Source organism: Paraciimarium castrense LEGE 11436, from assembly GCF_056633055.1.
Window position 1 is genome coordinate 56,747 of record NZ_JBSJOW010000008.1, and the last position, 51,795, is coordinate 108,541.

General features: G+C 70.3%; 43 protein-coding genes (1 of these 43 running past the window's edge). 25 read left to right on the top strand and 18 right to left on the bottom strand.

The annotated features are described in order from the left end of the window. The 4 genes in view from ACWJIO_RS12325 to ndk are tightly spaced (at most 31 nt apart) and all read right to left on the bottom strand, a layout consistent with a single transcriptional unit that may run on beyond the window. On the bottom strand, positions 1–436 hold the 5' portion of the coding sequence (locus tag ACWJIO_RS12325; protein ID WP_480313810.1) for a FecR family protein. 341 nt of this gene lie to the left of the window's left edge; only the first 436 of its 777 coding nucleotides appear in the window; its start codon is at positions 434–436; its stop codon lies beyond the left edge, outside the window. Positions 437–467: 31 nt separating this feature from the next. After that, a complete protein-coding gene (locus ACWJIO_RS12330; protein WP_480313812.1) occupies positions 468–2,351 on the bottom strand; it encodes a CHASE2 domain-containing protein in 1,884 nt (627 codons plus the stop codon). Then, entirely contained in the window at positions 2,348–3,052 is a 705-nt protein-coding gene (locus ACWJIO_RS12335) for a FecR domain-containing protein (protein ID WP_480313814.1), read from the bottom strand. Before ACWJIO_RS12335 ends, ACWJIO_RS12330 begins: the two co-directional genes overlap by 4 nt. Before the next feature lie 30 nt (positions 3,053–3,082). After that, the gene (gene ndk, locus ACWJIO_RS12340) at positions 3,083–3,541 is read right to left on the bottom strand and encodes a nucleoside-diphosphate kinase (RefSeq protein WP_480313816.1); all 459 of its coding nucleotides are present in this window, start codon (positions 3,539–3,541) and stop codon (positions 3,083–3,085) included. A 140-nt stretch (positions 3,542–3,681) separates the two neighbouring features. On the opposite strand from ndk, the gene speA reads away from it, so the two are divergent. Next, on the top strand, positions 3,682–5,643 hold the full coding sequence (speA, locus tag ACWJIO_RS12345; protein WP_480313818.1) for a biosynthetic arginine decarboxylase: 1,962 nt from the start codon (positions 3,682–3,684) through the stop codon (positions 5,641–5,643). Positions 5,644–5,648: 5 nt separating this feature from the next. Here the strand turns inward: speA and ACWJIO_RS12350 are convergent, their stop codons facing one another. After that, complete coding sequence (locus ACWJIO_RS12350) at positions 5,649–5,984, bottom strand: DUF3307 domain-containing protein (RefSeq protein WP_480313820.1); 336 nt, start codon at positions 5,982–5,984, stop codon at positions 5,649–5,651. A gap of 86 nt (positions 5,985–6,070) precedes the next feature. On the opposite strand from ACWJIO_RS12350, the gene ACWJIO_RS12355 reads away from it, so the two are divergent. Next, positions 6,071–7,573, top strand: coding sequence for a cyclic nucleotide-binding domain-containing protein (locus tag ACWJIO_RS12355; protein WP_480313822.1), 1,503 nt, complete (start codon positions 6,071–6,073; stop codon positions 7,571–7,573). A 28-nt stretch (positions 7,574–7,601) separates the two neighbouring features. On the opposite strand, the gene ACWJIO_RS12360 is transcribed toward ACWJIO_RS12355, so the two are convergent. The 4 genes from ACWJIO_RS12360 to ACWJIO_RS12375 form a co-directional block, all read right to left on the bottom strand. Then, positions 7,602–8,297 (bottom strand): SIMPL domain-containing protein, encoded by a 696-nt coding sequence (locus tag ACWJIO_RS12360; RefSeq protein ID WP_480313824.1) that lies wholly within the window; start codon positions 8,295–8,297, stop codon positions 7,602–7,604. Positions 8,298–8,366: 69 nt separating this feature from the next. Then, positions 8,367–9,560: a hypothetical protein gene (locus tag ACWJIO_RS12365; RefSeq protein ID WP_480313826.1), complete on the bottom strand. Its 1,194-nt coding sequence runs from the start codon at positions 9,558–9,560 to the stop codon at positions 8,367–8,369. 44 nt (positions 9,561–9,604) lie between these two features. After that, complete coding sequence (gene alaS / locus ACWJIO_RS12370; protein WP_480313828.1) at positions 9,605–12,316, bottom strand: alanine--tRNA ligase; 2,712 nt, start codon at positions 12,314–12,316, stop codon at positions 9,605–9,607. Positions 12,317–12,328: 12 nt separating this feature from the next. Continuing rightward, complete coding sequence (locus tag ACWJIO_RS12375; RefSeq protein ID WP_480313830.1) at positions 12,329–15,031, bottom strand: cyclic nucleotide-binding domain-containing protein; 2,703 nt, start codon at positions 15,029–15,031, stop codon at positions 12,329–12,331. Between the two features lie 98 nt (positions 15,032–15,129). On the opposite strand from ACWJIO_RS12375, the gene ACWJIO_RS12380 reads away from it, so the two are divergent. The 6 genes from ACWJIO_RS12380 to ACWJIO_RS12405 all read left to right on the top strand — a co-directional run bounded on the left by ACWJIO_RS12380 (position 15,130) and on the right by ACWJIO_RS12405 (position 23,985). Further along, positions 15,130–15,564 (top strand): hypothetical protein, encoded by a 435-nt coding sequence (locus ACWJIO_RS12380; RefSeq protein WP_480313832.1) that lies wholly within the window; start codon positions 15,130–15,132, stop codon positions 15,562–15,564. Between the two features lie 37 nt (positions 15,565–15,601). After that, on the top strand, positions 15,602–18,706 hold the full coding sequence (locus tag ACWJIO_RS12385) for an SNF2-related protein (protein ID WP_480313834.1): 3,105 nt from the start codon (positions 15,602–15,604) through the stop codon (positions 18,704–18,706). A gap of 46 nt (positions 18,707–18,752) precedes the next feature. Next, on the top strand, positions 18,753–19,685 hold the full coding sequence (locus ACWJIO_RS12390; protein ID WP_480313836.1) for an SWIM zinc finger family protein: 933 nt from the start codon (positions 18,753–18,755) through the stop codon (positions 19,683–19,685). Between the two features lie 39 nt (positions 19,686–19,724). Continuing rightward, positions 19,725–20,240: an MEKHLA domain-containing protein gene (locus ACWJIO_RS12395; RefSeq protein ID WP_186697532.1), complete on the top strand. Its 516-nt coding sequence runs from the start codon at positions 19,725–19,727 to the stop codon at positions 20,238–20,240. A gap of 95 nt (positions 20,241–20,335) precedes the next feature. Continuing rightward, positions 20,336–22,135, top strand: a complete 1,800-nt coding sequence (locus ACWJIO_RS12400; protein WP_480313838.1) for a diflavin flavoprotein — start codon at positions 20,336–20,338, stop codon at positions 22,133–22,135. Continuing rightward, a complete protein-coding gene (locus tag ACWJIO_RS12405; protein ID WP_480313840.1) occupies positions 22,135–23,985 on the top strand; it encodes a diflavin flavoprotein in 1,851 nt (616 codons plus the stop codon). The genes ACWJIO_RS12400 and ACWJIO_RS12405 overlap by 1 nt, the downstream gene beginning before the upstream one ends. A 60-nt stretch (positions 23,986–24,045) precedes the next feature. Here the strand turns inward: ACWJIO_RS12405 and ACWJIO_RS12410 are convergent, their stop codons facing one another. The 4 genes from ACWJIO_RS12410 to ACWJIO_RS12425 form a co-directional block, all read right to left on the bottom strand. Then, on the bottom strand, positions 24,046–24,399 hold the full coding sequence (locus ACWJIO_RS12410) for a hypothetical protein (protein WP_480313934.1): 354 nt from the start codon (positions 24,397–24,399) through the stop codon (positions 24,046–24,048). Positions 24,400–24,565: 166 nt separating this feature from the next. Next, positions 24,566–27,655: an aminomethyl-transferring glycine dehydrogenase gene (gene gcvP, locus ACWJIO_RS12415; RefSeq protein ID WP_480313843.1), complete on the bottom strand. Its 3,090-nt coding sequence runs from the start codon at positions 27,653–27,655 to the stop codon at positions 24,566–24,568. A gap of 2 nt (positions 27,656–27,657) precedes the next feature. Continuing rightward, positions 27,658–28,047, bottom strand: a complete 390-nt coding sequence (gene gcvH / locus ACWJIO_RS12420) for a glycine cleavage system protein GcvH (protein WP_480313844.1) — start codon at positions 28,045–28,047, stop codon at positions 27,658–27,660. A 27-nt stretch (positions 28,048–28,074) separates the two neighbouring features. Further along, complete coding sequence (locus ACWJIO_RS12425; RefSeq protein ID WP_480313846.1) at positions 28,075–29,334, bottom strand: methionine gamma-lyase family protein; 1,260 nt, start codon at positions 29,332–29,334, stop codon at positions 28,075–28,077. A gap of 231 nt (positions 29,335–29,565) precedes the next feature. Here ACWJIO_RS12425 and ACWJIO_RS12430 point away from each other — a divergent pair, with 231 nt between their 5' ends. Continuing rightward, entirely contained in the window at positions 29,566–30,429 is an 864-nt protein-coding gene (locus tag ACWJIO_RS12430) for an acyl-CoA desaturase (protein ID WP_480313930.1), read from the top strand. 39 nt (positions 30,430–30,468) lie between these two features. Here ACWJIO_RS12430 and ACWJIO_RS12435 read toward each other — a convergent pair whose 3' ends face one another. After that, positions 30,469–31,263 (bottom strand): hypothetical protein, encoded by a 795-nt coding sequence (locus ACWJIO_RS12435; RefSeq protein WP_480313848.1) that lies wholly within the window; start codon positions 31,261–31,263, stop codon positions 30,469–30,471. Positions 31,264–31,329: 66 nt separating this feature from the next. On the opposite strand from ACWJIO_RS12435, the gene ACWJIO_RS12440 reads away from it, so the two are divergent. The 11 genes from ACWJIO_RS12440 to ACWJIO_RS12490 all read left to right on the top strand — a co-directional run bounded on the left by ACWJIO_RS12440 (position 31,330) and on the right by ACWJIO_RS12490 (position 42,586). Further along, positions 31,330–32,307, top strand: coding sequence for an acyl-CoA desaturase (locus ACWJIO_RS12440; RefSeq protein WP_480313850.1), 978 nt, complete (start codon positions 31,330–31,332; stop codon positions 32,305–32,307). 55 nt (positions 32,308–32,362) lie between these two features. After that, a complete protein-coding gene (gene rplI, locus ACWJIO_RS12445) occupies positions 32,363–32,821 on the top strand; it encodes a 50S ribosomal protein L9 (RefSeq protein ID WP_186697546.1) in 459 nt (152 codons plus the stop codon). A gap of 85 nt (positions 32,822–32,906) precedes the next feature. Continuing rightward, positions 32,907–34,373: a replicative DNA helicase gene (gene dnaB, locus ACWJIO_RS12450; RefSeq protein ID WP_480313853.1), complete on the top strand. Its 1,467-nt coding sequence runs from the start codon at positions 32,907–32,909 to the stop codon at positions 34,371–34,373. Beyond that, on the top strand, positions 34,373–35,125 hold the full coding sequence (locus ACWJIO_RS12455; protein ID WP_480313856.1) for a hypothetical protein: 753 nt from the start codon (positions 34,373–34,375) through the stop codon (positions 35,123–35,125). The genes dnaB and ACWJIO_RS12455 overlap by 1 nt, the downstream gene beginning before the upstream one ends. A gap of 109 nt (positions 35,126–35,234) precedes the next feature. Beyond that, positions 35,235–35,486, top strand: coding sequence for an acyl carrier protein (locus ACWJIO_RS12460; RefSeq protein ID WP_480313858.1), 252 nt, complete (start codon positions 35,235–35,237; stop codon positions 35,484–35,486). Positions 35,487–35,869: 383 nt separating this feature from the next. Next, the gene (locus ACWJIO_RS12465) at positions 35,870–36,412 is read left to right on the top strand and encodes a hypothetical protein (protein ID WP_480313860.1); all 543 of its coding nucleotides are present in this window, start codon (positions 35,870–35,872) and stop codon (positions 36,410–36,412) included. A 9-nt stretch (positions 36,413–36,421) separates the two neighbouring features. After that, positions 36,422–37,567 (top strand): hypothetical protein, encoded by a 1,146-nt coding sequence (locus ACWJIO_RS12470; protein WP_480313862.1) that lies wholly within the window; start codon positions 36,422–36,424, stop codon positions 37,565–37,567. Further along, positions 37,564–39,528, top strand: a complete 1,965-nt coding sequence (gene mnmG / locus ACWJIO_RS12475; RefSeq protein WP_480313864.1) for a tRNA uridine-5-carboxymethylaminomethyl(34) synthesis enzyme MnmG — start codon at positions 37,564–37,566, stop codon at positions 39,526–39,528. The genes ACWJIO_RS12470 and mnmG overlap by 4 nt, the downstream gene beginning before the upstream one ends. A 55-nt stretch (positions 39,529–39,583) precedes the next feature. After that, positions 39,584–40,693 (top strand): S-(hydroxymethyl)glutathione dehydrogenase/class III alcohol dehydrogenase, encoded by a 1,110-nt coding sequence (locus ACWJIO_RS12480; RefSeq protein WP_480313932.1) that lies wholly within the window; start codon positions 39,584–39,586, stop codon positions 40,691–40,693. Positions 40,694–40,715: 22 nt separating this feature from the next. Beyond that, a complete protein-coding gene (gene fghA, locus ACWJIO_RS12485; RefSeq protein ID WP_480313866.1) occupies positions 40,716–41,588 on the top strand; it encodes an S-formylglutathione hydrolase in 873 nt (290 codons plus the stop codon). A 98-nt stretch (positions 41,589–41,686) separates the two neighbouring features. After that, positions 41,687–42,586, top strand: coding sequence for a hypothetical protein (locus ACWJIO_RS12490; protein ID WP_480313868.1), 900 nt, complete (start codon positions 41,687–41,689; stop codon positions 42,584–42,586). Here the strand turns inward: ACWJIO_RS12490 and ACWJIO_RS12495 are convergent. Next, positions 42,570–43,664, bottom strand: a complete 1,095-nt coding sequence (locus ACWJIO_RS12495; protein ID WP_480313871.1) for a glycosyltransferase family 4 protein — start codon at positions 43,662–43,664, stop codon at positions 42,570–42,572. The genes ACWJIO_RS12490 and ACWJIO_RS12495 overlap by 17 nt on opposite strands. Before the next feature lie 56 nt (positions 43,665–43,720). Between ACWJIO_RS12495 and ACWJIO_RS12500 the strand changes: the two genes are divergently transcribed. Further along, on the top strand, positions 43,721–44,305 hold the full coding sequence (locus tag ACWJIO_RS12500) for a chorismate lyase (protein ID WP_480313873.1): 585 nt from the start codon (positions 43,721–43,723) through the stop codon (positions 44,303–44,305). Between the two features lie 264 nt (positions 44,306–44,569). Continuing rightward, positions 44,570–45,130 carry a hypothetical protein gene (locus ACWJIO_RS12505; protein ID WP_480313875.1) on the top strand — a complete coding sequence of 187 codons (561 nt, stop codon included), beginning with the start codon at positions 44,570–44,572 and terminating at the stop codon, positions 45,128–45,130. Here the strand turns inward: ACWJIO_RS12505 and ACWJIO_RS12510 are convergent. From ACWJIO_RS12510 to ACWJIO_RS12520, 3 genes are all read right to left on the bottom strand, one after another. Continuing rightward, complete coding sequence (locus ACWJIO_RS12510) at positions 45,051–45,572, bottom strand: DUF1269 domain-containing protein (protein ID WP_480313877.1); 522 nt, start codon at positions 45,570–45,572, stop codon at positions 45,051–45,053. The two genes, ACWJIO_RS12505 and ACWJIO_RS12510, sit on opposite strands and share 80 nt — an antisense overlap. A 25-nt stretch (positions 45,573–45,597) precedes the next feature. After that, positions 45,598–46,263, bottom strand: a complete 666-nt coding sequence (locus ACWJIO_RS12515; RefSeq protein WP_480313879.1) for a hypothetical protein — start codon at positions 46,261–46,263, stop codon at positions 45,598–45,600. Between the two features lie 152 nt (positions 46,264–46,415). Continuing rightward, positions 46,416–46,985, bottom strand: a complete 570-nt coding sequence (locus ACWJIO_RS12520) for a SprT family zinc-dependent metalloprotease (RefSeq protein WP_480313881.1) — start codon at positions 46,983–46,985, stop codon at positions 46,416–46,418. Between the two features lie 55 nt (positions 46,986–47,040). Here ACWJIO_RS12520 and ACWJIO_RS12525 point away from each other — a divergent pair, with 55 nt between their 5' ends. From ACWJIO_RS12525 to ACWJIO_RS12535, 3 genes are all read left to right on the top strand, one after another. Beyond that, positions 47,041–47,460 carry a hypothetical protein gene (locus ACWJIO_RS12525; RefSeq protein WP_186697567.1) on the top strand — a complete coding sequence of 140 codons (420 nt, stop codon included), beginning with the start codon at positions 47,041–47,043 and terminating at the stop codon, positions 47,458–47,460. A 31-nt stretch (positions 47,461–47,491) separates the two neighbouring features. Next, on the top strand, positions 47,492–49,651 hold the full coding sequence (gene ligA, locus ACWJIO_RS12530) for an NAD-dependent DNA ligase LigA (RefSeq protein WP_480313883.1): 2,160 nt from the start codon (positions 47,492–47,494) through the stop codon (positions 49,649–49,651). Positions 49,652–50,571: 920 nt separating this feature from the next. Beyond that, on the top strand, positions 50,572–51,795 hold a 1,224-nt coding region (locus tag ACWJIO_RS12535), incomplete at its 3' end, for a PQQ-dependent sugar dehydrogenase (RefSeq protein WP_480313885.1).

The following is a 51,795-nucleotide window of genomic DNA, read 5'->3' on the forward strand; positions in this document are numbered from 1 at the left end:
CGCCGTCGTCGCGCACCTCCAGCAGGTAGTTGGTGCCCCGCACACTCATCCGGGATGAGCGCGTGCAGCCGCTCTGGGGCCCGGACACCAGAATCTGCCCCTTCTTGAGCAGGAAGCAGCCGCTGCCCAGACGCAGCTGGGAGAAGCGGTTCACCCGGCCCGCCGCACCGGTGTCGAAGCGGATCTGGCCGCGGCTCTTGCGGGTGCTGATCTCCTGGGGCGCTGTGGCCCGCTGCTTCACCCGGGCCTCCCGGCTGTCGATGTAGAACTCGCGGCCATCGAGGATTTCCTGCACCGTGGCCGCCTCCCGGGCCTGGGCGGGGGCCAGCGGGGCCAGCAGCAGCGTCGCGGCGAGCGGCAGCATGCGCCGCCGGACTGCCCTGATCAAACGCGAGGGCTGACGCTTCTGCGGGGTGGACGTGAGGGGGGACGCCATCACGGCTCCAGGGCAGGCAATGGCGCCATTCTCACCCCAGAGCCCCGGCGTCCCCCGCCCCGTCCAGCCCCTCCAGGCCATACACCTCCAGCAGCGTCGGCCAGCCCTTCAGCCGGTGACGGCCCAGGGGCACCGCCCGCACCCCTGCTGGCAGCAGGGCCAGCAGTTCGCCGCTGATCAGGATCGGGTGGTGCGGGTGGCGGCGGGTCAGTCCCTCCAGGCGGCTGGCCACGTTCACCGCAGCCCCCACCACGGTGTATTCGAGCCGCTCGGAGGAGCCGAGATTGCCGGCGATCACCTCCCCCACATGCAGGCCGATGCCGTGGCGCAGCGGGGGCTGCCCCTGGGCCTCCAGCTCCCGGTTCAGGGCCTGCAGCCGCGCCTGCATGGTCAGGGCCGCACGGACGGCAGCCAGGGCCTCGACCGCGTCGCCGCGGCTGCGGGGCACCCCGAACTCCGCCATCAGGGCATCGCCGATGAACTTGTCGAGCAACCCCTGCTGCTCGATCACCGCGGCGGCAATGGCTTCGAAGTAGCGGTTCAGCAGGGCGAACAGGGCCGGTGGCTCCAGCCGGGCACTGAGGGGTGTGAAGCCCACCAGGTCGGCAAAGAGCAGCACGCAGGTGCAGCGGCGCCCCCCCAGCTCGGTGCCGAGGGGTCCCGGTCGGCGCAGGATGTCCTGCAGCAGGGCCGGCGAGACGCGCCGGGCGAGCACCTGGTGGAGGTAGGCCCGCTCCCGGCTCTCCTGCCGCCACTGGCCCAGGCCCCGCAGACCGCCGCCGCCCAGGGGGATCAGCAGCAGGCTGGTGAGCGGCAGCCAGAGCTGCAGCAGCCCCCAGGCCAGGGCCGCCAGCAGCAGCGCCGCCCCCACCAGCCCCAGCAGGCGCACGGCGGTGCCCAGGGCCAGGCGGGCCCGCCCGAGCAGCAGCAGAGTGGCAGCGGCCCAGCCCAGCAGCAGCCCCAGAGCAGGGGGGGCGGCGAGGGGCGCCAGGGCCCGGCCCTGCAACACGCTGGCCAGGGCCTCCGCCTGCACCTCCGTGCCGCCGAGCGCGCCGAAGGGGGTTTCCATCTGGTCCCCCTGGGCTGCAGCCGTGACGCCGATCAGCACGGTGCGGCCGCGCCAGTAGCCCTCGGGGAGCTCCGGCAGCTGCCAGGCCGGCACCACTTGGGGGCGGGCAGCCGGCGGCGAGAAGGCGATGTAGCGGGGTCCCCAGGCCATGGGGCCAGGTCGGGCCAGGTCGGCAAGGGGCAACGGCCAGGGTGGCGGGAATTGGGCCAGGTGGGTCTGGAGCCAGCTGCGGCCGGGGATGGCCTCGGTGTAGCCCTGGGGGCTCTGCAGCAGGGCCGTGAGCCCGGCTGGCGGCTCAGCCGCCGGGGCCAGCAGGGGCAGCGGCCCCCTCAGCTGGTCCAGCTCGATCCCCTCCGCCGCAAGCACCCTGCGGCCGTAGGCCGCCGCCAGCACGACCTTCTGTCGCCAGGGGGTGAGGCGCTCCGCGAAGGCCCGATCGTCCTGCGGACCGAAACGGCTCGGCTCGGTGAGCACCACGTTGAACAGCACCCTGGCGGCTCCGCGCTCCAGCACCCAGACGGCCAGGTCCGCCTGGAGGGCCCGCGGCCAGGGCCAGGGCCCCATCCGCCGCCACAACGGCGAGGCCTGGCGCTCTGCCGGCCCCAGCAACTGGGCGAGGTCGAGGGAGTCCGCATCGATGGCCAGCACCACCGGATCGGCTGGCGCCCCAGGCCCGATGGGGAGGGCCCCGCCCAACCGCCACCCCAGCACGCGCAGCTCTGCCTCGGCCGCCGCCAGCCCCTCGCCCACCGGGGTGGGGCGCAACAGCGGCAGGGCGGCCAGCAGCGGCACCAGCACCCCCAGGGTCCAGAGCGCCTGCCGGCCTCGGCGCAGCAGCCCCCTCACGGGGGAGCCGCCAGCCCCAGCTCTCGCTCGATCACCGGCAGGGTGTCCATGGGAGCCGTGAAGCCGTTCAACAGGATGCTGGTGCGCCGCCGCTCCCCAGCCGCAGCCGGGTCGAGGCGCCGGGGGGGCAGCCAGGTGCCATCGCGGTAGGTGGCCTGCTCGCCGCTGCGCAAGACCACCGGCATCGACGGCTGACCGTCCTGGGGCGCCGGGGTCAGCCGCACCTCGCCCTCCCAGCTGAACACCAGCACGCTGCTGTCATCCACCTCAAGGAACACGGTGGTGCCCTCGATCGAGGCGGTGCCGACGCGGGTCCGCACCCGAAGCGGCTCGCCCCCCTTGGCGCCGGGGTTGATCCAGGCGATCAGCTGACCGCGCTCCAGATCGAGGCCTGAGGCCGTCAGGCGCATCACCGCATCGCCGCCGAGCCGGAAGCTGCGGCCATTGGCCAGTTCCACCTGCAGCCGGCCGGGCCGCTGGGTGCGCAGCACGGAGCGGCCGGGTAGACGCTGGCCCACCCGGGCGGACTGCTCCGGGCTGCCGGGAGGCCGCACAAAGGCCGGCCGGGAGGGCACATCCACCACCCTGGGCAGGGGTCGGGCCGCCTCGACACCGGGGCCAGCCCCCAGGGCAACGGCGAGGAGGGTGGCAAGGACAACGGTGGCGGCCAGTCCCCCCAGGGGGCCTCGGAACGGCGTCATCGGCAGGGGGCGGACCCCCAGCCTGGCGACTCAACCCTCGCTGCGCCAGCCTTGGTCCGATGGGGTCCAGTCACTCAGCTCGGAGGGCTGGAACCAGAGACCGATCTCAAACAGGGCCGTTTCGGGGGCGTCGGAGCCGTGGATCACGTTGCGGCCGATGTTCACGGCCAGGTCACCGCGGATCGTGCCGGGCTCGGCCTCCAGGGGTTTGGTGGCGCCGATCAGCTTGCGGGCGCTGGCAATGACGCCGTCGCCCTCCCAGACCATCGCCACCACCGGCCCCGAGGTGATGAAATCCACCAGCCCGGCGAAGAAAGGACGCTCCCGGTGCACGCCGTAGTGGTTCTCGGCCAGCTCGCGGCTGGGAATCAGCTGCTTGAGGCCCACCAGCTTGAAGCCCTTGCGCTCGAAACGGCCCAGGATTTCAGCCACCAGGCCCCGCTGAACACCATCGGGCTTGATGGCGATGAAAGTGCGTTCGGCGGCCATGGGGTGATTGAAGGGGGTGGCGCCATCGTCCGTGGCCGGCCCACCGCTTGGCAAGCAGCCCGCTTGGCAAGCAGCCCGGCCTCAGCGCCTCTGCTGCGCCCTGCCTACATTCCGTAACGCCACAAGCACGGTGCCGGGCCATGGTGCTCACAGCCCCCCCCAGCACCTGGAGCGCCGAGGACGGCGCCAGCCTCTACGGCCTGGATCGCTGGGGCGACCCCTACTTCTCCGTCAACGCCCGCGGCCACGTGATCGTGCAGCCCCGCGGCGACCGGGGCGGCTCCCTGGATCTGGTGGAGCTGGTGCGGGAACTGCAGGGCCGCGATCTGTCGCTGCCGCTGCTGATCCGCTTCGACGACATCCTCGAAGACCGGCTGGAGCGGCTCCACGCCGCCTTCGAGCGGGCCATCGCCCAGTACGGCTATGCCGGTCGCTACCAGGGGGTGTTCCCGGTGAAGTGCAACCAGCAGCGCCACGTGGTGGAGCAGCTGGTGGAGAGCGGCCGGCGCTGGCATTTCGGCCTGGAGGCCGGCAGCAAGGCCGAGCTGCTGATCGCCCTCTCCCTGGTGGACGACCCCCAGGCCCTGCTGATCTGCAACGGCTACAAGGATCAGCGCTACATCGAGACGGCGATCCTGGCGCGGCGGCTGGGGCGGCAGCCGGTGGTGGTGATCGAGCAGGCCGATGAGGTGGAGCGCATCATCAGGGCCAGCCATGAGCTCGGCGCCGCCCCGCTGATCGGCGTGCGGGCCAAGCTCTCCAGTCGCAGCACCGGCCGCTGGGGCAGCTCGGTGGGGGAGCGGGCCAAGTTCGGTCTGTCGGTGCCCGACCTGCTCGCCACCGTGGAGGCCCTGCGCCAGGCCGATCTGCTCGGCGAGCTGCGCCTGCTCCACTTCCACATCGGCAGCCAGATCAACGACATCGCCGTGCTCAAGGACGCCCTGCAGGAAGCGGGCCAGATCTACGTGGAGCTCACCCGGCTGGGGGCGCCGATGGGTCTGCTGGATGTGGGCGGCGGCCTGGGGATCGACTACGACGGCAGCCGCACGGCCACCGCCGCCTCCAAGAACTATTCGCTGCAGAACTACGCCAATGACGTGGTGGCCACGGTGCGGGAGTGCTGCGCGCCCCATGGGGTGGCGGTGCCCACCCTGGTGAGCGAGAGCGGCCGGGCCATCGCCAGCCACTTCTCGGTGCTGGTGTTCGACGTGCTCGGTACGGGCCACCCCCCCTGCGGTGTACCCCCCGAAGAGCCGGAGGAGCCGCTCACGGTGCACAACCTGCGCGAGACCCTGGCCACGATCGAGGCCAGCGCCGTGCCTGGGGCAGGCACCGCGCCACAGGTGAGCTGCGAGCTGATGCAGGAGGCCTGGAACGATGCCCTCAAGTTCAAGGATGACGCCCTGGCGGCCTTCCGACTCGGCTATCTGGGGCTGCCCCAGCGGGCCCGCGCCGAACAGCTCACCTGGGCCTGCGCCGAGGCGATCTCCGCCCGGCTCGCCCAGCTGCCGGAGGGCACCGAGATCCCCGAGCAGCTCGGCGCCCTGCAGGCCGCCCTGGCCAGCACCTACTACGCCAATCTCTCGGTGTTCCGCTCGGCGCCGGACACCTGGGCCATCGACCAGCTGTTCCCGGTGCTGCCGATCCAGCGCCTCGACGAGCGCCCCACGGGCCTGGGCAGCTTCGCCGACCTCACCTGCGACTCCGACGGCAAGCTGGCCCGCTTCATCGACCGGGGCCAGGTGAAGTCGCTGCTGGAGCTGCACCCGCCCCGCGCCGGGGAGCCCTACTGGGTGGGCCTGTTCCTGGCCGGGGCCTACCAGGAGGTGATGGGCAACCTGCACAACCTGTTCGGCAGCACCAATGCGGTGCACATCCGCCTCGGCACATCAGGGCACTACGTGGTGGATCACGTGGTGAAGGGTGACACCAATGCCGAGGTACTCGAGGTGATGGAGCACGACCCGCGCCAACTGCTGGAGCGGCTGCGGCTGGCCAGCGAGGAGGCGATCAACGCAGGCCAGCTGAAGATCAGCGACGCGCGCCGGCTGATGGCCCACCTGGAACACAGCCTGGGGCAGACCACCTACCTGCAGTCCTGAGGGCTTCAGCGCAGCAGCAGCACGGCCACCCAGAGCAGCTTGCAGCCCAGGTGCAGCACCTGGTCGATGCCGATGCTGTACAGGCGGCGGCACTTGCCCAGGTCGATGCCGGCGTGGAGGATCCACTCGGCGAGGCCCAGCAGGGGCACGCCGCTGATCACCGCCACCAGGAAGCCATGGATGCCGGCGTGGGCCACCAGCCACCAGCCCCAGGGCAGCACCCCCCTGACACCCGGGCACTTCTCCAGGGCCATCCGGTCGCTCTGCAGGGCGAAGTCGCCGAGGAAATGGCCCATGGCCAGCAGCAGGAACAGATCCAGGCCTGTCTGGAGATCGGCCACAGGAAACGGAACAGCGATCGGAATGGAGGCCAGCGGGGAGGCTGTTGCAGCGTGGTTCCACTCTGACCCAGGCTGGGTACGGCGGTATGAGCGCGTTGTTGCGGATGGCGATCCCCGGGCTGGTGCTCACCGCGCTGCTGGTGCTCGGGCTGCTGGGGCTGCACGCCTGGCTGAGGCGACGCACCCGGCTGCCGGATCTCCCCCTGCTGCTGCCCCTGGGCGCGGCCCTGGTGCACGGCGCCGTTGCCACCATCCCGGCCGGCCTGGTGGGGGCCACGGCCAGCCGCTGGCTCGCCAGCCTCGACCTGCTGCTGCTGGGCTATGCCCTGATCCGGCTGACCACCTGGGCCGGCGTGCAGGTGCCCGGCAGCCTGGGCTTGTGGCCCCAGCCGCCGAAGATCCTGCGCGACCTGGCCATGCTGGTGCTGGCCGCCACCTACACCGCCCTGGTGCTGCGCGAGCGGGCGGGGGTGAACCTGGTGGGGCTGTTCACCACCTCGGCGGTGCTGACCGCCGTGGTGGGCCTGGCCGCCCAGGAAACGCTCAAGGACATGGTCGCCGGCATCAGCCTGCAACTCGATGCCCCCTTCAGTGAGGGCGACTGGATTGAGGTGAATGGAGAGGCGGGCGTGGTCAAGAGCGTCACCCTGATGAACACCTACCTGCAGCCCGCCGACGGCAGCCTGCTGGTGATCCCCAACGACACCGTGGCCCAGGCGATGGCGCGCTGTTTCGCGCCGCGGGCGCCGGTGGGCAACCGCTTCAGCATCGGCCTCGACTACGCCCTGCCGCCGGGCCAGGCGTGCACCCTGCTGGAGAGGGCGATGGCCGACTGCCCCGGGGTGCTGGGGGAGCCGCCGCCGCGGGCCTGGGTGGGGGCCTACGCCGACAGCGCCATCACCTATGAGCTGCTGGTATGGCACCAGGGTGCCGGTGAGCTGCAACGGCTGGAGGTGCGCAGCGCCGTGCTGCAGCACATCTGGTACGCCCTCAGCCGTGCCGGCCACAGCATTCCCTACCCGGTGCGGGAGCTCAGGCCCAAAGACCCGGCCCCGGCGGCCGATGATCCCGCCCTGATCGACACGGCCGCCCGGGCCAGGCTGCTGGGCCGCAACGGGCTGTTCCAGGAGCTGGGAGCGGAGCAGCTGGCGCGCCTGGCGCCGCTCACCCGCTGCCTGCGCTTCGGGCCCGGGGAACTGGTGATGCGCGAGGGGGATCCGAGCACCGCCCTGTTCCAGGTGGTGCAGGGCGGGGTGGACGTGCTGAAGACCAACCCCCAGGGGGGGCAGACCCGCCTGGCCAGGCTGGAGGTGGGCGACGTGTTCGGGGAGATGGGGCTCTGCACCGGTGCCCGCCGCAGCGCCAGCGTGCGCGCTGCGGCGGACACGGTGCTGCTGGAGGTGGAGCGCGACGACCTGTTGCCCCTGGTGGAGGCCGAACCGCAGTTCCTCGAGCAGCTGGCCCATCTGGTCAACCGCCGCCGCTGCGAACAGGAGCAGGTGTCGGCGGAGCAGGTGGCGGAGCGGGAGCTGAACCTGCTGCAGCGAATGCAGCAGCTGTTCGGCGCCATGGGGCCTGGCAGGCCCTGAGCGGTGCCGCGCCGTTAGGCCGCGCCCCTCAGCGGGCGCAGAACCACACCTGCAGGCTGAGGCGATCGATCGGGGGCGGCAGTTCGGCGGGGTCGAAGGCGGCAGGGGCGGCATCCGCCATGGCCCGCAGCGACACCGGGCGCTGAGCGCCCTCCACCTGCACCTGGATCGGCCGCAACGCCTCCAGGCCCATCACCGCCCCCAGGTCGCGGGCCTGCTGCTGGGCGTCCTGGTAAGCGGCCCGCAACAATTGCTGGCGGGCGGCCCGGTCCTGTTCGGGACTGGCCTCGGTGCTCACCGGCGACAACCGCACCCCCGGCAGGCCCCCCACCCGGCGCACCAGGGCCTGCAGCTGCGGCAGGGCAAGGCTGCCGCTCACCTGCAGGCTGGCCACCCAGGCGGCGGGATCCCTGCCGCGGCGACCCCGCTCCCAGGTGTTGGGGGAGCTGACCTCCAGCCCATCCACCGCCAGGGTCCTGAGCTCCTGCCGCAGGGTCACCAGCCGGCTTTCCAGGGCCGCCAGGGCCTCGTCGCTGCTGGCCGCCTCGGCCTCCAGGGCCAGGGAGAAGCGGAAGCGGCTGGCTTCACGCCGGAGCTCCGCCGCGCCGCGGGCCTCCAGCAGGGTGCCGCTGCACTGGAGCTGCACCTGGGCCTGGGCAACGGCAGCGGTGGGCTGCACAACCTGGACCAGGGCCGGCAACAGCAGGGCGGGAAGCCAACGCATGGCAAGCGGGAACGACTGCTGACCAGCATGGTCGGCTGCCGCCAGAGCCCATCCCGCCGGCCCAGCTATTCAGAAGATGCCGCGAATCAGATTGAAGGCCCCCCGGTGGAACAGGGGTGGCTTGCGGGGACCCACCCGGGCTCCTTCAGCTGGCGAAAGGGAGGGCATGTCCTCCAGCAGGGGCTGGATCAGCACGGCCTGCCGCTCCAGGCGCAGGCCCCAGGCGGGCGCCACGCCAGGGGCCTGCCGCTGCACGGGCTGCCCCAGGGCACTGAACTGCAGCACGGCCGTCTGCAGCTGGGCCGTGGCCTGGGGGCTCAAGCTGCAGGCGGTGCGCTGGGGCGCCAGCAGCGACCCGCCAGCCGCCAGGGAGCCACTGGCCAAAGCACCAGGAACCAGGGCCCCCAGCAGTGAGCCATCCCCCCGCTCGCCTGCGTTGGAGGTCCAGATCACCAGGTCGCCCTCCTGGCGGCCCGGGCCGGCCACCATGGCCTGATAGCCCAGCACCCTGGGCTGGGTCTCCCAGGTGAGCTGCCAGGTGCCAGCCACAAGGGCCGCCTGCAGCGCAATCGGTTCGAGGAAGTCATCGCCGGTATCGAGCTGAAAGGCGATCTCCGGGATGGCCGCCCCACGCACAGAGTGGGACCCCACCAGCGATGCGGGGGCAGGGATCGGCGGCGAGGAGAGGGCGTTGGGCCAGCGCCCCACCACCGCTCCGGCCGCCCGGTCCGGGTTGGCCGTGTCCACGAGGCGGCCGAGGCGCGCCAGCGCCATGGCCATGGCCCGCTGGTCCGGCAGCAGCCGGGCCAGCTCGATCACCTCCACCGGTGCGGTGGGCCCGTCCTCCGTGCAGCCCCGGAACAGCAGCAAACGCCCCTTCGCCTGGGAGGCCTCCCAGTCGTCAGCGTTCGGCTGGGAACCGCTCTTCTCTGCGGCAGCGGCAGGGGGCAACAGGGGCAGGACGTCACCCAGGCCGAGGCCGGCGGGAATCCGGTGTTCCGCGCTGGGTTGCGACGGCAACGGCCCGGCGCTGCGCAGGGTGAGCTCGAGGCTGCGCATGGAGGCGGGCGCCTCTCCCTGCATCAGCTCCAGCAGAGCGGCCGCCGAAAGGCCGCCCCCGGCGGCGGCGGCGCCGAGGCCCGACACGGTACGGGCCTGGATCTCGTAACTCACCGGTGTGCCCCTGGCCGCCAGCGTGGCCAGGGGCCCGAGCAGCGCAGCCGTGGCCAGGGAGCCCCAAAGACCCCAGAAATGCCGGGCCATCACGCCGTTCAGAAGGGTGTGCAGCCTAGGCAGCCCCTGGCTTCTCAGCCCAGGGCCTGGCGCAGCTGCACCAGGGCCTCGGCCAGGGCCCCATCGAGGGCGGCCCCATCACGGCCGCCGGCCTGGGCCAGGTTGGGGCGGCCGCCACCGCCGCCGCCACAGGCCTTCGCCACCGCACCGATGAAGGCTCCCGCCTTGGGGCCGGCGGCGACCACGGCAGGACCGAAGGCGGCCACCAGCACCACCTTGCTGAGGTCCGCCGGATCGGGCAGGCCACCGAGCACCACGGCGGCGCCATCGCCGAGGCGGGCGACCAGGGCCTGGGCCGCCCCCTGCAGGCCAGCGCCATCGACACCGTCGAGGCGCGTCACCAGCAGCCGGCAGCCCGGCTGATCCCCCTCGGCGCCGACGCGTTCGGCCTGCTGCACCAGGGCTGAGGCCTTGGCCACGGCCAGCTCGGCGCGGGCAGCCGCCAGGGCCTTGCCGGCGCCTTTGAGCTCCTCCTGCAGGGCCGCCACCCGCTCCACGATCTCGCCCGGCTGGGCCTTGAGACGCTCCCCCAGCTGGCGCACCACCGCATCGCGCTGCTTGAGGTAAGCCAGCGCCGCCGGCCCGGCCACGGCCTCGATGCGGCGGATGCCGGCGGCCACGCCGCTCTCGGCCACAATCGTGAACAGGCCGATCTCCGTGGTGTTGGCCACGTGGGTGCCGCCGCACAGCTCCATCGACACACCGGGCACATCCACCACCCGCACCACGTCGCCGTACTTCTCGCCGAACATCGCCACGGCGCCGGCGGCGCGGGCCGCCTCGATCGCCATCTCCCGCACCTCCAGGCGGTGGGCAGCGCCGATCCAGCCGTTGATCAGCGCCTCCACCTGCTCCAGCTCCTCGGCCCGCAGGGCCCGGGCGCAGTGGAAGTCGAAGCGCAGCCGCTCGAAGTCCACCAGGGAGCCGGCCTGGCTGATGGCCGGATCCACCACCTGCTTGAGCGCCGCCTGCAGCAGGTGGGTGGCGCTGTGGTGGGCCTGAACCCGCCGGCGGCAGGCCGGGTCCACCCGGGCCGTCACCAGATCCCCCACCGCCAGGCTGCCCCGCTCGACGCGGCCGTCGTGCACGAACACGCTGCGGTTGCGGCTCACCGAGGCGATGCTCACGATCACGCCGGCATCGGCGGCGGTCTGGTCGCCACCGCCCAGCAGCAGGCCGCGGTCGCCCACCTGGCCGCCCCCCTCGCCGTAGAAGGGCGTGCCATCCAGCACGATCTGCACCCCATCCCCCGCCACGGCCCGCTCGGCCGGGGCACCGTTCACCACCAGGGCCAGCACGCAGCTGGGGTGCTCCAGGGCCTCATAGCCCTTGAAGGCCGTGGGCTGCAGCGACGCCGCCAGCTGCTCGATGGCGCCCTGCAGGGTGAGATCGAGGCTCACCGCCGCGGCCTTGGCGCGCTGGCGCTGGGCCTCCATGGCCGCCTCGAAGCCCGGCAGATCCACCGTGAGCCCGTGCTCCTGGGCGATCTCCTCGGTGAGCTCCAGGGGGAAGCCGTAGGTGTCGTAGAGCTCGAAGGCCTGCTCGCCGCTGATCTGGCGGGGCCGGGCGGCCAGCACCTCAGCCAGCAGCTTCTCGCCCCGCTCGAGGGTGCCGAGGAAGCGGGCCTCCTCCCGCTCCAGCTCGCCGAGGATCAGCTCGCGGCGCTCCCGGAGCTGGGGGTAGGCCTGGCCCATCAGGGCGATCGACGCCTCGCCCATGGCCGCCAGGAAGGGCCGGTCGATGCCCAGCAAGCGGCCGTGACGCACCACCCGCCGCAGCAGCCGGCGCAGGATGTAGCCGCGGCCCAGGTTGCTGGCGCTCACCCCGTCGCCGATCAGCTGGGTGATGGCGCGGCTGTGGTCGGCGATCACCTTGAGACTGGTCTTGCCCTGTTCATCGAGGCTGGGGTAGGCCACGCCGGCCAGGCCCGCCGCCGTTTCGATCAGCGGATAGATCAGATCGGTTTCGTAGTTGTTGGCCGCGCCCTGCAAAATCCGGGCCATGCGCTCCAGGCCCAGGCCGGTGTCGATGTTGCGGTTCGCCAGCGGCGTGAGGTTGCCGCCTGCGTCACGGTTCGACTCCATGAACACCAGGTTGTAGAACTCGATGAAACGGCTGTCGTCCTCCAGATCGAGGCCCTCGTCGCCCCGTTCGGGCTGGAAGTCGTAGTAGATCTCCGAGCAGGGGCCGCAGGGGCCGGTGGGGCCGGAGGCCCAGAAGTTGTCGGCCTCATCCATGCGGATGATGCGCTTCGGGTTCACGCCCACGACGTCGCGCCAGATCGCCGCCGCTTCGTCGTCGTCGCGGAACACGCTCACCACCAGGTTCTGAGCTGAGAGGCCGAACACCTCGGTGCTCAGCTCCCAGGCCCAGCGGATCGCCTGCTCCTTGAAGTAGTCGCCGAAGGAGAAGTTGCCCAGCATCTCGAAGAAGGTGTGGTGCCGCGCCGTGCGGCCCACGTTCTCGATGTCGTTGGTGCGGATGCACTTCTGGCTGCTGGTAGCCCTTGGCGCCGGCCGCGGCGCCTGGCCCAGGAACACCGGCTTGAACGGCAGCATGCCGGCGATGGTGAGCAGCACCGTGGGGTCGTCGGGAATCAGCGAGGCGCTGGCCAGGCGCCGGTGGCCGCGCTGCTCGTAGAAGTCGAGAAAGGCCGCGCGGATCTCGGCGCCGCTGCGGGGGCGGGCGGCCCCGGATCGGGGGGCTGGAGGGGTGGCGGCGGCCATGGCTGAGGTCATCTACCCACTGGAGGCATGATCGCTCAACAGCTCGATGCGACGGGTCTGCTGGCGCAGCAGGCTGCGGGCAAAGCCGGAGGACTGGTGCAGCAGCTGCTCGAAGGCGGCGGCATCGAACACCAGGGCGCGCACGGGCTCGAGGGCCGTGACGGCCGATCCCCGCGGGCGGCCGCTGAGCAGGGCCATCTCGCCGAGGGTCTCCCCCGCCGCCACCCGCGCCTGCCAGTCCTCGCCGCTGACGCGGGCGCTGCCCTCCAGCAGGATCGCCATCCAGGTGGCCTCCTCGCCCGGCCGCAGGATCGCCGCGCCGCCCTGCCAGGCGCGCAGCTGGCCCCAGGCCGCCACGTTGAACAGGGCCGAAGGCGACAGCTCCGCGAACAGGGGCACCTGCACCAGCAAGTGGAGCAGCTCGGCTTCGGCCGGCGGTGTGCCGGCCTGGAGGGTCTCGAGGTGGGCCGAACTGGGCAGGCCGCCGCGGGGCGTGCGCCGCAGCCGCGCGGCGCGGGCGGGGTCGCGCTGGTCGAGCAGCCAGAGCGCCCAGAAGGCGTTCTCGGGATCGGGGTCGCTCCAGAGCTCTTCCAGCACGGCCAGCGGATCCGGCGGCGGCCCCAGCGCCAGGGGGGGCTGGAGTTCTGGAGTGGATTCGGGCTGCGGCTCGGCGTGGGGCAACAGGGTGAGGTCGCGGCGATGCACCTCGCCCACCACCCCGGGCGACAACAGAGCCTGCAGGCCAGCGAACTGGCGCAGCAGGGGATCGTCAGCCTGGAACTCGGCCAGCAGCGGCAGCAGCGGCAGCAGGCGGCCGACGATGCGCAGATCGATCACCGGCAACAGCGGCCTCAGCAGGCCGTCGGCGGCAGCTCCGGCCTCCAGGGCGCTGCGTCGGGCCAGCTCGCCGCGCAGCTCCTCGAGGCCGGCGCTGAGCTGGCGCTGGGCGAAGGTCGAGCGCGGCCCGAAGCGCAGCAGCAGGGCCTGCCAGGCCCCATCGTCGAGGCCGGAATCCTGGCGGATCATCTCCAGCCGCCGGCTCTGGGCGGCATCGAGGGCGCCGGGGCGCAGATCCCGCTGGCCTGCGACCTGCAGCAGGTCGTGGACCGCCTCGGCAGCGGCCTCTTCGCGCAGGTTGAGGCTGGCCCGCTGGCGGGCGTCGAGCTGCAGCAGCTGCGGGTCCTCCAGGGAGAGTTCGCGCAGGGCGGCGTGGTGATCGGCCTCCTCCAGACCCAGGGCCAGGCGCAACTCCTCGAGCTGCACGGCGCTGGTGGCCCGCTCCAGGCGGCCGCTGCGCACCAGATCGGCCAGCACATCGCGGTAGAGCGACTGGTTGGTGGCGGCGAGCTGGGCGGGCAGCGCCTTGGCCAGGGTGAACACCTCGCCGGGAGTGAGCTCATCGAGGGTGCGCCCATCGAGATGGGCCTCCAGATCGGGAAAGCGTTTCCTGAGCTGGGTGCGCAGGCTGGCACTGGTGTTCTCCCGGCGGTAGGTGTCGGCGTCGCGGGGCCAGCCGCGGAACAGCCAGATGGCGCTGGCGATCAGCACCAGGGAGCGGATCAGCTGGCCCACCTTGCCCGCCGCCAGCCCGAGGCTGGGATCGGCGAACCAGAAGAACAGGTTCACGGCCAGGAACGTGGCCAGCAGGCGGGTGCGGGAGCGGGCCATGGCCCGGGCGCGCTCGGGGCTGTGGTCGGCGCTCAGCCCCTGGCGCAGGCCGCTCTCCAGCCAGCTGAACAGAGCCACGCTGCCGGCCCCGGCGGCGCTCAGCAGGGCCGGGATGGCCAGCAGCCGCGGCACCCCCCAGCCGGCCTCGGCCCGGGGCCAGAGGTCGAGGGCGCGGGCGGGCAGATCGGCATCGAAGGCCCAGAGGCCACTGCGCAGCATCTCGACCGACTCCGGCCCCTGCTGGCGGGCGAGCAGGAAGAAGGCCAGCACCAGCCCCGGGTAGGAAAGCCAGGCCCAGCGCAGGCCCCGCTTGCCCTCCAGGCCGGCCCAGTAGCTGCGTTCAGCGTCGATGTCGAGGCAGGGCGACTGGCAGGCCACGCAGGCGGAGCGCTCATGGCCGTCCTCAGCCACGGTGCGGCACATCGACTGGGTGAGGCGGCTGGCATCGAGGTGGGCGGCACCGGCCAGGGGCCCGCGGGGACCGGTGACCACCTGCTGCACCGCTCCCATCGGGCAGACGTACTGGCACCAGGCCTTGCCGGCGTAGGCCCAGCCCACGGCGACCGCCGCCGCCACGGTGAGGGCCAGCAGCAGGCCCAGGCCCAGGGGGCTGCTGTTGACCGCCAGCAGGCGCAGGCACAGGCCCGCGATCAGCAGGCTCCACTGCAGGCTCAGGTGGTGGCGTCCCAGCCAGGAGTCGCCCTCCACCTTGGCCAGCTGGGGCTTGCCGTTGCGGCCCGGCAGGCGGCGCTGGCGGTCCAGGGCCCGGAACAGCTGCGAGGCGAAGGCCAGCGGGCAGATGCGGCGCCAGAGCTCATGGCTGCCCGCCGCCAGGATCAGCAGACCGCTGGGCACCACCGTGCCCCAGAACAGCTGATTGCCGCCGTGGCCATGGCAGGCCAGGCCCTCAGGGCAGGGCGGCCGCCGCAGGGCCCACTCCCCCAGGGCCGGACTCAGCAGTGAGGCGATCAGGGCCAGCCAGCCCAGCAGCAGCAGCCAGCGCACCAGGTGGGCCTGCCGTTCCGGCCACCGCGAAAACAGCCACATGGGGAGCGGATGGGTAGGCCGCAGGCTAGGGGCGGCAGGCCAGGCCAGCCAGGGAGCATGATCGGGCGGCAGAGGCCCTGCCCCACCGGGGCGCCGCCGTGAGTCAGGCCGCCAGCCCGCCATCCCGCCGCCAGTTGCGCCTGCGCTCCGTCACCTGGGCGCTGGGGGCAGGCGCCGCTGCCCTGCTGCTGGGGCTGCCGCTGGGACTGGAGGCAGCCCTGCGTGCCGGAGGCTGTGGCTTCTTTTACGGCCTGCTGGCCTTCCACCTGCAGCGGGTTGACCCCGATGACGGCCACCTGCAGGCGGGGCTGGTGGGGGCGGTGTGCGGCATCCACAGCCTGGGCCTGGCGGCCCTGGCCCCCTGGCCGCCGGGCCTGCCGCTGCCGGCCGCGCTGCTGGCGGTTGCGCCAACTGTGATGATGGGGCTCATCCGAGCCTGGCTGCCGCTGGTCGGCGCCGCCCTGCTGCTGCACGGATCGCGCCTGCTGGCGCAACGCGTCCAGTCGGCCGAGGGGCCGACCCCCACGCCCTGACCTGCCGGGTCGAGAGACCGGTCCTGAACACCCTGGGATGAGCCTGCTGCACGCCACCTGGCTGTTTCCCCCCGAAGGGCCCGGGGGCAGGCTGTTCCTTTGGGCCGACACCTGGAAAGTGGCCACCCCGCTGCAGCCCGCCGCCGAGGCCCCCGAACACCCGCTTGCCCTCAACGCCGACGAGCTGGCCGACTGGCTCGACGACAACGGCTACTGGGCCGAGGCCCTCAGGCCCGCCCGCGCCACCCTCACCCTGCCCAGCCGCACCCAGGCGGCCCGGGGCCGCCGCGGCAGCAGTGGCCAGAGCTGGTCGGGGCTGCCCTTGCAGGCCGGCGAGCCGATCCCCCGCGAGCTGCAGTGGTGGCCCTGGCAGGTGGAGGGCTGGGCCCTGCATCCGGCCAGCGCCGCCGACTGGCTCAGCCAGTTGCCCCTGGCGGGCAAGCACCCCGAGATGGCCGATGAACTGCGCTGGTGGAGCCATCTGCAGCGCTGGGCCCTGAGCCTGATCGCCCGCGGCCGCTGGCTGCCCCAGATCGAGGAGGGCCGCGGCCGCTGGCTGCCCCTGCTCAACCAGGAGGGCGACCGCCATCGCCTCGAGCAGCTGGCCATGGGGATTCCCCAGGTGGCCACCTGCGCCCTGGCGGCCGGGCCCGAGGGCGATCCCTGCCTGGCCTGCCGCAGGCCCGGCAGTGGCCGGCTGCGGGTGGCCAGCCTGGTGGAGGCCCTGCTCGACGGCCAGCTGCGGGAGACCTTCAGGCCAGCCCCTGAAGGCCTCGATCCGCTGCTGCAGGCCTGGCAGAAGGCCCTGGCCAAGGGCGACGGCCGCCTCCACCTCGACGAAGAGGACGAGGAGCGGCTCGTGATCGCCACCCACCACTGGCGCGAGGCCGTGGCCGGCAAAGTGGCCCCGGCCCGGGCCTGCCTCGAGCTGTTCACCCCAGCCGAGGGCGATGAGCTCTGGGAGCTGAGTTTCAGCCTCCAGGCCGAGGCCGATCCCAGCCTGCGGGTGCCGGCGGCTGTGGCCTGGGCGGCGGGCACCCGCGGCCTGCAGCTGGGTGAGGTGGCGGTGCCCCAGCCCAGCGAGCTGCTGCTGGAGGGCCTCGGCCGTGCCCTCACGGTGTTCCAGCCGCTCGAACGGGGCCTGGACTCGGCCACCCCCACCACGATGCAGCTCACCCCGGCGGAGGCCTTCGTGCTGGTGCGCACCGGTGCCGCCCAGCTGCGGGATGTGGGGGTGGGCGTGGTGCTGCCCGCCAGCCTCTCCGGCGGCCTGGCCAGCCGCCTGGGCCTGGCCATCACCGCCGAGCTCTCCAAGAGCTCCCGAGGCTTCACCCTCGGCGAAACCCTCGACTGGAGCTGGGACTTCATGATCGGCGGGGTCACCCTCACCCTGCGCGATCTGGAGCGGCTCGGCGCCAAGCGCAGTCCCCTGGTGCAGCACAAGGGAGTCTGGATCGAGCTGCGCCCCAACGACCAGCGCAACGCCGGTCGCTTCTGCACCGCCGACCCCGAACTCAGCCTCGACGACGCCCTGCGGCTCACCGCCACCGACGGGGACACCTTCCACCGCCTGCCGGTCCATGCCTTCACGGCCGGCCCGCGGCTGCAGGCGGTGCTGGAGCAGTACCACCAGCAGAAGGCCCCCGATCCACTGCCGGCCCCACCAGGCTTCGCGGGCCAGCTGCGGCCCTACCAGGAGCGCGGCCTGGGCTGGCTGGCCTTCCTGCACCGCTTCGACCAGGGCGCCTGCCTCGCCGATGACATGGGCCTGGGCAAGACGATCCAACTGCTCGCCTTCCTGCAGCACCTCAAGGCCGAGGAGGAGCTGAAGCGGCCGGTGCTGCTGGTGGCCCCCACCTCGGTGCTCACCAACTGGAAGCGCGAGGCCCATGGGTTCACCCCCGATCTGGCGGTGCGCGAGCACTACGGCCCGCGGCGGCCCAGCAGCGAGGCGGCCCTGAAGAAGGCCCTCAAGGGCGTGGATCTGATGCTCACCAGTTATGGGCTGGTGCAGCGCGACAGCGAGCTGCTGGAGAGCATCGACTGGCAAGGGGTGGTGATCGACGAGGCCCAGGCGATCAAGAACCCCGGCGCCAAGCAGTCGATGGCGGCCCGCGACCTGGGCCGGGCCGGCCGCAGCAGCCGCTTCCGGATCGCCCTCACCGGCACCCCGGTGGAAAACCGGGTGAGCGAGCTGTGGGCCCTGATGGACTTCCTCAATCCGAAGGTGCTTGGCGATGAGGCCTTCTTCCACCAGCGCTACCGGCTGCCGATCGAGCGCTATGGCGACATGGCCTCGCTGCGCGATCTCAAAGCCAGGGTGGGGCCCTTCATCCTGCGGCGCCTGAAGACCGACCGCTCGATCATCTCCGACCTGCCGGACAAGGTGGAGCTGCACGAATGGGTGGGGCTAAGCCCCGAGCAGAAAAAGCTCTACACCCGCACCGTGGACGAGAGCATGGATGCCATCGCCCGGGCACCTCTGGGCCAGAAGCACGGCCAGGTGCTGGCCCTGCTCACCCGGCTCAAGCAGGTGTGCAACCATCCCGCCCTGGCCCTGCGCCAGCAGCCCAGCAGCGACGACCCCCAGTTCTTCGAGGGGTTCTCCGCCCGCAGCGCCAAGCTGCAACGCCTGGAGGAAATCCTCGAGGAGGTGATCGAGGCCGGAGACCGGGCCCTGCTGTTCACCCAGTTCTCCGAATGGGGCCTGCTGCTGAAGGCTCACCTGGAGCGCAGCTGGCGCCAGGAGGTGCCCTTCCTCTACGGCAGCACCAGCAAGGCGGAACGCCAGGCCATGGTGGATCGATTCCAGGACGATCCCCGCGGCCCGCAGCTTTTCCTGCTGTCGCTGAAGGCCGGTGGTGTGGGCCTCAACCTCACCAGGGCCAGCCACGTGTTCCACATCGATCGCTGGTGGAATCCGGCCGTGGAGAACCAGGCCACCGACCGCGCCTACCGCATCGGTCAGCAGAACCGGGTGATGGTGCACAAGTTCATCACCAGCGGCTCGGTGGAGGAGAAGATCGACAGGATGATCACCGAAAAGGCCCGACTCGCCGAAGACATCGTGGGCTCCGGCGAAGAGTGGCTGGGGGGCCTGGACGTAGGCCAGCTGCGTGACCTGGTGGCCCTGGAGGAATAATCCTCCCCAGCCTGATCCCAGCGATTCCCACCGTCATCCTGTTGCCATGACCAGCACTCCGATCACCACCCAGCTCGGCAACGAGGGCCTCGGCCAGCAGGCCTGGTGGGTGGCCCAGTGGATGGAGCTGATCAACTCCTACCGCTTCAAGAAACGCCTGGAGCGGGCCTGGGAGTATGCCCGCTCCGGCAACGTCACCTCGATCCGTTTCGAGGGGCGCCGGGTGCACGCCCGGGTGCAGGGCAGCGGCGACGATCCCTACAAGGTGAAGCTCTGGCTCGACGTGCTCAACGACGACGACTGGGGCTATGTGCTGGAGGCCCTCAGCCAGAACGCCCGCTGGTCAGCCCAGCTGCTGGCCGGCGTGATGCCGGAGGACATCGAGCGAGCCTTCGCCGCCTCCGGCAAACGCCTCTTCCCTTTCAAGCTGCAGGAGGTGCGCAGCGAGTGCACCTGTCCGGACAAGACGAACCCCTGCAAGCACGTGAGCGCGGTGTTCTACCTGATGGGGGAGCGCTTCAGTGAAGACCCCTTCGTGCTGTTCCAGCTGCGGGGCCGATCCCGCGCCCAGCTGCTGGCCGACCTGGCCAAGCGACGCCAGACAATGCTGGCCAGACAGGCCCGCGGCAAGGGCAGCCGGCCTGCCGCGGCCCTCGCCACAGCGCAGCCCGTGCATTCGGCCATCCGCGATCCCAGCCGATGGTGGCGCTACGAAGCCCCCCTGCCGCCCGATCTGGTGGTGATCACGCCGGCGATGGAGGGGGAAACCGGGCTCGATGCCGCCGGCCGACTGCCCCTGGCGGAGTCGCCCCGCTTTCCCGAGGCCAACGGACTGTTTCTCGAGCACCTGCTGACCTACAGCCGGGAGCGCTCCAACGAGGCCATGGCCCGGGCCATGGACAGCGGCAATGAGGCGAAGGCGAAGGCGAAGGAGAAGGAGAAGGAGGCGGCGGGATCAGCCGCAGGCACTGGCTCCTGAACCGGCCACGCCCCAGCCACGCCCGATCGCAGCCCACCGATGATCTCCTCCCAGGCAAAGCAGAACGTCCTGGCCGGCTGGCTGCAGCCGGACGCGCTGCAGACGGTCTGCTCGATCCTGCAGTCCCACCAGCAGGCCTTCGGCAGGCCCCTGCTGGCGGGCCTGGCCGCGGACGCCTCCGACCTGCAGCGGGCCCAGGCCCTGTTCGCCTCTCCGGCTGCGGTGCTCGCCCATGACGGCGCCGATCCAGACACCGACCCCGGCCCCCGGCTGATCTACGCCAACCGCAGCGCCCTCGTGCTGTGGCGCCGGCGCTGGGGGGAGATGGTGGGCCTGCCCTCGAAATTCACCGCCGCAGCCCAGGAGCGCAGCGGCCGGCAGCAGGCTCTGCGCCAGGCCAGGGCGGCTGAGGCCCTCAGCGGCTATGGCGGGGTACGGATCGACAGCCGGGGGCGCCGCTTCCGGATTGAGGGGGCCCGGCTGTGGACCCTGCGGGATGCCAGGGGCTGCCCCAGGGGCCAGGCCGCCCGCTTCAGCGCCTGGTACTGGCTCTGAGCGGCAGGTGTCGGCGGCGACAGAGATCGGTGCGGCCGATCGAGGCAGCCATCCGCAGGCGTTACCTACAGTCATGTTTCTTCCCGAGGGTGTCCATGGCAGCTGTCACCTCCCCATCCGCCGCGGCCAGGCCTGATGGTGCCGTTGCCCAAGCCGCCGGGTCGCCACGCCTGAGCCTGCAGTGCGAGGCGATCGCCGCCGACACCACCGCGATCCGCTCCCTGGACTGGGACCGCAGCCGTTTCGACATCGAATTCGGGTTGCGCAACGGCACCACCTACAACGCCTTTCTGGTGCGCGGCGCCCAGACGGCCCTGGTGGACACCAGCCACCTCAAGTTCGCCGATACCTGGCTGCCCCTGCTGGAAGAGCAGATCGATCCGGCCGCGATCGACTACCTGATCGTGTCCCACACCGAGCCCGACCACTCGGGCCTGATCGGCCACCTGATCGATCGCAACCCCGACATCCAGATCGTGGGTTCCAAGGTGGCGATCCAGTTCCTCCAGGATCAGGTGCACCGGCCCTTCCAGAGCCGCGCCGTCAAGAGCGGCGACGAGCTTGATCTGGGCACCAACCCCGAGAGCGGCTGCGCGCACCGCTTCTCCTTCCTGAGTGCGCCGAATCTGCACTGGCCCGACACGATCTTCTCCTTCGATCACGGCACCGGCACCCTCTACACCTGTGATGCCTTCGGGCTGCACTACTGCTCCGATGAGCTGTTTGACAGCGACCCCGGCGCCATCGCCCCGGACTTCCGCTTCTACTACGACTGCCTGATGGGGCCCAATGCCCGCAGCGTGCTGCAGGCCCTCAAGCGCATGGACGCTCTGCCGGAGATCAACACAGTCGCCGTGGGCCATGGGCCCCTGCTGCGTCACCACCTCAGCCTGTGGCTGAACGACTACCGCGACTGGAGCAGCGACCGCAGCGCCGGTGAGACCTATGCCGCCGTCTGCTACGTGAGCCAGTACGGCTTCTGTGACCGGCTCAGCCAGGCGATCGCCCGCGGCATCGGCAAGGCCGGTGCCCAGGTGCAGCTGGTGGATCTGCGCGCCACCGATGCCCAGGAGCTGAGCGCCCTGGTGGGGGAGGCCAGCGCCGTGGTGGTGCCCACCTGGCCCGCCAGCCCCGACGCCGAGCTGCAGGCCTCGATCGGCACCCTGCTGGCCGCGATCAAACCGAAGCAATGGGTGGCCTGCTACGACGCCTTCGGCGGCAACGACGAGCCGATCGACACCGTGGCCTCCAAGCTGCGCAGCCTCGGCCAGAAGGCCGCCTTCGAGCCTCTGCGCATCCGCCAGGTGCCCCATGCGGACGACTACCAGCGCTGTGAGGAGGCCGGCACCGATCTGGGCCAGCTGCTCACCAAGGCGCGCACGATCGCGGCAATGAAGGCCCTCGACGGCGACCTGGACAAAGCCCTGGGCCGCTTGAGCGGCGGGCTCTACGTGGTGACGGCCCAGCAGACCACCGAGGATGGCGGCAGCCTCAGCAGCGCCATGGTGGCCAGCTGGGTGAGTCAGGCCAGCTTTGAGCCACCCGGCCTCACCGTGGCCGTGGCCAAGGACCGGGCGATCGAATCCCTGCTCCAGGTGGGCGATCGCTTCGTGCTCAACATCCTGCGGGAGGACAACCACCAGCTACTGCTGCGCCACTTCCTCAAGCGCTTCCCGCCCGGGGCCGACCGCTTCGCCGGTGTGGCCACCGTGGAGGGCGCCGCCGCGGGCGGGCCCGTGCTCGGGGATGCCCTGGCCTTTCTGGGATGCCGCGTGGCCCAGCGGATGGAGGGGCCTGACCACTGGATCATCTACGCCGAGGTGGAAGTGGGGAACGTGGCCGACACTGAGGCCGCCACCGCCGTGCACCACCGCAAGGTGGGCAACCACTACTGATGACAACCTCGATCGGCGGATCGCCCGCCCAGGCTGCCCCGACAGCCGAGCGCCGCGTGCTGGTGATCCGTCTGGAGCCCACGCTGGTGTGCCTGCGGGGCCTGAGTCCACGCCGTTCGCGCTTTGAGGTGGAATACGGCCTCGAACGGGGCACCACCGCCAACAGCTTCCTGTTTGAGCAGGGCAGCACCAGCACCGGCCACACGGTGCCGCCGGTGCTGATCCATCCCCCCGGCATGACCTACGCCGAACCGTTCTTCGCTGCTCTGGCGGAGCTTGTTCCGAGCCATGAGGCGCTGAAGGTGGTGGTGGGGGTGGTGAACCCCAACCGGGTGGAACTGCTGAGGGCCCTGGCCGCCCGCTGGCCGAACCTGGCCCTGGTGGCCTCGAATGCCGGGGCCAAGCTGGTGCGTGAGCTCTGGGATCAACGCCGTCCGCCGGCCCCGGGGGCACCGGAGCTGGCGCCGCTGCCGCCCCAGCCGCCGATCGATGTGGTGAAGCAGGAGGCCAGCCGCCCCCTGGCCGGTGGGCTGCAGCTGCGCCTGATCCCCGTTCCCACCCCCCGCTGGCCCGGCGCCCTGATGGCGTTTGAGGAGTCCACGGGTCTGCTGATGAGCAGCAAGTTCTTCTCCGCCCACATCTGTCAGGAGGGGTTCGCCGAGGCCAACCGCACGAGCGCCGAGGAGGACCGGCGCTGGTTCTACGACTGCCTGATGGCCCCCATGGCCCGGCAGGTGGAAACCGTTCTCGATCGGATCGACGAACTGCCGATCCGAACCATCGCCCCATTCCACGGCCCGGCCATCGCCGAGAGCTGGCGCAGCCTTCTGGCCGATTACCGCCGCTGGGGGGAGGGCCAGAACCGATCAAGGCTCTCGGTGGCGCTGCTCTACGCCAGTGCCTACGGCAACACCGCCACCATCGCCGATGGCCTGGCCAGGGGCGTTTCCCGCACCGGCGTGCGGGTGGAGAGCATCAACTGTGAATTCAGCGAGCCGGATCAGCTGCAGGCGGCGATCAGCTCCTGCGATGCCCTGCTGATCGGCTCTCCCACCCTGGGCGGCCATGCGCCCACCCCGATCGTGGCGGCCCTGGGCACGGTGCTGGCGGAGGGCGACCGGGCCAAGCCCGTGGGGGTGTTCGGCAGCTTCGGCTGGAGCGGCGAGGCGCTGGATCTGCTGGAGAGCAAGCTGCGCGATGGCGGCTTCCAGTTCGCGTTCGAGCCGATCAAGGTGAAGTTCAGCCCCGATGCCCTGGCCCTCAAGGCGATCGAGGAGACCGGCACCGCCCTCGGCCGCGAGCTGCAGAGTGCCAGGAAGCGCCAGGAGCGGCGCAGCGGTGGCGGCCTGCACGAGAGCCGCAGCGATCCGGCCCTCAAGGCTCTCGGTCGGGTGGTGGGTTCCCTGTGCGTGCTCACGGCCCAGAAGAATGCTGCGGACAGTCCCGACCTCGGGGGGGCCATGGTGGCCAGCTGGGTGAGTCAGGCCAGCTTCAGCCCACCGGGCTTCACCGTGGCGGTGGCCAAGGACAGGGCCGTGGAGGGCCTGCTGCACATCGGCGACCAGTTCGCCCTCAACGTGCTGGCCGCCGGCCGGGAAACCGGGCCGATGAAGCGGTTCCTGAAGCCCTTCAGTCCCGGTGCCGATCGCTTCGCCGGGCTGGAGCTGGAGCACACCCCCGGCGGCCAGCCTGTGCTTCCGGAGGCCCTGGCCTGGCTGGAGGCCACGGTGCAGCAGCGGATGGAATGCGGCGACCACTGGCTGATCTACGCCCAGGCCCAGGAGGGCGGCGTACTCGACCCGGAGGGCACCACGGCAGTGCACCAGCGGCGCACCGGATCCAACTACTGATCCGATGCTTCGGCCCGGACCCCCAACGCCGCTCCGCCCCAGGACTTTGGCCTGAGCGGCTCAGGCCGCCTGCGGCGGTGGGGTGGGGTCGCCACCGACGCCATGGAAGGGGAGCACCAGGGTGGCCCAGTGGTCAGGGCGCTCGGGCCGACGGCGGCGGGCCTGCCGCACGCCGAAAGGCACGCGCACCACGTTGGTGCCCTCCACGGGGCCGACGCTGCGGCCACCTGAGCTGATCAGCGGACGGGTGCTGGAGGTGCCGGGGCTGGTCCTGACGCTGGCCAGCTTCAGGGCCGGGGCCACCGGGGCTGGCTGGTCGGCGCGATCAGGGCTGGCTGGGCCGGCACTGCGGCCCCGGGGGGCGCTGCTGGGGCCATCGCTGCCGCGGCCGTCGTTGCTGTCGTGATCGCTCATGAGCCCCAGGCGATGGATGGCGGAGTGGGCCGAGACCTGTTCCGGAACTGAACCGAACCCGTTGAACAGCAGTTGCAACAGATCTGGCTGCAAATGCAATGGCCCAAGTCTAAAGAAAACCTTTTGCCTGGGCTGTTGCGGTGCCGCCAGTGTGCGCCATGGGCGCTCAGGCCGCCGTAGCCAAAGGCTCCTTCAGAGCCAGTTCCTCAACCGACGGGCAGGTGCAGGCCAGGTTGCGATCGCCGTAGGCATTGTCGATCCGCGCCACGCTGGGCCAGAACTTGCTCGCCTGCTGCTGCTCTCCGGCCGGGAACGCCGCCTGGCTGCGGCTGTAGGGCCTGTCCCAGACGTCGGCGGTGACGGCAGCCAGGGTGTGAGGGGCCCGCCGCAGCGGGTTGTTGTCGCGGTCCACCGCGCCCGACTCGATGGCGGCCGCCTCGGCCCGGATCGCCACCATCGCGGCGCAGAAGCGATCCAGCTCGGCCAACCCCTCGCTCTCGGTGGGCTCCACCATCACGGTGCCGGCCACCGGCCAGCTGACGGTGGGGGCGTGGAAGCCGTAGTCCATCAGCCGTTTGGCCAGATCATCCACCTCCAGGCCGCAACTGCGCTTGAGGGGCCGCAGGTCGAGGATGCACTCATGGGCCACCCGGCCCCCCGCGCCCCGGTAGAGCACGGGGAAATGGGGATCAAGGCGCTCGGCCAGCACGTTGGCGCTGAGCAGGGCCACCTGACTGGCGGTCCGCAGGCCGGAGCCTCCCATCATGCGGATGTACATCCAGCTGATCGGCAGGATGGAGGCGCTGCCCAGGGGCGCCGATGCCACCGGCCCAGCCCCGGCGACAGCCGGCTGCAGCTCGGAGGGGTCGCCTGGCAGGAAGGGCACCAGATGGGCTGCCACCGCGATCGGACCCACCCCGGGGCCGCCGCCGCCATGGGGGATGCAGAAGGTCTTGTGCAGGTTGAGGTGGCAGACGTCGGCGCCGTAGAGCCCCGGCTTGCAGAGGCCCACCTGGGCATTGAGGTTGGCGCCGTCGAGGTACACCTGGCCGCCCTGGGCATGCACCAGCTCACAGATGCGCCGGATGGCGGTTTCGAACACGCCGTGGGTGGAGGGATAGGTGACCATCAGAGCCGCGAGGCGCTCGCCATGGCGGCTGGCCTTGGCCTCCAGGTCGGCCAGGTCGATGTTGCCCTGGGGGTCGCAGGCCACCGCCACCACCTGCATGCCCGCCATCACGGCGCTGGCCGGATTGGTGCCGTGGGCACTGGTGGGAATCAGACAGATGTCGCGGTGCTGGTCGCCGCGGCTGTGGTGCCAGGCGCGGATCGCCAGCAGGCCGGCGTACTCCCCCTGGGAGCCGGCGTTGGGCTGCAGCGACACACCCGCGAAGCCGGTGATGGCCGCCAGCCACTGCTCCAGGTCGGCGGCGAGGCGGTGGTAGCCCTGCAGCTGCTCGGCAGGAGCGTAGGGGTGCAGGCGGGCGAAGGCGGGCCAGCTCACCGGGGCCAGCTCGGCGGCGGCATTCAGCTTCATGGTGCAGCTGCCCAGCGGGATCATGCCGTGCACGAGGGAGAGATCCCGGCTCGCCAGTTGCTGGATGTAGCGCAGCAGTTCGGTTTCGCTGCGGTGTTCCTGAAACACGGGCTGCTGCAGCCAGGCCCCCTGCCGTTGGGGGATGCCCTCCCAGACCTGGCGCCAGTCGGCCTGGCGCAGGCTCTCCTGGCAGGCCAGCCAGGCCCGCTCGGCGGCCAGCTCAGCCGCACTCGCGTGGCCCGAGGCCCCACCAGCTGAGGCCGTGACCGTCGCCAGGCAGGCCAGCAGCCGGGCCAGCTCCTCGGCACTGCTGGCCTCGTCGAGGCTGATGCCCACGGCGCCCTCCAGGCGCCGCAGGTTGAAGCCGCCCATCCGGGCGGCCTGCAGCAGCTGCTCAGAGCGGGGGCTGTGCAGCAGCACGGTGTCAAAACCAGGGCCCGGCTCCGGGACCAGGTCCAGGGCCCGCAACCCGGCCACCAGGGCCAGCCGCAGCCGGGTGACCCGCTCGGCCATGGCGGTGAGGCCGGCCGGACCGTGGTGCACGGCATAGAAGCCGGCGATCACCGCCAGCAGCACCTGGGCGGTGCAGATGTTGCTGGTGGCCTTGTCGCGGCGGATGTGCTGCTCGCGGGTCTGCAGGGCCAGCCGCAGGGCCGGACGGCCCTCGGCATCGATGGAGCGGCCCACCAGGCGTCCGGGGATCTGGCGCTTGTAGGTCTCGCGGGTGGCGAAGAAGGCCGCATGGGGCCCGCCACAGCCCATCGGCACGCCGAAACGCTGGGCGCTGCCGATGGCGATGTCGGCCCCCAGCTCGCCCACGGGAGCGAGCAGCACCTGGGCCAGGGGATCGATCGCCACGGCACTCACCACCCCCGCCACGGCCGCCGCCGCCAGCAGTGGCGCCGGGTCCCAGAGGCGGCCGTCCTGGCCGGGGAGCTGCAGCAGCAGCCCGAAGGCTTCCGCCCACAGGCCTTGGTCGCTGCCCGCCGCCAGGTCGCCAGCCAGGCCGGCGGCATCGATCGGGAGGATCGTGATGCCCAGAGGCTCCGCCCTGGTGCGCAGCACGGCCATGGTCTGGGGCAGCACCTGGGCATCCACCAGAAAGGTGCTGGCCGAAGCGCGCTTGCTCACGGCACGGGCCAGGGCCATCGCCTCGGCGGCGGCGGTGGCCTCATCGAGCAGGGAGGCGTTGGCAATCGGCAGGCCCGTCAGCTCGCTGATCAGGGTCTGGAAGTTGAGCAGGGCCTCCAACCGTCCCTGGGCGATCTCGGCCTGATAGGGGGTGTAGGCGGTGTACCAGGCGGGGTTCTCGAACACGTGGCGCTGGATCAGCGCCGGCGTGATGGTGGCGTGGTAGCCCTGGCCGATCAGGGAGCGCACCACCGCATTGGCGGCGGCGATCTCGGCCAGCTCCGCCAGGGCGGTGGCCTCGTCGCAGGGGGCGGGCAGCCCCTCGGCGGCCTGCTCGGGACTCAGCAGGATGTCGGCCGGCACCACCTGGGAGGACAGATCTTCCAGGCTGGTGAGGCCCAGCTCGGCCAGCAGCTGCGCCTGCTCGGCCCCATCGGGCCCGATGTGCCGCTCCACGAAGCTGGGGCGGGGCAGGGGGTCCAGTTGCGGGCCAGGGGCCCCGGGGCTGCGAGAGGACTGGACGGACCGGGCCGCGGCATCAGCCTGGACTGCCGCCTGGGCCGTGGTGTTGATCAGCGATGAGGTCATGCTCAGTGGCCCTCCACCTTGGCGGCGTAGGCCGTCGCCTCCAGCAGGTCGTCCAGCTGGGCCGGCTCGCTGGGCTGCAGCAGCAGCAGCCAGCCCTCGCCATAGGGATCGTTCTGCAGTTCTTCAGGGCTGGCGATCACGGCCTCGTTGCGGGCCTGCACCACACCGGAGATCGGAGCCAGCAGGTCTTCGACAGCCTTCACCGACTCGATGCTGCCGCAGCTCTGGCCCCGGGTGAGCTCATCCCCCACCGCAGGCAGTTCGACGAAGACGATGTCGCCGAGCTGGTCGATGGCGAAGGCGCTCAGCCCCAGACGCACGTTGTCGCCATCGGAGCGCACGTATTCGTGGCTGTCGGCATAGCGACAGTCGCTGGGATAGGAGAGCGCCATCGCACGCGGGGGGCTGGACAGTGCGCGTCAGTCTGGAGGACCGTGTCCAGATTCGGCGAGGGCCGCCAGGGCCCGTTCCAGGGCGATGCGGGCATGGGCCCGGTGGGTGCCGCCCTGGGCAAACAGCACGTAGGGCTCCCGCAGCGGGGCATCGGCGGAGAACTCACTGGTGCTGCCGTCGATGAAGGTGCCGCCCGCCATCACCAGCTCACTGGCGTAGCCGGGCATCGGCGCCGGCACCGGATCGAGGTAGGAGCCCACCGGGGAAGCGGCCTGAAAGGCGCGGCATACCGTGGCCAGCCGCCCGGGGCAGCCGAGCCGCACCGCCTGGATCACATCGCTGCGCGACGCCCCGGGCCGCGGTTGGGTGGCGTAGCCGAGGTCGCTGAACACCTGGGCCACCAGCTCGCTGCAGATCAGGGCCTCGGCCACCATCTGGGGCGCCAGAAACAGCCCCTGGAACAGCAGGCGGTTGAGGTCGAAGCTGGTGCCGCCCTCGGCGCCGATGCCGGGGGCGGTGAGCCGGCAGCAGGCCAGCTCCACCAGTTCGGCGCGGCCGGCCACATAGCCGCCGGTGGGGGCGATCGTGCCCCCCAGGTTCTTGATCAGGGAGCCGGCGATCAGATCGGCCCCCACAGCGGTGGGTTCCTGCTCCTGCACCAGTTCGCCGTAGCAGTTATCCACGAACACCACACAGCCGGGCTGGCGCCGCTTCACCCGCTCGGCCAGCTCGGCGATCTCCGTGATGGGGAGGGAAGGCCGCCAGCTGTAGCCGCAGCTGCGCTGGATCAGCACCATCCGCGTCGGTTCGCCCAGGGCGAGGTCCACCGCCTCCAGATCCACCCGGCCGGCGGCGCTGAGGGGCACTTCGGCGTAGCGGACGCCGAACTCGGCCAGGGACCCCTGGCCCTGCCCGCGCAGGCCGATCACCTCCTCGAGGGTGTCGTAGGGGCGGCCGGTGAGGGAGAGCAGCCGATCCCCCGGGCGCAGCACGCCGAACAGGGCGGCGGCGATGGCGTGGGTGCCACTGACGAACTGCAGCCGCACGGCGGCGGCCTCGGCCTGCAGCACCCGCGCGAACACCCGATCGAGCACCTCGCGGCCCTGGTCGCCATGGCCGTAGCCGCTCACCGAGGCGAAGTGCTGCACCCCCACCCGTTCCGCCGCCAGAGCCGCCAGCACCCGCTCCAGCCGGGGCTGCACGCCGGCCGTGTGGCGCTCGGTGAAGGGGGCGATGCGGGCACTGGCGCCATCGAGCTGGTCGCGGGCCCAGCAGGGGTTGGTCATCGCTGGGGCCGGGGGGGCTCCCATGTTGCCCGTCTAGATTCCCGTCACTCGGGAGCCGGACACAGACGTCCAACGGCTTACGGCCTCCGCAGATCCCCAGACCGGCCGGGCCGGCCTGGGGGTGCACCGCCGCCGCGCCGTCCACTTCCGCCCCCCACGCACTTGGTGATTCAGCTCGACCCCGCCCCGCTGGTGCCAGCCCCCTCGGCGAGCAGCCAGCAGGAGCGCCAGCTGCGGGCTGGCCTGCGCAGCCGCCGCAAGCCCCTGCCCCCCCGGCAGCGGCGCTACAAGCTGGGCACCACCGGCTTCATGCTGGTGATGCACGTGGCGGCCGTGGTGGCGCTGCTGCCAAGGTTCTGGAGCTGGCAGGCCCTGGTGGCCCTGGCGTTGCTCTATTGGATGACCGTGCTGGGCGTGACGCTGGGTCTGCACAGGCTGGTGACCCATCGCAGTTTCAGCGCCCCAACCTGGCTGGAGCGCACCCTGGTGCTGATGGGTGCCATGGCCTGCCAGAGCGGGCCGATCGAGTGGGTGGGCCTGCACCGCCACCACCACAAGTTCTCCGACCAGCCCAACGACCACCACGACGCCGGCCGCGGCCTGTGGTGGGCCCACAGCGCCTGGATGCTGCATCAGATCCCGGCCCTGGAGCACGTGGAGCGGCTGACCGGGGATCTGCAGCGCGACCCCTTCTACCGCTGGCTGGATCGCTGGTTCCTGCTGCTGCAGGTGCCCCTCGGCGTCGCCCTCTATGCCTATGGCGAGCTGGCCGGGGTGCATGGCGGCGGGCTGGGCCTGGTGCTCTGGGCCATCCCGCTGCGGCTGGTGCTGGTGTACCACGTGACCTGGCTGGTCAACTCGGCCACCCACGCCTTCGGCTACCGCAACTTCGACTGCCCCGACCGCTCGCGCAACTGCTGGTGGGTGGCGATCCTCAGCTTCGGCGAGGGCTGGCACAACAACCACCACGCCTTCCCCCACTCGGCGCGCCACGGGTTGCGCTGGTTCGAGCTGGACATCACCTGGCAGCACATCCGCCTGCTGAGGGCCCTGGGCTGGGCCCGGCGGGTGCGGCTGGCCCACTACCGCCCCTAAGCAGGCTCTCGACCGCGACGGCAGCCGTGGTCGTCCGGCCTATTCGGGGCCTGTGAGCCCACCGAGCTGCTGGCGGATCGCCGCGCCGAGGTCGGCCTCGCCGGGGTCGGGCACCAGGCTGCCGAGGCCCCGGGCCCGCTGGCGCAGCAGATCGAGAAACTGGGCCGGGGGCAGTTGCTGCTCCTCCACCCCGCCGAGGGCTGCCAGGGTGCGGCGCAGGTCGGGCAGCTCGGCGTCGAGCTCAGCGGCGCTGTAGTCGCACTGGCCGGCGATCACCGCGGCGAAGCGCTCCCGCCGCGAGCGCTTGCTCACGGGATAGGCCGCCAGCACCGTGTCGCGGCAGAGCCGCCAGGGGTGGCCGGCGGTGAGCAGCTCAGCCAGGGCAGCACTCAGGACCAGGGCCTCGCCCTCGGCGATGCGCAGATCGAAGGCGGCGGGGGGATGGCGCAGGCCCACGAACACCTCCAGCAGCTCGCCGGGCCCGAGCACCGCCTCGCCCGGCTCCTGCACGGGCAGCGCCGAGGCCTGCAGGTCGGCCAGCAGCGAGGGCTGGTCGGCCAGCTGCTGCCGCAGCGCCTCTGAAAGGATGCCCTCCACCACCTCGGCGGCCAGTAACTGGTTGATGCGCCCCAGGGCGAGGAACACCTCAGGCCCCGGGGAGGCGAGCTTGCCGTTGCGCAGCATCGAGAGCTGGGAGTTGTGCACGCGGCCGAGATCAAGGGCTTCGGCGAGGGCAGGCAGGACGCGGTGGCTCCAGCCGTTGCGGCCGTGCCAGAGACGGACGAGGTGGGCGAAGGCCACCCTTCCGGCCGCGAGGTCATCCCGATAGCCCACTGTGATGTCTTGCGATCAGGATTCGTATTGCTACCATCCTAGCCAGTGATCAGGAGTCGGTCCGTTATGACCGCAACAGCCTCCAGCCGAGCCCTCCCCCGTCCCAGTGCCCGCAGCACCCGGCAGCCCGCCGTGATCAGCGGCGGCAGCCGCGGACTGCTGCGGGCCGAGGCCCTGCGCCAGCCCCGCAGCGGAGCAGCCTCGCCCCAGAGCGAACCGGGCATCAACTGGAGCATCGTGGCCTACATGGGCGCGCTCCACGTGTTGGCCGTCGTGGCCCTGCTGCCCCGCTTCTGGAGCCTGCCCGCCGTGGCCAGCTTCCTGGTGCTCTATTGGGTCACGGCCTGCCTTGGCGTCACCGTCGGCTACCACCGCCTGCTGAGCCACCGCTCCTTCCGCGTGCCCCGCTGGCTGGAGCGCTTCTTCGCCACCTGCGGCGCCCTCAGCTGCCAGCACGGCCCGATCGACTGGGTCGGCCTGCACCGCCACCACCACAAGTTCTCCGACACCGACGTCGACCACCACAGCAGCCTCAAGGGCTTCTGGTGGAGCCACATGGGCTGGATGTTCCAGACCGTTCCCGCCATGGCCGCGGTGCCCCGCCTCACCGGTGATCTGGCCCGTGACCCCTACTACCGCTGGCTGAACAACTGGTTCCTGCTGCTGCAGCTGCCCCTGGCCGGCCTGCTGTTCTGGATCGGCACGGTCACCGGTGCCGGCGGCTGGGCCCTGGTGCTCTGGGGCATCCCGCTGCGCCTGGTGGTCGTGTACCACATCACCTGGCTGGTCAACTCAGCCACCCACTGCTGGGGTGGTGTGTCCCACGACAGCGGCGACCAGTCCCGCAACAACGTCTGGGTGGCGGCGCTCACCTTCGGCGAGGGCTGGCACAACAACCACCACGCCTTCCCCCATTCGGCCCGCCATGGCTTCGGCCGCCAGGTCGACCTCACCTGGCAGCACATCCGTCTGATGCGACGGCTGGGCCTCGCCAAGCAGGTGAGGCTTCCCGCCGCCGCCACCCGGCCCAGCCTGAGGCCCTGAGCCCGTCACGTAGGCTTCTGGATCGGCTCGCGATCAGATTCCCTCTCCTTTTCCCATGGCCAAGCGCGTTCAAGTCGTTCTCAGCGAAGACGTCCTCAGCCTGGGCAAGGGGGGCGATCTGGTGGACGTGGCCCCTGGCTACGCCCGTAATTTCCTGCTCCCCACCGGCAAGGCCGTTCCGCTCACCCGAGCCGTGCTGCGGCAGGTGGAGGCCCGCCGGGCCAAGGAGGCCGAGCGCCAGGCGGCCCTGCGGGCCGAGGCGGAGGCCTTCCGCACCGCCCTGGCCACGATCGGCCGCTTCACCGTGAAGAAGCAGACCGGCGGCGATGACGTGCTGTTCGGCACCGTGACCAACGGCGACGTGGCCGAGGCCATCGAAGCCGCCACCAAGAAGGATGTGGACCGCCGCGACATCACGGTGCCCGATATCCACCGCACCGGCTCCTACAAGGTGCACGTGAAGCTGCACCCCGAGGTGACGGCCGAGATCAACCTCGAAGTGATCAGCCACTGAGCGCCCTGCCCAGCCAGGCCAGAATGGGCACCCACTGCCGCCCGCTCCCCAGGGACTGGCCGGCCCCCCAGCAGGAGATCCATCCATGGTGAGCCTGCCGCTCTCAGAGCGCGATCCCGACGGCCCTCCAGGCGACGATGCCGACCGTGAAGCCGCTGCGGAGCCCACCGACCTCGCTCCGGTACGGCCCGCCCAGCGGCGGGGACGGCTGCGGGATGAGGCCAGCTTCGAGGCCCTGCCCGACTCCGTGCCCCCCCAGAACCTGGAGGCGGAAGAGGCGGTGCTGGGGGGCGTGCTGCTCGATCCCGACGCCATCAGCCGGGTCGCGGACGTGCTCCAGCCCGAGGCCTTCTATCTGGGGGCCCACCGGGAGATCTACCGCACCGCCCTGATGCTGCACAGCCAGGGCAAGCCCACCGATCTCACCGCCATGACCGCCTGGCTGGCGGACACCGGCCTGCTGGAGAAGGTGGGCGGCAGCAGCCGCCTGGTGGAGCTGGTGGAGCGCACCATGTCCACCGCCTCGATCGACCAGGTGGCCCGCCTGGTGATGGACAAGTTCCTGAGGCGCCGGCTGATCCGTTCCGGCAACGAGGTGATCCAGCTCGGCTTCGATCAGGGCAAGCCGATGGATCAGGTGCTCGATGAGGCCGAGCAGAAGATCTTCGCGATCAGCCAGGAAAAACCCAGCCAGGGCCTCACCCCCACCGCCGAGATCCTCACCAGCACCTTCAACGAGATCGAGAGCCGCTCGCTCGGCACCTCGGTGGCGGGCATCCCGGTGAACTTCTACGACCTGGACGCCATCACCCAGGGACTGCAGCGCAGCGATCTGATCATCGTGGCCGGCCGCCCGGCGATGGGCAAGACCTCGATCGTGCTCAACATCGCCAAGAACGTGGCCCAGCTGCACCAGCTGCCGGTGTGTGTGTTCAGCCTGGAGATGAGCAAGGAGCAGCTCACCTACCGGCTGCTGTCGATGGAGGTGGGCATCGAGAGCGGCCGGCTGCGCACCGGCCGGCTGCAGCAGGAGGAGTGGCCCCTGCTCGGCCAGGGCATCAACAGCCTCGGCCAGCTGCCCCTGTTCATCGACGACAAACCCAATGCCGGCGTGCTGGAGATGCGTTCGCTCTGCCGCCGCTTGATGGCGGAATCGGGCAAGGAGCTGGGCCTGATCGTGATCGACTACCTGCAGCTGATGGAGGGCTCCACCCCCGACAACCGGGTGCAGGAGCTCTCCCGCATCACCCGGGGCCTCAAGGGCATGGCCCGGGAGCTCAACGTGCCGGTGATGGCCCTCTCCCAGCTCAGCCGGGGCGTGGAATCCCGCACCAACAAGCGGCCGATGCTGAGCGACCTGCGCGAATCGGGCTCGATCGAGCAGGACGCCGATCTGGTGCTGATGATCTACCGCGACGAGTACTACAACCCCGAAACCGCCGACCGGGGCATCACCGAGGTGATCGTGACCAAGCACCGCAACGGCCCGGTGGGCACGGTGAAGCTGCTGTTCGAACCTCAGTTCACCCGCTTCCGCAACCTGGCCGCCTGATGGGGCTGCAGGTGTTCACGGTGCTCACCGGCCGCAGCTACGGGCCCCACTACGCCGAGCGGCTGCAGCGCATGCTGAAGCGGCACCTGAGCGCACCCCACAGCCTCACGGTGCTGTGTGACGCGGCCAACCGTCCGGCCCTGGCCAGCCTCGGCCTGCAGCACCGGCAGCTGGAGCCCCGGGGCCTGCAGGGCTTCTGCAGCAAGATCCAGCTCTTCAATGCCGCGATCACCGGCGAGACGCCCTTTCTCTTCTTCGATGTGACCCTGGTGGTGCGCGCCGGCCTCGAGCCGCTGCTGCGGTTCGGCGCGGCCGATCCGGCCCCGCTGATCGGCGTGCGCGACTGGAGCTACCCCACCCTCAACTCCTGCGTGATGCAGCTGCGGCCGGGAGCGGCCACGGCCCGGGTGTGGCAGGCCTACCTGGACGGGGAAGACCACGGCACCCCAGGCCCCAACCAGAACTTCATCTACCGGGCGCTGCAGCGCCACTGCCCGGGAGCGCTGGCCACCTGGCCCGAGGGGCTGGTGGCCTCCTACCGGGGCCTGCGCAAGCTGGCCCGCCGCGATGCCGCCGCCGCCGCGCGGGCCCGCCAGGCGGCCTGCGTGCTCAAGTTCCACGGGCGGCCCCGCCCCCACGAGGTGCTGCGCCCCTGGCGCCATCCCAGCCAGACCGTGCTCAAGCATCCGCTCCGCCCCGATCTGTGGCGCTTCCTGGCGGAGGACATCACTGACCACTGGCTGCTGAGCTGAACGCCAGCGACAACACCCAGACATCGGGACAACGCTAGGGTTCGGAATCTGCTGGTTTAAGCTATCCCTCAGCCACACCACTGTATCGCTCATCCGGAGTCAGGCATTGATGAACAGCAACACACCGGAAGCCTTCACACTCTCCCGCCTGCAATCAATTTGCCCTAGATCGCTGAGCGCCGAGCAACTGCTGGCCGCGCGTATTGATCAGACTGGGATTGAGTCTCTGGAACTGATGGAATTGCTGATGGAAATCGAAGACAACTATGGTATCGATATCCCTGACAGTGCCATCCATCAGGACATCACCGTGGCCGAGCTCTGCCAGTTGGCCAGTGTCCTGCACAGTGCCTCGCGGTGAGGACGTTTCTGTATCACCAGATGGGATGGCAGGAGCAGGTCTCGAACCGCCGCTGGGATCGGGTGATCGAACTGAAGCTGCCGCGCCTGCTTCAGCGCGACTGGCCCTGGTGGGGCTCCTCCACCACCAGCATCAAAGAGATTGCGAGGTTGCTGGGTTCGGATCACCCCAATGGATACAACAGTGCTCTGCGGCTCCACCGCAGAATCAACGCAGGTCATGGGGAATTCGATTTTGGCTACCTGAGCCATGCACAGGAACTGAATTCGGATGGCTTTCCCTACTACTGGAAGCAGAATGTGCATCAGGCCTACCTCCGCCATCCCCTGCCGGCCAGGCCCAGGTTGCTGTTGTGTTTCACAGGCAGAGCACGAGCACTGAACATGCCAATCCCCTGCTTTCATGCTACGGCCAGGCATCACTTTGACGGGTTGGTGTACTTCATTGACCCCGACAACGATTTCTACACCGCCAGCGAGCCCGTCATCGTGCGGGCCCTGCAGGCACTCCTGAAGCTTGCGCCATGGCAGCGGGTTGCTGTGCTCGGCACATCCGCAGGTGGCGTGATGGCCCTCAGATTGCGGGCTGAGGCCCCCTTCGGACGCAGGCTAGCTGCCTCCCCACCGGTGCTCTGCGATCAGCGGCTGTTGGCGCGGTGCCTGAGCAGGCCCCTCAGAGGGATCCGCCGCAGCCGCATCTTCTATGCCAGCGCCAACCCCATGGACCGGCACCACTACGACCATCTGCGTGCCAGCGTGTCCCCCAGCCAATTCCAGCAGTTGGTGTTCGACCTCAGCTGGGCCTCCAGCTCCCACGGCACCCTGGCCACCGTGATGCAGCTCGGAGCCCTGGATCAGCAACTGCGTTGGCTGGCGGAGCGGGACACCAACTTGGAAGCACCTGCCGCAGCTGTGGGTCCCCGCTGAGCCGACGTCATGCACTACCTGCAGGTGCTGGAAACGCTTCGGTCGCTCACGGGCAGGCGTGGAGCGGACCGCTTCCCAGCCTTGCAGGAGCGCGAGGACAGCTTGGGCGAGACCGGTCTCGGCCGTGGGGTGCTGTTCGTCTATGACCCTGACCTGGCGCGACAGATCCTGGGCTCAAAGCGCTTTGAAGAACTGAACTTTCTGGCCCCAGCTCTAAGACTGGCCGGCGCTGAGCACACCGGCTGGATCAGGCGATTCTGCGGCGAAAGCCCCCTCTTCCTGAGCGGAGCACTCCACGGTCAGCGACGTCGAGAGCTGAGTGCCGTGCTGGCGCGCTGCAGCCCAGCTTTGGCCGGTGCGGCACCCGAGGCGCTCGCGGTTGCCCTCCAAACGGTGCTTCGGACTCCCACCCCCACCAGCCTGCAGCTGGCAACGCAGCTGACCACTGCCCTGACCAACCTTTGCCTCTCCGCCGTGGCAGGCCGTGGCGTTGCGCTCAGCGCCGAAGCGCTGATGGCGGTAGATTTCTTTAATCCTTTCCCCAAGCCCTCCAGCCTGCGTCGTTGCAACGAGGCCATCGCCAGCTGCATGGCCAGCCTGGAGTGGCAACGACTGGGCGCCGGCGAAAGGAACGCCGTCTCGGTGCTGCTGGTGATGGGATTCCAGCCCCTGCTGGCCACGGTGACCGCCAGCGGCAACGCCTTGCTGGAGAGTCTGGCCACAGCCCGCGACGATCTCACAGCTGCCCAGGCCGCCTGCCGGCGGGTGAGCTTCCAGAACACGGTTCCCACCAATTTTGTGATGCGGCGCTGCCTGGAGGCCACCACCGCAGGGGTACATCGCCTGGGCAAGGGAGATACGATCTATGTCTTGCTGGGTGAGGCGAAGGGCTGCCCATTTCGCCAAGGTTTCAGCTTGCCGTTCGGTGCCGGGGCCCACGTGTGCAGCGGCCGCTCCCTGGCCCTGCAGATGTTCGACCTGGCCCAGGGGGCCCTGGCTGCCGGGGCCCCAGTCATCGCAGCCGCATCGGTTCCGGTGGTCCCCAGCCCGGTGCAGCAGGGGCGAGCCTCAGCCTTTCTCGCCTACACCGATTCCCCCTCCAGCAACCCGTCCGCCCACGCCGCAGAGGCCCCAGAGCGACAGGTCATTTCTTGAATCCAGGTTCTGCCCCCATGGCCTGCTCCATTCCTCCCACCGAAACCTTCGACGTGATCGTCGTGGGCGGCGGCCATGCGGGCTGCGAGGCGGCGATCACGGCGGCACGGCTGGGCCTGAACACGGCCCTGTTCAGCCTCAACCTCGACCGCATCGCCTGGCAGCCCTGCAACCCGGCCGTGGGCGGGGCGGCCAAGAGCCAGCTGGTGCATGAGGTGGATGCCCTGGGCGGCGTGATCGGTCGTCTGGCCGACGCCACCGCCCTGCAGAAAAGGGTGCTCAACGCCAGCCGCGGTCCGGCCGTCTGGGCCCTGCGGGCCCAGACCGACAAGCGCCAGTACGCCCGCCAGATGCTGCAGCTGCTGCAGCACACCCCGAACCTGTCGCTGCGCGAGGCGATGGTGACGGGGCTGGAGCTGGACGGCAGGCCGGGTGAAGGCGGCCGCATCAGCGGCGTGCGCACCTACTTCGGCAGCGTCTATGCCGCCCCGGCCGTGGTGCTCACCACCGGCACCTTCCTGGGCGGCCAGATCTGGGTGGGCAACCAGTCGATGAGCGCCGGCCGGGCCGGCGAGCAGGCCGCCGAGGGGCTCACCGAGGCCCTGCAGGCCCTGGGCTTCCGCACCGGCCGCCTCAAGACGGGCACCCCGGCCCGGGTGGACCGGCGCAGCATCGCCCTCGACCAGCTCGAGGAGCAGCCCAGCGATGCGGCCGACCGCTTCTTCTCCTTTGATCCGGCGGCCTGGGTGAGCGGCGAGCCGATGAGCTGCCACCTCACCCGCACCACGGCGGCCACCCACCAGCTGATCCGCGACAACCTCCACCTCACGCCGATCTACGGCGGCTTTCTCGACAGCAAGGGGCCCCGCTACTGCCCCTCGATCGAGGACAAGATCGTGCGCTTCGCCGACAAGCAGAGCCACCAGATCTTCCTGGAGCCCGAGGGCCGCGACACGCCCGAGATCTACGTGCAGGGCTTCTCCACCGGCCTGCCGGAGCGGCTGCAGCTGGAACTGCTGCGCACCCTGCCCGGCCTGGAGCAGTGCGTGATGCTGCGGCCGGCCTACGCCGTGGACTACGACTACCTGCCCGCCACCCAGCTCAAGCCCTCGCTGGAAACCAAACGGATCGCCGGCCTGTTCAGCGCCGGCCAGCTCAACGGCACCACCGGCTACGAGGAGGCCGCCGCCCAGGGCCTGGTGGCGGGACTCAACGCCGCCCGCCTGGTGCGGGGCGAGGCCGCGGTGCACTTCCCCCGCGAGGGCAGCTACATCGGCACCCTGATCGACGACCTGATCACCAAGGATCTGCGCGAGCCCTACCGGGTGCTCACCAGCCGCAGCGAATACCGCCTGGTGCTGCGCGGCGACAACGCCGACCGGCGCCTCACACCGCTGGGCCGGGAACTGGGGCTCGTCGATGACCGCCGCTGGCAGATCTACAGCGCCAAACAGGAGGCGATCGAGGCGGAGAAGCAGCGGCTGGCCGCGGTGCGGCTCAAGGTGAGCGACCCCGCCGCCGCGGCCGTGGAGGCCCAGAGCGGCGCCCCGATCCGCGGCTCGATCACCCTGGCCGACCTGCTGCGCCGCTCCGGCTTCCACAGCGCCGACCTGGTGGCCCATGGCCTGGCGGATCCGGCCCTGCCCCTGGACGTGCGCGAGGGCGCCGAGATCGACATCAAGTACAGCGGCTACCTGGCCCGCCAGCAGCAGCAGATCGACCAGGCCAAGAAACAGACCCACCGCCCCCTGCCCCCAGACCTCGACTACGGCGCCATCGGCACCCTCTCCCATGAGGCCCGCGAGAAACTCAGCGCCGTGCAGCCCCTCACCCTCGGCCAGGCCGGGCGGGTTCCCGGGGTGAGTCCGGCCGACATCACGGCCCTGATGCTGTGGCTGGAGCTGCGCAAGCGCCGTGGGGCCCAGCCCCTGGCCACCAGGCCCGCATCCCTGGGCGCCTGAGCCGCCGCGCCCTCCGGCCAAGGCTGAGGATGGGCACAGCCGCCCTGAGCCGATGATCCGCAGCCGAGCCGCCGTGGCCTGGGCCCCCGGCCAGCCCCTGGAGATCACCGAGGTGGACGTGGCGCCGCCCCAGGCGGGCGAGGTGCTGCTGCGCCTGGTGGCCACGGGGGTGTGCCACACCGATGCCTACACCCTCTCAGGCGCCGATCCCGAAGGGCTGTTCCCGGCGATCCTCGGCCACGAGGGCGGCGGCGTGGTGGAGGCAGTGGGCGCAGGCGTGAGCTCCGTGGCCGTGGGCGACCACGTGATCCCGCTCTACACCCCTGAATGCCGCCAGTGCCGCTTCTGCCTCTCGGGCAAGACCAACCTCTGCCAGGCGATCCGCAGCACCCAGGGCCGGGGGGTGATGCCCGATGGCAGCAGCCGCTTCTCGAAGGACGGCCGCATGCTGCACCACTACATGGGCACCTCCACCTTCTCCGAGTACACGGTGCTGCCGGAGATCGCCGTGGCGAAGATCAACAAGGAGGCACCGCTCGAGAAGGTGTGCCTGCTGGGCTGCGGGGTGACCACCGGCATCGGCGCTGTGCTCAACACCGCCAGGGTGGAGCCCGGCAGCACGGTGGCGGTGTTCGGCCTGGGCGGCATCGGCCTGGCGGTGGTGATCGGGGCGGTGATGGCCGGGGCCTCCAGGATCATCGGCATCGACCTCAACCCGGCCAAGTTCGCCATCGCCCAGCAGCTCGGCGCCACCGAGTGCCTCAATCCCCGCGATCACGACGCCCCGATTCAGCAGGTGCTGGTCGATCGCACCGATGGCGGTGTGGATTACTCCTTTGAGTGCATCGGCAATGTGGATGTGATGCGGGCCGCCCTGGAGGCCTGTCACAAGGGCTGGGGGGAATCCACGATCATCGGGGTGGCCGGAGCCGGCCAGGAGATCAGCACCCGGCCGTTCCAGCTGGTGACCGGGCGGGTCTGGCGCGGTTCGGCCTTCGGCGGCGTGCGGGGCCGCACCGAGCTGCCGCTCTATGTGGAGAAGGCCCAGCGGGGGGAGATCCCCCTCGACAGCTTCATCACCCACACCATGGGGCTGGAGGAGATCAACCGGGCCTTCGAGCTGATGCACGCCGGCGAGAGCATCCGCAGCGTGATTCACTTCTGAGCGCCACCCCAAGGCTTCTCCCGTGGCCCAGCTCGAACTGCTCAGCGACCAGCGCTGCTTCGGCGGCTCCCAGCGCCGCTACCGGCATCAGTCCGGACAGCTGAACTGCTCGATGCTGCTGGGGGTGTTCCTGCCCCCCGCGGCCCTGGCCGGGGAAAGGGTGCCGGCCGTGTACTGGCTGTCGGGCCTCACCTGCACCGATGAGAACGCCAGCCAGAAGGCGGGAGCCCAGCGGCGGGCTGCTGAGCTCGGCCTGGCCCTGGTGATGCCGGACACCAGCCCCCGCGGGCCTGAGGTGCCGAGCGACCCGGATGGCGGCTGGGATTTCGGCCACGGCGCCGGCTTCTATGTGGATGCCACCGAGGCGCCCTGGAGCCACCACTACCGCATGCACAGCTACGTGGTGCAGGAACTGCCGGAACTGCTGGAGGCGGCCTTGCCGCTGAGCGAGCGCCGCAGCCTCTGTGGCCACTCGATGGGGGGCCATGGCGCCCTGGTGGCGGTGCTGCGGCATCCGGGCCGCTACTGCGCGGTGTCGGCCTTCGCCCCGATCGCCCACCCCTGCGCCTGTGGCTGGGGCCAGAAGGCCTTCGGCCACCTGCTGGGGCCCGATCCAGGCGCCTGGCAGGCCTGGGATGCCACCGCCCTGCTGCGCTCGGGAGAGCGGGCGATCGGACCGGACCGGGCTGCACCGCTGCCGATCCTGGTGGACCAGGGCCTGGCCGATCCCTTCCTGGACGACCAGCTGCATCCGGAGGCCCTGGCCGAGGCGGCGGCAGCCGCAGGCCAGCCCCTGCAGCTGCGCCGCCAGCAGGGCTATGACCACAGCTATTTCTGCATTGCCAGCTTCATCGCCGACCACCTGGAACACCACGCCCGCGCTCTGCGGTGCTGAACCGCCGGCTGGGGCGCCAGCCCGAAGTCCCTCGCAAGGAGGGGTTGCAATCCTTAAAAGAATCTGGGTGTATGGTGCAGCCGAACTCGGCAGACGGCGTGAGTCAAGCTCAGGGCATCTGCACCTCCAGGGCCTACTGGGAACTGCGGGCCGAGCAGGTCATGAACCGGGTCTTTTCGCCAGAGATGGCGATCGAGGTGGAGGTGTTCGATCCCCTGCCCATGCCGCCGCCGCCGCCGGCTCCTCCAGCGGCAGCCCCACGGACTGCGGCCAGCCCAGCCGTCACCCCTGGCGCGAGACGCGCCGTCCCAGGTGGGCGTTCCCGGGCCGGACAGCAGATCCAGGTGGGTCAATCGCCCCCATCGGCCCTGGTGCTGGCCAGCGTCAGCCTGGGGATCACGGCCGTAACAGGCCTTGGGCTGGTGGCGCTGCAGCTGCGCAGCCAGGACCAGCAGGCGATCCGCCAGGAGCGCAACCTGCTGATGATGGAGCGGCTGCGCGCCATGGGCCCGGCCTCGCCCGGTCCAGCAGCCTCCATCGGCAGCATCCAGCCCGGAGCCGCAGCCGGGGGCCTTGAGGCCGTGACAGCCGCAGAAGATGGTCTGCCGCCACCGCCGCCAGCAGAGCCCTGGATGCAGGAGCTGGCCACCTTGCCGCCCAGCAGCGCGCCCGGGGCACGGGTGCTCAAGGTGCCGATGAACGGCAGCGTCGGCCGCTCGGCCCCGCCGGCTGGGCCGAGTGGGGCCACACCCCGGCCTGGCGGCCACACCGGAGGCGGGGGATCCGGGGGGGGGCCAGCGCCGCAGCTGATCGGGGTGGTACAGGCCCCGGGCCACGGCGGCTCCGCCATTTTTCAGGTGGGCAGCTCCTCCACCAGCGCGACGGTGGGGGAAACCATCGGCGCCTCCGGCTGGAAGCTGCACTCCGCCAACGCGGACAGTGCCGTGATCGAGCGCAACGGCGAGCAGCGCCTGATCAGCATCAGCAGCGGCGGCTGATCGGCGCTGTCGCCTGAGCGGCACCCTCCAGCAGCTGCCGGTAGAGGCCGTTGATCGCGCCGGCTTCGGCCTCGAGGGAATGGCAAGCCAGGGCACGGCGGCGTGCCCGCCGGCCCATGGCCCGCAGCTCGTCGGGCTGATCGAGCAGCAGGGCCAGCGCCTCGGTGAGCGAGGCGAGATTGCCGGTCTGGAAGCGGCGGCCCACCTCCCCGTCCACCAGCTCCGGCCAGGCTCCCGCCTCCGAGGTGAGCACCGCGCAGCCGCAGGCCATGGCCTCCAGGGGTGTCAGCCCGAAGCCCTCCCGGCGCGAGGCCGCCACGCAAAGGCACACGCGCCGGTACCAGTCCCGCACCGCGAGGCGGTCGAGGTCGCCGAGGAAGCGGATGCGCTGCTCCAGGCCGGCGGCGGCAATGCGCCGCTGCAAGCCCGCCAGGAAATCCCGCTCGGCGGGGCGCACCAGCCCGGTGAACACAGCCCCGTAACGCGGGCGGTCGGGCAGCAGGGTGATCAGGGCCTCCACCACCAGGTCGACCCCCTTGCTGGGGCGGATCCGCCCGAAACAGCCGATCAAGGCCGGGGGATCGGGGGCCACTTCCCCGCCCACTCCGCCTGGGGCGGCGGGCGCTGGGCTGTAGAAGGTCGTGTCCACCCCGTGGGGAATGGTGGCGCTGACGCAGCCCTGGGGCAGGAACCCCGCCGAGCGTCCCGAAGTGGCGATCACCGCGTCGCAGCGACGGATCAGCCAGCCCAGCACCGGGCCCGGAGGCTTGGGGGCCGCCGAGGTGAACAGCACCGCCCAGGGCTGGCGCAACACCCCGCGCAGCAGCAGACCCACCATGATCTCCAGGTCACGGCGGGCATGCCACACACGGCGGGCCGCCCCTGGCGGGGGGCGCCACCCCTGCAGAAGCAGAACGGCCGGCGCCATGCCGGCCTCCAGGCCCAGCTGGCCCCAGTCGAGCAGGCCGATGGCCAGCTGGCGGCGCTGCAGCGGCACCAGGGCCCGCACCGTGGCCGACACGCCGGTGTAGCGGCTGTGGAGATTGGCGACCACCACCGGCGGCAGTAGCTGGGACATGGCCGCGGCCCGCCAGGCGTGATTTCTAGGGTACGGAGGGACGATCGAGGATTCCGATGCCGGTGATGGCCCCAGCCCCCTCCCCGCAGGCCATCTGGCAGACCAGCCTGATCGGCGGAGCCCTGAGCCCAGGCTGCTGCGGCGATCTCACCGGGCCCTGGCGCTTGCTGCTGCTCGGCGATGGCAGCCCCACCCGACACCTGGAGGCCCTGACCGGCCTGCCCCTGGAGATCGAACTGATCGCCATGGGCCTGCAGCAGCCAGGCGATGGCGCCGTGCCGCCGCCGGAGGTGGAGGAGCTGGCGGACCCCCTGATCCGGCGCCAGGTGTGGCTGCGCTGCGGCCCTGACACCCTGGCCTGGGCCGAGAGCTGGTGGAACCATGACCAGGCCCAGGAGCATCTGCAGCGCCGGGACCAGCCGATCTGGCGCAGCCTCACCAGCAACCGCGCCGAGCTGTTCCGCGAGGTGGATGGACTGGCCAGGGTGGAGGCCCCCTGGCTGGCCCAGCGCTTTGGCCGCCAGGGTCCCTTCTGGAGCCGCCACTACCGCTTCTTCCGCGGGGGCCAGCCCCTCACCGTGATCCGGGAGGTGTTCTCGCCCGATCTGGAGCGCTGGCTGGGCCCTGCCGTCGCGGTTTGACGGCCCCGTTCAGCCAGGCGGGCGGTACCCAAAAGCCGCGAAAACCACACCGGAGCGCCGGCCTTGACCAGGCTGCCAGGCAAGGGAGGCAGTGGCTTGAAACCACGCCTCCCAGGGGTTTTGCGGCAGCAGCGGTGTCGCCCGCCACCGAATGATTGCACTGTATGGATTTGTGAAGTCTGTAACACAGGGCTACGCAGATTCCTTGACGAATTGACGGGAACTGGTGCGGGGTGATCATTGGGGCTGATCAGATCGAGGCCGATGGCCCCTACTCCCATCCACCTGCGCCCCCGGGCGCCGCTGTCGCACCGGCAGGCAAGCGAGCCGAAGCAGGCCGACTGGCTGAGCCTCACCGAACTGGGCCGCCTGTTCGGCATTTCGGCCGTGTTCTGCGGCCGTCAGCTCGGCGCGGCGGGGCTGCGCCAGCCCAACGGGGCCCCCAGCCGCGAGGCCCTGCACCGGGGCCTGGCCCTGCTGCCCCATCCCCGCGGCCACCACCGTTCAGCCCTCTGGCAGCGCCAGGGCTGCGCCGCGGTGCTGCAGGGTCAGGGGATGAAGCCACTGCTGCCCAACCGCCTGGTGACCCTCTGGGCCGACCTGTTGGAAGCCCTGCTGCTCGGCTCCGAGGCGATCACCACCTCGGCCGAGGAGATGGCCAGCGAGGTGCCCACGGAGTTGGTGGGCTCGGTGAACCAGGAACTCCAACAGCGCGGCAGCGGCTTCAGGGTGACCCTGGCGGGTCTCAGCCGAGCCTCAAGGCCTCGGCCTGTTGGCGTGCCTTCTCCAGCAGATCCCGAAGCTGATCTTCGTCGGTGTGGCTGAGGTTGGTGCGCAGCAGGCGGGCGTGGGGGGCATGGGCCCTCAGCCGCTCGATCACCCGGTCGGGACTCGCCTCGCGCACCAGCAGGCACAGGGCGGCGGTGCCGCGGGGCAGGGTTTCTCCCAGCTCCCGCATGAAGCCGTCGTTGATGCCGATGTCGGAGAGGGAGCCTGAGGCGGCGCCGACACCGGCGCCGACAGCGGCCCCGAGAAGGGGATTGAGGAACAGCAGCCCCACCAGGGTGCCCCAGAAACCGCCCCCGAGGGCCCCGGCGGCGGTGAGGTTGAGGGCCTGGCGCAGGTGCACCTGTCCGTCGTCATCGTGATCGACCACCACGGCATCCTCCAGGGCGATCAGCTGCTCGCGCTGGATCGTCACCAGTTCGCGCCGCACGGCTTCGGCTTCCTCAATCTTGGGAAAACCCACCACCACCAGGCTGCTCATGAACGGATCGCAACGGTCCTCCAGGCTACTCAGACAGCCGGCGCCGGCTTGAGCGGGGCAGGGACCGCCCCGGCGCCGAAGCTCCGGGAGATCGCCGTTGACGGTCTGGGGCCGCCGCCGCCGGCTCCGGGCTGGCGGGGATGCGAGGACGCTGCCAGCGGGGCAGGGAGAAGCTGGCCTCATCGGGCCAGTCTTCACCCTCCGGGACCTGCCGCGCTGTTGGCTCACTGCTGAGCGGCGGCGAGGCGGACGCGCCGGGCCGGGGGGCGACGCGGCGGGAGATCGCCTCCAGCGGACGGCGGGGGGCCACACCTGAACCGGTGGTGTCAGCACCTGTCGCCGGCGCCGGTGCCGGGGAGCGAGCGGGGCCGGGTCGGGAGCGGCCCGATCCATCCTGGGACTCCTGCCAGGGTTCGCGCCAGGCGTCCTCCTCATCGAGGATCCAGTCGAGCTTGGTCTCCACCCACCGGCCCAGCTCGTTGAGGCGTGGCACCCCGCCGGCTCCACGGCCGGCGCCGCGAGCCGACGGACGCGAGCCAGGGCGAGCCCCCGACACCCCATCCACCAGGTGACGTCCTGCCGAGACCAACCGATCCAGCCCCTGCTCAAAGGCCTCACCACCGCCCCGGGACGGCTCGGCGGGCCTTCCGCGCCGCAGCGGTGGTTCAGGCTCAGACCAGGACTCGCGCATGGGGCAACATCAGTGCGCCCACGCTATCGGCCCTCAGCGGCGGCGCGCCGCCAGCCAGCGCTCGCGGCGCAGGCCCACCAGGGCGATGCCGAGGCCCGCGAATTGCAGGGTCCAGAGAAAGACGTCCACGCCGAGGCCACAGCGGGCTGACCTTAGACACTCTCCCCGGGGGCACCGGCCGCCTCGCGAAAGTCGAGCAGGCAACTGGCATGCCAGCGGCCGCCGTGGTGGCGCTCGCAGCAGGCGCGGCAGGCCAGGCCGCGCACGCGGCGCCGGTAGGGGGCCGTGAGGCCGCAGCGGGGGCAGCGGGCCAGCCAGCGGCTGGCGGCCGTGGCGCCGCCCGGCAGGGGGTAGCGGTGGCGCAGGCTCACCTGGAAACCCTCCTGGGCCGCGTTGATGGCGGTCATGCGGGCGCGGAAGTGGGGGCCATGCACCTCCCGCACCTGCAGCACCCGGTCCACCCAGGCGTGGATCATCTCGTGGCAGAGGGTGCTGAGCAGGGCCTCCCGGGGCAGGGGATCCAGCAACGGCCGCGACAGCACGATCTCGCAGAGATCGCGGCCGTCGGCGCGGCGCCCGCGGCGGTAGAGGCCGGCGGTGCGGCGCATGCGGCCATCGCTCCAGCGCAGCTCGAGCAGGGGCACGCCGCCGGGGGCGAGGCGGGCCTCGAAGTGCTCCCGGTTCAACCGGTGAAACAGCGGCAGCAGGGGCTCGAGCGGCACGCCGGGGGCCTGGTCAGTCAGACTCTGGGGCCATTCAACACAGATTCACCGGCCTATGGACTGGGCTCTGACCCGTGACATCGGCAGCAAGGCCCTCCTGGCCGGCGCCGGAGCCCTGCTCCTCTACTGGACGATCACGGCCGTGAAGCTGGTGCTCAGCGCCCGCGGCATCAACCCGCTGCTGAAGCAGTTCTTCGCCCAGGTGGCCAACGGCCAGGTGGACGGGGCCTACCTGCTCACCACCAAGAACTACCGCAGCCATGTGAACCGCAAGCAGTTCATCCAGTACCTGGCCGGCCTGAAGCTGAACCGCTACCGCAACCTCAAGTCGGGGCGGCCGAGGCTGCAGGAGGGCCAGCTGATCCTCACCGTGAAACTGCTCACCGAGGCCAAGGAGGAACTCCCCCTCGACTTCACCTTCGTGAAGGTGGAGGAGCAGTGGCGGATCGACCGGATCCGCACGGTGGGCGCCTGACACCGCTGCAGACTCCTTCTCCCAGGGCCTGATGACCAGCAGCAGGGCAGCCGGTGCCGAAGCCGGCCAGGGCCGGATCGCCGAGTTGCAGCGGCTGCTCAGCCAGGCCGCCCACGCCTACTACGTGCTCGATGCTCCGCTGATGGAGGATCCGGTCTACGACCGGCTCTACCGCGAGCTGGTGGAGCTGGAGACGGCCCACCCCGAGCTGATCACCCCGGATAGCCCCACCCAGCGGGTGGGGGGGAGCCCGGCGGAGGGCTTCACGAGCGTGGAGCACCGCATCGGCCTGCTCAGCCTCGACAACGCCTTCTCGCTGGCGGAGCTGAAGGCCTGGTACGGGCGGCTGCTCAAGCTGCTCGATCGCCAGCCGGAGAATGGCGAGGAGTCGCTGCCGGCCCTGGCGCTGGTGGGCGAGCTCAAGATCGATGGCAATGCCCTGGCGCTGAGCTACGAGCAGGGCGTGCTGGTGCGGGCTGCCAGCCGCGGCGACGGCGAGCGGGGCGAGGAGATCACGGCCAATGTGCGCACGATCGGCAGCGTGCCGCTGCGGCTGCAGCTGGAGCAGCCGCCGGCCTGGCTGGAGGTGCGCGGCGAAGCGCTGATCCCCGATGCCACCTTTGCGGCGATCAATGCCGAGCGGGAGACGCGCGGCGAGACCCCGTTCGCCAATCCCCGCAACGCCTGCGCCGGCACCCTGCGCCAGCTGGACCCGAAGGTGGTGGCGGCGCGACGGCTGGATTTCTTCGCCTACACCCTGCACCTGCCCCCCGACTGGCAGCCCCAGGCAGATGGGGCCGGCGGCACGGCGCCCCTCCGCCCCAGCAGCCAGTGGGAGGCCCTGGCCTGGCTGCGAACAGCGGGCTTCAAGGTGAACCCCAACGCGGCCCTGCTGCCGGATCTGGCGGCGGTGGCGGCCTTCTGCGCCCACTGGGAGGAGGCGCGGCAGCAGTTGCCCTATGCCACCGACGGCGTGGTGGTGAAGCTCAACGACCTGCGCCTGCAGGCCGAGGCCGGCTTCACCCAGAAGGCACCCCGCTGGGCGATCGCCCTCAAGTACGCCCCCGAAGAGGCCCCCAGCCGGCTGCTGCGCCTGGTCTGCCAGGTGGGACGCACGGGGGTGATCACGCCGGTGGCCGAGTTCGAGCCCGTGCCCCTGGCCGGTACCACGGTGAACCGCGCCACCCTGCACAACGCCGATCGCCTCGCTGAGCTGGATCTGCACGGCGGCGACACGATCGTGGTGCGCAAGGCCGGCGAGATCATCCCCGAGGTGGTGCGGGTGCTGAGCGAGCTGCGGCCGGCGGCGGCCCAGCGGCTGGAACTGCCCCACCACTGTCCGGCCTGCGGTTCGGAGCTGGTGCGGGAGCAGGGCGAGGCGGCCACCCGCTGCGTCAATTCCAGCTGTCCGGCGATCCTGCGGGGCGCCCTGCGCCACTGGGTGAGCAAGGGGGCCCTGGATGTGGACGGCGCCGGCAGCAAGCTGATCGAGCAGCTGGTGGACCGGGGCCTGGTGGCTTCGATCGCCGATCTCTACCGCCTGGATGGGGCCCTGCTGGCCAGCCTGGAGCGGATGGGGGAGAAATCGGCCACCAATCTGGTGGCCGCCCTGGCCGCCTCCAAGGCGCAGCCCTGGCACCGCCAGCTCTACGGCCTCGGCATCCATCACGTGGGCGAGGTGAACGCCAAGGCCCTGGCGCGGGCCTTCCCCTCGGCCAAGGAGCTGGCGGCGACCGCCGCCGCAGAGCCTGAGGCGATCACGGCGGTGTTCGGCATCGGCGCCGAGATCGCCCAGAGCCTGCAGCAGTGGTTCGCCACGCCGGCCAATCAGACGCTGTTGGAGGAGTTGCGGGAGCAGGGCCTGTCCCTGGCCACCAGCGAGGCGGAACGGGCCGCCAAGGCCGCCGCGGCGGCGGGCGGAAGCGAGGCAGGCCGGGAGCGCCCTGATTCCCCCCTGGCCGGCCAGACGTTCGTGCTCACCGGCACCCTGCCCAGCCTCAGCCGCCGTCAGGCCCAGGAGCTGATCGAGGCCGCCGGCGGCAAAGTGAGCAGCTCCGTGAGCAGGAAGACCAGCTATGTGGTGGCCGGCGAGGAGGCGGGCAGCAAGCTCAGTAAGGCCGAGGGCCTGGGGGTAACCGTGATCAGCGAGGCCGTGCTGCTGGAACTGCTGAAGCAAGGCGGCCTCGAGTGATCACACACTGGTGTGACACAAGATGAAGTCCGTGTGAGGCCAGATGAGAGGCTGCTCGATCAGGTTGGGCTGGTGTCAGCCTGATTCAAGAAGCGCCAAATGGATCCCATGCCGAAACGGATCACTCACTGAATGTTCATGAATGATGACTTTCTTCCCATCGCTGTATCCTTGGAGGGCTGTATAGCCCATCTGGGTGCTTGATGGCCTGCCGGGCCGCTTCAGCATCCTTTCAAGCATGGGGCGGGATCAACAGAAAACCAGCCAGCCGCCACACCTTCATTGCTGCGGTTCCAAGCGCGGCCATCCGATACGGCTGCAGGTCACAAAGTCGGCGCCAGCCGTCCATGCTCCTGTGCCAGGCCGGCGATCGGGCATCTCGCCTGGAACTGGCTGGACATCTGGGCGGAAGCTCATCTGGTTGTCCTTCGCTCTCAAGAGGAACTCGGCCCCCGGCTGCTCGGGCAGCCGCAAAACGTTCTCTGAGTGACGAGAGTGCCCGCCGTCGTGAGCCCGCCCTTGAGATCCAGTACGCAAAGCTCGTCTTGGAGCATCGCCAGCCTGGGTGACTCGCCAGTGACCTAACAGGCCTGGCTGTAGCCATCGGGGCTGTGCCCAAAGGCTGGGGCAGGAATTGATCATCCCTGAAGCACACCTCGCGCTGGTCGGATTTCAGCGCCTCCCATAGGCCTCACATCAACTATTCAGTTAACTCTAAGTCAGTGGACATACTTGCAAACCGTATAAGTGCTAACATCTATACAACAAGGGCAATCAACGTAAGAGATTACGAAGACTTTCAAGGGATTGGAATCACCGCTGCTGCTGGCGTGCAATAGTTAGGATCGGGATAGAGTCAATCCCATCTCTTCAAGCCCACAACAATAGTTCCGGGGCCTCAGCATTTTTTGCCACTGAATATGTTCTCCGTTTCAAGGCTTGCCACTGGACTGGCTCAACCGCTTTTTCTGACTTCGCCGCCAGGAGATGCCTCCCGTCTCTTTGTACTTGAGCAAAAGACGGGATCAATCAGAATCATTGATTCAGCGACTGGGGCGATCAATGAAACACCATTTCTGACCATTCCCTCGCAACTGCTCCTTACCCCAGAGTTTGAGCAAGGATTACTAGGTTTAGCATTTCACCCTGAGTACGCTACGAACGGCAGATTCTACGTAAACTACACTGCACCAGGCCCGACCCTTGGCGGCACGACAAATATTGTCGAATATCGCGTTAGCACAAGTAATCCAGATATTGCGGACTCCAACAGTGCACGTGCAATTCTTTCCTATGCCCAGCCAGAAAACAATCACAATGGCGGGTGGATGGCCTTCGGGCCCGATGGCAACCTCTATATATCTTCCGGGGATGGCGGTGGCAATGGGTTTCAAAGTGGCAATCTTGACCTGTCTGCTAACTCACAAGATCTGACGGACAACCTACTTGGCAAGATTCTCCGGATTGATGTCAATGGAGACGGATTTCCGCAAGATCCAAATCGTAACTACAGGATCCCAACAGACAATCCTTTCGTCGGCGTGACTGGGGATGATGAGATTTGGTCCTATGGATTGAGGAATCCTTGGAGACCAAGTTTTGACCGCACCACCGGTGAACTTTACATCGCTGATGTGGGCCAAGGAGCAAGGGAAGAAATCAACATCCAGCCCGCTGGTGTCGGCGGGCAAAACTACGGATGGCCGTTCCGAGAGGGAGATATTGACTACAGGCCCATAGGCGCACCTGATGATCTCACAGCCCCAACATTTGCCTACCCACACAGCGTGGGTCAGTCAGTCACTGGGGGCTACGTGTACCGTGGCTCAGTAGAAAGCCTCAGAGGCACTTACTTCTTTGCCGATTTTATTACTGGAAGAATATATTCTTTTAGATACATAGACGGCACTGTATCAGAGTACACCGATCGCACTGCCTCTTTTGCTCCGCCTGCGGGCGAAGGCAGCATCAACAACATCTCATCTTTCGGAGAGGATTCCGAAGGCAACCTGTATATCATTGATTATGATGGTGATCTATTCAGATTAAATGCGTCGGCTACCATACCATCGCCTTCTGGCACCACTTTCCTCTCAGACCTCACACCCACTGCAGCCATCAATGGCTGGGGGCCCTATGAGCGA

What these genes read in the sequence shown, in the direction of transcription:
- ACWJIO_RS12390 (WP_480313836.1), top strand. Translation starts at nt 18,753, where the DNA reads ATGACCAGCACTCCGATCACCACCCAGCTCGGCAACGAGGGCCTCGGC.
- ACWJIO_RS12410 (WP_480313934.1), bottom strand. Translation starts at nt 24,399, where the DNA reads ATGAGCGATCACGACAGCAACGACGGCCGCGGCAGCGATGGCCCCAGC.
- ACWJIO_RS12365 (WP_480313826.1), bottom strand. Translation starts at nt 9,560, where the DNA reads ATGGCCCGGCATTTCTGGGGTCTTTGGGGCTCCCTGGCCACGGCTGCG.
- ACWJIO_RS12465 (WP_480313860.1), top strand. Translation starts at nt 35,870, where the DNA reads ATGCCAATCCCCTGCTTTCATGCTACGGCCAGGCATCACTTTGACGGG.
- gcvH (WP_480313844.1), bottom strand. Translation starts at nt 28,047, where the DNA reads ATGGCGCTCTCCTATCCCAGCGACTGTCGCTATGCCGACAGCCACGAA.
- speA (WP_480313818.1), top strand. Translation starts at nt 3,682, where the DNA reads ATGGTGCTCACAGCCCCCCCCAGCACCTGGAGCGCCGAGGACGGCGCC.
- rplI (WP_186697546.1), top strand. Translation starts at nt 32,363, where the DNA reads ATGGCCAAGCGCGTTCAAGTCGTTCTCAGCGAAGACGTCCTCAGCCTG.
- ACWJIO_RS12335 (WP_480313814.1), bottom strand. Translation starts at nt 3,052, where the DNA reads ATGACGCCGTTCCGAGGCCCCCTGGGGGGACTGGCCGCCACCGTTGTC.
- ACWJIO_RS12525 (WP_186697567.1), top strand. Translation starts at nt 47,041, where the DNA reads ATGGACTGGGCTCTGACCCGTGACATCGGCAGCAAGGCCCTCCTGGCC.
- gcvP (WP_480313843.1), bottom strand. Translation starts at nt 27,655, where the DNA reads ATGACCTCATCGCTGATCAACACCACGGCCCAGGCGGCAGTCCAGGCT.
- ACWJIO_RS12470 (WP_480313862.1), top strand. Translation starts at nt 36,422, where the DNA reads ATGCACTACCTGCAGGTGCTGGAAACGCTTCGGTCGCTCACGGGCAGG.
- ACWJIO_RS12505 (WP_480313875.1), top strand. Translation starts at nt 44,570, where the DNA reads ATGGCCCCTACTCCCATCCACCTGCGCCCCCGGGCGCCGCTGTCGCAC.
- ACWJIO_RS12455 (WP_480313856.1), top strand. Translation starts at nt 34,373, where the DNA reads ATGGGGCTGCAGGTGTTCACGGTGCTCACCGGCCGCAGCTACGGGCCC.
- ACWJIO_RS12405 (WP_480313840.1), top strand. Translation starts at nt 22,135, where the DNA reads ATGACAACCTCGATCGGCGGATCGCCCGCCCAGGCTGCCCCGACAGCC.
- ACWJIO_RS12425 (WP_480313846.1), bottom strand. Translation starts at nt 29,334, where the DNA reads ATGACCAACCCCTGCTGGGCCCGCGACCAGCTCGATGGCGCCAGTGCC.
- ACWJIO_RS12395 (WP_186697532.1), top strand. Translation starts at nt 19,725, where the DNA reads ATGATCTCCTCCCAGGCAAAGCAGAACGTCCTGGCCGGCTGGCTGCAG.
- ACWJIO_RS12440 (WP_480313850.1), top strand. Translation starts at nt 31,330, where the DNA reads ATGACCGCAACAGCCTCCAGCCGAGCCCTCCCCCGTCCCAGTGCCCGC.
- ACWJIO_RS12355 (WP_480313822.1), top strand. Translation starts at nt 6,071, where the DNA reads ATGAGCGCGTTGTTGCGGATGGCGATCCCCGGGCTGGTGCTCACCGCG.
- dnaB (WP_480313853.1), top strand. Translation starts at nt 32,907, where the DNA reads ATGGTGAGCCTGCCGCTCTCAGAGCGCGATCCCGACGGCCCTCCAGGC.
- ndk (WP_480313816.1), bottom strand. Translation starts at nt 3,541, where the DNA reads ATGGCCGCCGAACGCACTTTCATCGCCATCAAGCCCGATGGTGTTCAG.
- ACWJIO_RS12510 (WP_480313877.1), bottom strand. Translation starts at nt 45,572, where the DNA reads ATGAGCAGCCTGGTGGTGGTGGGTTTTCCCAAGATTGAGGAAGCCGAA.
- ACWJIO_RS12500 (WP_480313873.1), top strand. Translation starts at nt 43,721, where the DNA reads ATGCCGGTGATGGCCCCAGCCCCCTCCCCGCAGGCCATCTGGCAGACC.
- alaS (WP_480313828.1), bottom strand. Translation starts at nt 12,316, where the DNA reads ATGGCCGCCGCCACCCCTCCAGCCCCCCGATCCGGGGCCGCCCGCCCC.
- ligA (WP_480313883.1), top strand. Translation starts at nt 47,492, where the DNA reads ATGACCAGCAGCAGGGCAGCCGGTGCCGAAGCCGGCCAGGGCCGGATC.
- ACWJIO_RS12400 (WP_480313838.1), top strand. Translation starts at nt 20,336, where the DNA reads ATGGCAGCTGTCACCTCCCCATCCGCCGCGGCCAGGCCTGATGGTGCC.
- ACWJIO_RS12515 (WP_480313879.1), bottom strand. Translation starts at nt 46,263, where the DNA reads ATGCGCGAGTCCTGGTCTGAGCCTGAACCACCGCTGCGGCGCGGAAGG.
- ACWJIO_RS12495 (WP_480313871.1), bottom strand. Translation starts at nt 43,664, where the DNA reads ATGTCCCAGCTACTGCCGCCGGTGGTGGTCGCCAATCTCCACAGCCGC.
- ACWJIO_RS12360 (WP_480313824.1), bottom strand. Translation starts at nt 8,297, where the DNA reads ATGCGTTGGCTTCCCGCCCTGCTGTTGCCGGCCCTGGTCCAGGTTGTG.
- ACWJIO_RS12460 (WP_480313858.1), top strand. Translation starts at nt 35,235, where the DNA reads ATGAACAGCAACACACCGGAAGCCTTCACACTCTCCCGCCTGCAATCA.
- ACWJIO_RS12385 (WP_480313834.1), top strand. Translation starts at nt 15,602, where the DNA reads ATGAGCCTGCTGCACGCCACCTGGCTGTTTCCCCCCGAAGGGCCCGGG.
- ACWJIO_RS12375 (WP_480313830.1), bottom strand. Translation starts at nt 15,031, where the DNA reads ATGTGGCTGTTTTCGCGGTGGCCGGAACGGCAGGCCCACCTGGTGCGC.